Source organism: Enterococcus sp. LJL51 (assembly GCF_049894025.1).
Classification (GTDB): domain Bacteria; phylum Bacillota; class Bacilli; order Lactobacillales; family Enterococcaceae; genus Enterococcus_L.
In genome coordinates this window covers 1-40,518 of the sequence record NZ_JBNEQE010000025.1, presented here as the reverse complement: position 1 = coordinate 40,518, position 40,518 = coordinate 1, and the positions used below count along the sequence as shown (strand labels likewise).

The 40,518-nt window shown below is 35.4% G+C and carries 50 protein-coding genes and 1 pseudogene; 25 read left to right on the top strand and 26 right to left on the bottom strand.

The features are described 5' to 3' along the window. The first annotated feature begins 120 nt into the window (after window positions 1-120). From ACPWSO_RS16905 to ACPWSO_RS16870, 8 genes are all read left to right on the top strand, one after another. Window positions 121-423: a VOC family protein gene (locus ACPWSO_RS16905; protein ID WP_426081484.1), complete on the top strand. Its 303-nt coding sequence runs from the start codon at window positions 121-123 to the stop codon at window positions 421-423. A gap of 62 nt (window positions 424-485) precedes the next feature. Further along, window positions 486-620: a hypothetical protein gene (locus ACPWSO_RS16900; RefSeq protein ID WP_426081485.1), complete on the top strand. Its 135-nt coding sequence runs from the start codon at window positions 486-488 to the stop codon at window positions 618-620. Between the two features lie 98 nt (window positions 621-718). Further along, on the top strand, window positions 719-1,717 hold the full coding sequence (locus tag ACPWSO_RS16895) for a hypothetical protein (protein ID WP_426081487.1): 999 nt from the start codon (window positions 719-721) through the stop codon (window positions 1,715-1,717). A 93-nt stretch (window positions 1,718-1,810) separates the two neighbouring features. Next, window positions 1,811-2,116, top strand: coding sequence for a hypothetical protein (locus tag ACPWSO_RS16890; RefSeq protein WP_426081489.1), 306 nt, complete (start codon window positions 1,811-1,813; stop codon window positions 2,114-2,116). Between the two features lie 781 nt (window positions 2,117-2,897). Next, the gene (locus ACPWSO_RS16885; protein WP_426081490.1) at window positions 2,898-3,458 is read left to right on the top strand and encodes a hypothetical protein; all 561 of its coding nucleotides are present in this window, start codon (window positions 2,898-2,900) and stop codon (window positions 3,456-3,458) included. Window positions 3,459-3,480: 22 nt separating this feature from the next. Then, window positions 3,481-3,609, top strand: a complete 129-nt coding sequence (locus ACPWSO_RS16880; RefSeq protein WP_426081491.1) for a hypothetical protein — start codon at window positions 3,481-3,483, stop codon at window positions 3,607-3,609. A gap of 463 nt (window positions 3,610-4,072) precedes the next feature. Continuing rightward, window positions 4,073-4,387: a DUF2089 family protein gene (locus tag ACPWSO_RS16875; protein WP_426081492.1), complete on the top strand. Its 315-nt coding sequence runs from the start codon at window positions 4,073-4,075 to the stop codon at window positions 4,385-4,387. Next, entirely contained in the window at window positions 4,384-4,653 is a 270-nt protein-coding gene (locus ACPWSO_RS16870; RefSeq protein WP_426081493.1) for a hypothetical protein, read from the top strand. Before ACPWSO_RS16875 ends, ACPWSO_RS16870 begins: the two co-directional genes overlap by 4 nt. A 261-nt stretch (window positions 4,654-4,914) precedes the next feature. Here the strand turns inward: ACPWSO_RS16870 and ACPWSO_RS16865 are convergent, their stop codons facing one another. Continuing rightward, on the bottom strand, window positions 4,915-5,559 hold the full coding sequence (locus ACPWSO_RS16865; protein ID WP_426081495.1) for a histidine phosphatase family protein: 645 nt from the start codon (window positions 5,557-5,559) through the stop codon (window positions 4,915-4,917). A 448-nt stretch (window positions 5,560-6,007) separates the two neighbouring features. On the opposite strand from ACPWSO_RS16865, the gene ACPWSO_RS16860 reads away from it, so the two are divergent. The 3 genes from ACPWSO_RS16860 (at window position 6,008) to ACPWSO_RS16850 (ending at window position 8,719) form a co-directional block, all read left to right on the top strand. Next, window positions 6,008-6,979: an alpha/beta fold hydrolase gene (locus ACPWSO_RS16860; protein ID WP_426081496.1), complete on the top strand. Its 972-nt coding sequence runs from the start codon at window positions 6,008-6,010 to the stop codon at window positions 6,977-6,979. A 237-nt stretch (window positions 6,980-7,216) separates the two neighbouring features. Next, entirely contained in the window at window positions 7,217-7,921 is a 705-nt protein-coding gene (locus ACPWSO_RS16855; RefSeq protein WP_426081497.1) for a hypothetical protein, read from the top strand. A 60-nt stretch (window positions 7,922-7,981) separates the two neighbouring features. Further along, entirely contained in the window at window positions 7,982-8,719 is a 738-nt protein-coding gene (locus ACPWSO_RS16850) for a hypothetical protein (RefSeq protein ID WP_426081499.1), read from the top strand. Between the two features lie 406 nt (window positions 8,720-9,125). Here ACPWSO_RS16850 and ACPWSO_RS16845 read toward each other — a convergent pair whose 3' ends face one another. Beyond that, on the bottom strand, window positions 9,126-9,464 hold the full coding sequence (locus tag ACPWSO_RS16845; protein ID WP_426081500.1) for a helix-turn-helix domain-containing protein: 339 nt from the start codon (window positions 9,462-9,464) through the stop codon (window positions 9,126-9,128). 395 nt (window positions 9,465-9,859) lie between these two features. On the opposite strand from ACPWSO_RS16845, the gene ACPWSO_RS16840 reads away from it, so the two are divergent. From ACPWSO_RS16840 to ACPWSO_RS16805, 8 genes are all read left to right on the top strand, one after another. After that, complete coding sequence (locus ACPWSO_RS16840; RefSeq protein ID WP_426081501.1) at window positions 9,860-10,099, top strand: hypothetical protein; 240 nt, start codon at window positions 9,860-9,862, stop codon at window positions 10,097-10,099. A gap of 2 nt (window positions 10,100-10,101) precedes the next feature. After that, window positions 10,102-10,542 (top strand): hypothetical protein, encoded by a 441-nt coding sequence (locus tag ACPWSO_RS16835; protein ID WP_426081502.1) that lies wholly within the window; start codon window positions 10,102-10,104, stop codon window positions 10,540-10,542. A gap of 15 nt (window positions 10,543-10,557) precedes the next feature. After that, window positions 10,558-10,761 carry a hypothetical protein gene (locus ACPWSO_RS16830; RefSeq protein WP_426081503.1) on the top strand — a complete coding sequence of 68 codons (204 nt, stop codon included), beginning with the start codon at window positions 10,558-10,560 and terminating at the stop codon, window positions 10,759-10,761. Between the two features lie 89 nt (window positions 10,762-10,850). Continuing rightward, window positions 10,851-13,085 (top strand): hypothetical protein, encoded by a 2,235-nt coding sequence (locus ACPWSO_RS16825; RefSeq protein WP_426081504.1) that lies wholly within the window; start codon window positions 10,851-10,853, stop codon window positions 13,083-13,085. Next, window positions 13,085-13,336 (top strand): hypothetical protein, encoded by a 252-nt coding sequence (locus tag ACPWSO_RS16820; RefSeq protein ID WP_426081505.1) that lies wholly within the window; start codon window positions 13,085-13,087, stop codon window positions 13,334-13,336. The genes ACPWSO_RS16825 and ACPWSO_RS16820 overlap by 1 nt, the downstream gene beginning before the upstream one ends. 76 nt (window positions 13,337-13,412) lie before the next feature. Beyond that, complete coding sequence (locus tag ACPWSO_RS16815; protein ID WP_426081506.1) at window positions 13,413-14,162, top strand: ATPase; 750 nt, start codon at window positions 13,413-13,415, stop codon at window positions 14,160-14,162. After that, window positions 14,159-14,431 (top strand): hypothetical protein, encoded by a 273-nt coding sequence (locus tag ACPWSO_RS16810; RefSeq protein ID WP_426081507.1) that lies wholly within the window; start codon window positions 14,159-14,161, stop codon window positions 14,429-14,431. The genes ACPWSO_RS16815 and ACPWSO_RS16810 overlap by 4 nt, the downstream gene beginning before the upstream one ends. 106 nt (window positions 14,432-14,537) lie before the next feature. Continuing rightward, window positions 14,538-15,698 (top strand): replication initiation factor domain-containing protein, encoded by a 1,161-nt coding sequence (locus ACPWSO_RS16805; protein ID WP_426081509.1) that lies wholly within the window; start codon window positions 14,538-14,540, stop codon window positions 15,696-15,698. A 187-nt stretch (window positions 15,699-15,885) separates the two neighbouring features. On the opposite strand, the gene ACPWSO_RS16800 is transcribed toward ACPWSO_RS16805, so the two are convergent. The 7 genes from ACPWSO_RS16800 to ACPWSO_RS16770 all read right to left on the bottom strand — a co-directional run bounded on the left by ACPWSO_RS16800 (window position 15,886) and on the right by ACPWSO_RS16770 (window position 22,161). Next, window positions 15,886-16,878, bottom strand: coding sequence for an IS30 family transposase (locus tag ACPWSO_RS16800; protein WP_426084747.1), 993 nt, complete (start codon window positions 16,876-16,878; stop codon window positions 15,886-15,888). Window positions 16,879-16,910: 32 nt separating this feature from the next. After that, window positions 16,911-17,792, bottom strand: a complete 882-nt coding sequence (locus ACPWSO_RS16795) for a hypothetical protein (RefSeq protein WP_426084746.1) — start codon at window positions 17,790-17,792, stop codon at window positions 16,911-16,913. A gap of 708 nt (window positions 17,793-18,500) precedes the next feature. Beyond that, the gene (locus ACPWSO_RS16790; protein ID WP_426084745.1) at window positions 18,501-18,881 is read right to left on the bottom strand and encodes an NUDIX domain-containing protein; all 381 of its coding nucleotides are present in this window, start codon (window positions 18,879-18,881) and stop codon (window positions 18,501-18,503) included. Between the two features lie 229 nt (window positions 18,882-19,110). Then, window positions 19,111-19,764, bottom strand: coding sequence for a hypothetical protein (locus ACPWSO_RS16785; RefSeq protein WP_426084744.1), 654 nt, complete (start codon window positions 19,762-19,764; stop codon window positions 19,111-19,113). Next, window positions 19,761-20,033 carry an autorepressor SdpR family transcription factor gene (locus ACPWSO_RS16780; RefSeq protein WP_426084743.1) on the bottom strand — a complete coding sequence of 91 codons (273 nt, stop codon included), beginning with the start codon at window positions 20,031-20,033 and terminating at the stop codon, window positions 19,761-19,763. Before ACPWSO_RS16780 ends, ACPWSO_RS16785 begins: the two co-directional genes overlap by 4 nt. A gap of 307 nt (window positions 20,034-20,340) precedes the next feature. Beyond that, a complete protein-coding gene (locus ACPWSO_RS16775; protein ID WP_426084742.1) occupies window positions 20,341-21,318 on the bottom strand; it encodes a helix-turn-helix transcriptional regulator in 978 nt (325 codons plus the stop codon). A gap of 24 nt (window positions 21,319-21,342) precedes the next feature. Further along, complete coding sequence (locus tag ACPWSO_RS16770; protein WP_426084741.1) at window positions 21,343-22,161, bottom strand: oxidoreductase; 819 nt, start codon at window positions 22,159-22,161, stop codon at window positions 21,343-21,345. A 249-nt stretch (window positions 22,162-22,410) separates the two neighbouring features. Between ACPWSO_RS16770 and ACPWSO_RS16765 the strand changes: the two genes are divergently transcribed. Beyond that, a complete protein-coding gene (locus ACPWSO_RS16765) occupies window positions 22,411-22,899 on the top strand; it encodes a prolyl-tRNA synthetase associated domain-containing protein (protein WP_426084740.1) in 489 nt (162 codons plus the stop codon). 205 nt (window positions 22,900-23,104) lie between these two features. Further along, window positions 23,105-23,902, top strand: coding sequence for a PrsW family glutamic-type intramembrane protease (locus tag ACPWSO_RS16760; protein ID WP_426084739.1), 798 nt, complete (start codon window positions 23,105-23,107; stop codon window positions 23,900-23,902). Between the two features lie 16 nt (window positions 23,903-23,918). Here the strand turns inward: ACPWSO_RS16760 and ACPWSO_RS16755 are convergent, their stop codons facing one another. The 6 genes from ACPWSO_RS16755 to ACPWSO_RS16730 form a co-directional block, all read right to left on the bottom strand. Next, entirely contained in the window at window positions 23,919-24,785 is an 867-nt protein-coding gene (locus ACPWSO_RS16755; RefSeq protein WP_426084738.1) for an SDR family oxidoreductase, read from the bottom strand. Further along, window positions 24,785-25,228 (bottom strand): MarR family winged helix-turn-helix transcriptional regulator, encoded by a 444-nt coding sequence (locus tag ACPWSO_RS16750; RefSeq protein WP_426084737.1) that lies wholly within the window; start codon window positions 25,226-25,228, stop codon window positions 24,785-24,787. Before ACPWSO_RS16750 ends, ACPWSO_RS16755 begins: the two co-directional genes overlap by 1 nt. A gap of 163 nt (window positions 25,229-25,391) precedes the next feature. Then, window positions 25,392-25,916 carry a GNAT family N-acetyltransferase gene (locus ACPWSO_RS16745; RefSeq protein ID WP_426084736.1) on the bottom strand — a complete coding sequence of 175 codons (525 nt, stop codon included), beginning with the start codon at window positions 25,914-25,916 and terminating at the stop codon, window positions 25,392-25,394. A 53-nt stretch (window positions 25,917-25,969) separates the two neighbouring features. Further along, complete coding sequence (locus ACPWSO_RS16740) at window positions 25,970-26,377, bottom strand: hypothetical protein (RefSeq protein ID WP_426084735.1); 408 nt, start codon at window positions 26,375-26,377, stop codon at window positions 25,970-25,972. Between the two features lie 276 nt (window positions 26,378-26,653). Beyond that, a complete protein-coding gene (locus ACPWSO_RS16735; protein ID WP_426084734.1) occupies window positions 26,654-27,475 on the bottom strand; it encodes a GNAT family N-acetyltransferase in 822 nt (273 codons plus the stop codon). Window positions 27,476-27,867: 392 nt separating this feature from the next. Further along, complete coding sequence (locus ACPWSO_RS16730) at window positions 27,868-28,737, bottom strand: NAD-dependent epimerase/dehydratase family protein (RefSeq protein WP_426084733.1); 870 nt, start codon at window positions 28,735-28,737, stop codon at window positions 27,868-27,870. Between the two features lie 276 nt (window positions 28,738-29,013). Here ACPWSO_RS16730 and ACPWSO_RS16725 point away from each other — a divergent pair, with 276 nt between their 5' ends. From ACPWSO_RS16725 to ACPWSO_RS16715, 3 genes are all read left to right on the top strand, one after another. Next, on the top strand, window positions 29,014-29,592 hold the full coding sequence (locus tag ACPWSO_RS16725) for a histidine phosphatase family protein (protein ID WP_426084732.1): 579 nt from the start codon (window positions 29,014-29,016) through the stop codon (window positions 29,590-29,592). 96 nt (window positions 29,593-29,688) lie between these two features. Next, on the top strand, window positions 29,689-30,132 hold the full coding sequence (locus tag ACPWSO_RS16720) for a MerR family transcriptional regulator (RefSeq protein ID WP_426084731.1): 444 nt from the start codon (window positions 29,689-29,691) through the stop codon (window positions 30,130-30,132). After that, window positions 30,132-30,983, top strand: coding sequence for an aldo/keto reductase (locus ACPWSO_RS16715; RefSeq protein WP_426084730.1), 852 nt, complete (start codon window positions 30,132-30,134; stop codon window positions 30,981-30,983). Before ACPWSO_RS16720 ends, ACPWSO_RS16715 begins: the two co-directional genes overlap by 1 nt. Before the next feature lie 149 nt (window positions 30,984-31,132). Here the strand turns inward: ACPWSO_RS16715 and ACPWSO_RS16710 are convergent, their stop codons facing one another. The 11 genes from ACPWSO_RS16710 to ACPWSO_RS16660 all read right to left on the bottom strand — a co-directional run bounded on the left by ACPWSO_RS16710 (window position 31,133) and on the right by ACPWSO_RS16660 (window position 40,074). Then, entirely contained in the window at window positions 31,133-31,591 is a 459-nt protein-coding gene (locus tag ACPWSO_RS16710; RefSeq protein ID WP_426084729.1) for a GNAT family N-acetyltransferase, read from the bottom strand. A gap of 23 nt (window positions 31,592-31,614) precedes the next feature. Next, complete coding sequence (locus ACPWSO_RS16705) at window positions 31,615-32,133, bottom strand: GNAT family N-acetyltransferase (RefSeq protein WP_426084728.1); 519 nt, start codon at window positions 32,131-32,133, stop codon at window positions 31,615-31,617. Window positions 32,134-32,145: 12 nt separating this feature from the next. Next, window positions 32,146-32,601, bottom strand: coding sequence for a MarR family winged helix-turn-helix transcriptional regulator (locus ACPWSO_RS16700; RefSeq protein ID WP_426084727.1), 456 nt, complete (start codon window positions 32,599-32,601; stop codon window positions 32,146-32,148). A 115-nt stretch (window positions 32,602-32,716) separates the two neighbouring features. Next, window positions 32,717-33,778: a BtrH N-terminal domain-containing protein gene (locus tag ACPWSO_RS16695; RefSeq protein WP_426084726.1), complete on the bottom strand. Its 1,062-nt coding sequence runs from the start codon at window positions 33,776-33,778 to the stop codon at window positions 32,717-32,719. A 140-nt stretch (window positions 33,779-33,918) separates the two neighbouring features. Then, window positions 33,919-34,998 carry a S66 family peptidase gene (locus tag ACPWSO_RS16690; protein ID WP_426084725.1) on the bottom strand — a complete coding sequence of 360 codons (1,080 nt, stop codon included), beginning with the start codon at window positions 34,996-34,998 and terminating at the stop codon, window positions 33,919-33,921. A gap of 55 nt (window positions 34,999-35,053) precedes the next feature. Then, entirely contained in the window at window positions 35,054-35,293 is a 240-nt protein-coding gene (locus ACPWSO_RS16685; RefSeq protein WP_426084724.1) for a GNAT family N-acetyltransferase, read from the bottom strand. A 364-nt stretch (window positions 35,294-35,657) separates the two neighbouring features. Then, window positions 35,658-36,191, bottom strand: a complete 534-nt coding sequence (locus ACPWSO_RS16680; protein WP_426084723.1) for an NUDIX hydrolase — start codon at window positions 36,189-36,191, stop codon at window positions 35,658-35,660. A 113-nt stretch (window positions 36,192-36,304) separates the two neighbouring features. After that, a complete protein-coding gene (locus tag ACPWSO_RS16675) occupies window positions 36,305-36,850 on the bottom strand; it encodes a hypothetical protein (RefSeq protein WP_426084722.1) in 546 nt (181 codons plus the stop codon). A gap of 130 nt (window positions 36,851-36,980) precedes the next feature. After that, window positions 36,981-37,835, bottom strand: coding sequence for a leucine-rich repeat domain-containing protein (locus ACPWSO_RS16670; RefSeq protein ID WP_426084721.1), 855 nt, complete (start codon window positions 37,833-37,835; stop codon window positions 36,981-36,983). 404 nt (window positions 37,836-38,239) lie between these two features. Continuing rightward, entirely contained in the window at window positions 38,240-39,043 is an 804-nt protein-coding gene (locus ACPWSO_RS16665) for an HAD family hydrolase (protein ID WP_426084720.1), read from the bottom strand. 29 nt (window positions 39,044-39,072) lie between these two features. Beyond that, entirely contained in the window at window positions 39,073-40,074 is a 1,002-nt protein-coding gene (locus tag ACPWSO_RS16660; RefSeq protein ID WP_426084719.1) for an ROK family protein, read from the bottom strand. Between the two features lie 230 nt (window positions 40,075-40,304). Here ACPWSO_RS16660 and ACPWSO_RS16655 point away from each other — a divergent pair. Next, window positions 40,305-40,518 (top strand): annotated as a pseudogene (locus ACPWSO_RS16655) (IS5/IS1182 family transposase); the annotation flags it as partial.

Below are 40,518 nucleotides of genomic sequence, written 5' to 3'. Positions count from 1 at the left end.
TACTCCAGAGCTGACAGCTCAATGAGCCGCTGCATACAATTACGCAGGTAGATTATAATACACTTGTAACAGCTCATTTTTGAGCTGATATTAATAGAGAAAAACATATAGCAGAACTGAATGGATTCTTGTGATTTTTATGAAAAATTTTTCGAGAAAAAGGTACTTGTTTGTGCTGATATTTATAGTGTATTTGAGATAGATGGATTTCGATTAGGCTTATTTGCATATAAGAAAATGAATGAGAAGCATATCTTTGGCAGTAATTGTTTACCAAGTATTGAAGTGGAGAACCTTCAAACATTAGAAAACAAAATTAAAGATTTAGACTTGTGTTTTCCTTTAACTAAAATAGGAAATAACTGGGTAGTGGAGTTTGTTGACAGCGAAGGAAACCATATTGAATTAACAACAGAGGTTTAAAGCATGTAGATAGATCAGTGGATGAGGTGTCTCAAAAAGGATAGAAAGTGGAGAGACCTTAAATGATAAAAAAGTGGATAGAAGGCAGACAGATTAGACAATTATTTTTAGCGAAAAATGATAACATTTATTTAAGAATAAGACGTAACAAGAACAGAATAAAAAAGGCTGAACAAAGTCAATCAACTTCTTTTTAAAAGTGAAATTGAGGAACTAGAGGAAGAGAACAAACTTTTACAGTCAGAACTAGAAGTCTTTTTATAGTAATTTCAAAAATGATTAGTAGGAGGACCGCATGGAAGAGTACAAGCAAATTTACATATCTTTAGAAAATGAAATAAGGGAATTAGCCTATTCAATTACACTAAGTGAGAAACAGAAGAAAGTCTATTCTCCTAGAATTGCTGATTTAGTTGTAAGGGCTGCTGGTTTGCTAGAATCTGCTTTAAAGTATTTTTATGAGAAAAAAACTGGGGAAAAACCAACACACTACGATAATCCCAAAGTGATTTCCAAATTGAAACTAAAAGATAAAGCAATATATATTCACTGGAATTTGTATCAGTTTGACAACAGGATTTTTATACCATTTAGAAAAAATGAAGAAAAATGTAATATTAACGTGGCTGTGAATGGAAATTTAAAAATGAATTATGGTTGGAACAACGCATATCAAAATTTAAGACATGATTTTATTGATTCTATTCCTATTTTTGGGAATTTGTACTATCTATTTGAAACAATGACAGCTCTTTATTTAGTTTTAGATATAGGATATTCGTCGAGCATGTTTTGTATTCCAGTGGAAAAAGAAGATGGGGAGAGTGGTTGGTACGGATGGATTGGAAATGAGTATGGTAATGCTATAACAAGAACACTTAGTATTTCTGAAAGTGAAAGTAAACAACTGATGTCTGTAAAGTATCCTCTCAAAAAGGATCAGAAAGAAGGAACTTTAGTGGATAATACAGAGTACACAGAATATATAAAAGTAAATTTTCCGTTTTCCAAAGAAGACTATTTTAATGGGAATGGAGAAGGTTGCTGGGTATTGGTAACAAAAGATACTAAAGAGAAACATGATAGTGATGTCTTAGAGGGTATGTATCGAGGTGTATTATCAAATGATAGTTATTACTATCCGGAACTTAAGGTTGGATCTCGGGTTCTATTTAACATGAGGGGAAGTAAGCGACCAGTTGCTGATTGGGGCTTTCTCGCTGGGCTAGAAAAAATATCGGAACAAAATAAAATGGAGCTTATTGGTGCAGTTCTCAAAAAAGATAACGAATGAATGTGAAGAGGAAAAAGGAAAGAAGATGAAATTAGTGAGTAGATTAAACATGAAAAATGCTTTTATTAAACACAAAAAAAGTGGATTGGACTTATGATATTTTTAATATTAGTCTCCATGATAGCTAAATTTTCAATAGAATATGTGAAATTGGATCTTGAAAGAGAGAAATATAAGCGAATCTCTATTATGTATGAAGCATTCCTTCCAGAAAAGATGCGAACAGCGGTAACTCTAGAAGAGATTATGGTGAAATATGAAAAAAATGGAAAAGGAGTTTTTGATGTTTACACAGAATTTTTTAGAAGGTATAAAGATGACATTCCAGAGGGATATCTATATGAACCATTTGTAGATGAATATGATGCTTGGATGTGGAAAGATTTGTTGTTGCCATAGATTTGTTGGATAACGGAATCAGTCGGCGGGAAGGCAGCCGTAAGAGCAGGTAGATGTACAGAAATCAGTGAACGTGAATTTGAATGAACTATCAAAAAGGATTAGAAAGAAGATTTCCAAATGAATGATTCTGAAGCAATTGAGTTAACAAATAAAAAAGCAGAAGGGAGGTATGATTATGGGATTAAACATATGGGAAGTAACAATCGGTGTAGTACTTGCCTATAGTCTAATAATATTAACACTAGGATTGATAATCATTTTGTTAGTTTCAATTCTGTTATCAATTGTTATAATAGAGTGGAAAGAACTAGTGGTGAAAAGGATATTAAGCAAGAAGAGTATTCAAAACTGAGATTAATAAAGGAAAATTGGTCGGAGTTAGGAATGCAGATATACGGATGCAAACTGATAAAGGTTTATGTAGCTGCTTAAGGTCAAATACTAATGGATCAATGTATAAAGGATTGAAAGAGGTAAAGAGTGAAAGATAATAAGAAGAAAGAAGATTTGCCAATTGGTAAAATGATTATAGGTATGGTTATGTTAATTTTCAGCCCGGTTATCATTGGGTTAGTAGTAGTGATTGCATGGGCTATATACGCTACGTTGAGTACGAGATGGTAGTTCTCAAAAAGGATCTATTCAAATAGTTCAAACGGAAGAGAGGCTTTTGTGATCAAAATATCTGTTAAGTTTAAAACCCAAAAACAGCAGAACAGCAACAAACAACTTCATATCATATATTAGTATTTACGAAAATTTGAGAGGAAGAGTAAAATTGATAAAAAATGTACAAGAGAATATTGAAGCAAGAGTTATTGAATTAGGCGGAAAATGTCACTTTGATAATAAGTCTATGATAAGCAATTTGGAGAACATTGTTTTTTCTGAATCTTATCTTTTTGGTGATTTTGAATATTATTTACAGGATGACATTTATAAGAAATTAAAGGAAGGAAAAAATATTTCATATTCAGATATTCCATATCCTCGTATACAATATCAGACAAAATTATTTACGCCATTTAAACATGGAACAGAGGACCATAGAGAATTTGGTGATCTTGACAAGAACGTGATAAGAAAGGTTATTAATGAAGAATTTCTTGAATTTATAATAATTGGTGAGACAGACAGCTTTCCAAATTTTTATTTTGTATGTTGTGCTGATAAAGATATGAAAAACCCTGTTGTATATAGTACTGACCATGAATCTTTTTTTACTGAGATTGAGAAAGCAGGAAGGTTAGAAGATTTCTTTGCTATGCTAGTTAGTGAGAAAGAATATATTCTTAGAATAAATAAGTTATCAGGTAGCTTACAATCAGAAAAAGACTGACATTATAGTGAAGTTTTTGATTATGATGAAGGCAGCAATGGTAATCCTGGTTTCAGCATTAGTTTCTGGCTTGGCAGCAAATACAATTGTTCAAGATGAAAACTTTACACCTAGAATTTTAGAAAAATTAGTTCTCAAAAAGGATCAGTAGTTGGAACCAATCAAAATGAAGTTATTTGAATTATAGACAGTAATTAGCTGATTTAGTGCCATGATTTTGAAAATAGAAAGTAGGTAAACCAGCTAAATCGTTGTTACTAAAAAGAGGAGGGGGAAACTATTAAAAAGTTTGAACACGAGATCTTGAACTTAATAGATTCCAAAGTAGAGGGGCCATACTGGGATTTCAAAAAAATGGCATGATGATAAAGGGGCATTACTACATGATATTATGTGCATGGCAAATAATCTAGAGGACAGAGATGCATACATTATCATTGGTATTGATGAAGAATCTGATTTTAGTATAGCTTCTACGGTAAATGACAATAATCGGAGGTGTTGTCTATTTTTTAAATAAAAGTAGGAAGGTTGTCTCTAATTAAGAAGGCTTTTTTATTGTTGACTTTAATAATATTAAAGATATAATTAATATTATTAAATACATTGTTGAGGTGATTATTATAAATATTGAAGATGTACCTAATTGGTTCTCGTCTTTAGAAAGTGAAGATGCAGAATTTGTGAAAAACTTTATTTTAAAATCGGGCAATATCAAAGAGGTAGCAAAATTCTATGATGTATCATACCCTACCGTTCGTTTAAGGTTAGATAGGCTGATCCAAAAAATTCAAATCAATGATAAGAGAGATGAGCAACCATTCAGATCTTTTATTAAGGAATTAGCTGTAGATGAAAAGATTGACCTTAATATCGCAAAAATAATTATTGAAAAATATGAGAAGCAAAGCAAGGAGGAAAATGTGTGAGAACTTTAGTTGTTTTTGTTATTATTTTTTTATTGATTGCCGTTCAATATCAACTAGGTTTACATCAGAAAAAGATAGTGGGTTCTTTTTTACCTATTCTTTTCCTAGTAGTATCTGGTTGGATGTATCTTGCTGATTCAACTAATTTTTCGTTAGCAGTATTAGTTGCTCCGATAGCATTTATTGGTGTGTGGTATAAAGGATATCTGAATTCTAAAAAAGAAAATCAAAAGAGAATTGACTTGATGAAAGCTAAAGACTTGTGATGGTATCATTTGGATTTTTCGAATTTAAGCAAAGTCCGTCTTTCACAAAACGATTGTTAGAGGGAAGTAGGAAATTACCTTTTCTATTTGGAAGTAAAAAAACGCATGATTTAGTAACCGTACCATTAAAAAACTGGAAATGTAGATATCCAGTTTTTTAATGGTTATGGACACTGCGAGTATATAAATAAATATCCAGATGAGTATTTAGAAAAGATTTTTTGTATATAGTGTTCCTTAGCAGTAGGTGTATCATGCTTATTATGTAAGGATAGAAAAATTTTTGCCATCCCACTTAATAGTAATAATATCGACATTTTTGATTTTAGGTCTTTTTCGCAACATTTCTTTTGAAAACAAATACAACAATGTTTTAATAGTAAAAGCGTGAGTAACAATCAGGACGTTTGGATTATTCAAGTGAATAAAATTATCAGCTGTATCTTTGAGAAAACTTTCCAATCTATCCGTAATCATATGAAACGGTTCAACCATACCTGTTGTGTCGGATTTATAAATAATCTCATGAACTTCCGGCAGACGGAAATTAAGTTCTGCAAAATCATTTTGTATCTGTAATTCATTCATCATACTGGAAATAAATTTATCATTATTTTCTGCTTCCCAGCAGCCCAAACACCACTCACGGAGCCTTTCATCAGTAATAACTTGCAGTTCATTTTGCCCCTGTGCAGTTAATATGTTTTTTCCAGTCTGTAAAGCTCTGGATGTATCACTGGAAAATGCAGCCGAAAATTGGACATTTTTCAGTTGCAGTCCTAGTTGTGAGGCTGTTTGGATTCCTCTTTCAGTTAATGGGGAATCTGCCCAACCTTGTGCTTTATGTAAATAGTTAAGTAATGTTTCCCCATGTCGAGTAATATAGAAAGTAACTGTTGAATTCATGTTTTATCCTCCGAAATAATCCTATGTAATCGCTTCACCTTATCGGCAATAGTCGAACCAATAAATTATTAACATTGTACCAGAACCCCCCGCCCAAAACAACGCTAAAGTAAAAGCGTAACGGCGGGATATAGATATTAGAAGAAGAATATACACCTTTTGTTTCTCAACTTGGCGATGTTGAAGTAAAGCTGTCTTCAAATTCAACTGACTATGGATTTGTTCCGCTACTCTCGCTGGCTGGAAAAGAACATGTAGAACATTTGGATGTTGACTTTACAAATGAGCCTGTTGATTATGAAACACTCAAACAATATATCTAAAATTTTAGGTAAGAAAATGAAGCAATAAAAGTGGCTTTAGAAAATAATTGGGATTCTCAAAAACGATAGAAATTGATGATTCAGGTAAGAGAGTCAAAAAAAAGTTAGAAATGAGGACAAAAAGAGTGAAACAATTGAATGAAAAAATATTCATAGAAGTAAATGGGAATAAACAAGGGATGTTTATACAGAGTAAAAATATTGGAAATCCAGTATTACTGTTTTTACATGGTGGCCCTGGTTCCCCTGAAATAATGTTTACTCAAGAATATCCTACCGGCTTAGAAGATTTGTTTACGGTCTGTTGGTGGGAACAGCGAGGTAGTGGTATTTCGTACCGAAAGAATGTTAGTAGAGAGACAATGACGATTAATCAAATGATAGCTGATACACTTTTTGTGGTCAGCTACTTGCGTGAAAGATTTTCTAAAGAGAAAATCTTCATTATGGGACATTCTTGGGGAACCTTACTTGGAATATTAACTGTTCAAAAAAGTCCTGAACTTTTTCAGGCATACATTGGGATAGGCCAAATGAATCAACAAATAGAGTCAGAAAGGTTGGCCTATAAGTATATGTTAAATGAATTCCGTACTAGAGGTGATAAAAAAATGATAAAGAAGCTTGAGAAAGTACCAATCAATCAAGGGGCTAAAGTGGAGATTGCTTATTTATCTGTTAGAAATGCTGCAATGATGAAACTAGGTATAGGACTGATGCGACAATGTAGATCTGTGATGTCTATCGGAGGGATACTTATTCGTTTTAAAGGCTATAAATTAATGGACAAAGTTCGTTTCATGAAGGGAAATTCTTTCGCATTGAACTGCCTGTGGGATATAATACTACAAAAGAATCTTGAAAAGGAAGTACCTAGATTAGAAGTTCCAATTTATGTGCTACATGGTCAGTTTGATTATCAAGTTTCTTACAGTCTGTCGAAGCAGTTTGTAAAGAACATTAAAGCTCCAGTTGTTGGATTTTATACTTTTGAAAATTCGGCACATAGCCCCTGTTTTGAAGAACCAGAAAAAATGTGTCGCATTCTTCGAGAAGATGTTTTATATAATAAAACTGACTTGGCTGATAATTTATAGAAAGCCGGTATTTAGTTCTCAAAAACGATTAGTAGCTGGAACCGTTTAAGTGAAACTCAGATAGTGTTGGAAGAAGCTGCTGATGAATTAGATTAGAAATGCACAATGAACCTGTGGAGGAATGAGTTTCAAAGAAATTGATTGCATGTTCAGAAATCAAAGTATTAGGTAAGAAGATTAACATTATAAGAAATGAGGGGGAAAATTGAAAGCTTGGAAATACCAGGATGACTATTTTTGGGGGATAAAAGTAAGGTAATCGACGATATTATTAGTTATGAATATCGCAATTATATTGTTAGGCTACTGAATAAAAAAAGGTTTAAAAGAAATCTGGAAAATGATATTAAACTAAAGAGAGCTCCTTTTTTAGACGGAAAACAGAAACAAACCTCTTTTAAAGCATGGGAAGCTCTAATTATAGAAAATGAACAGCGTGTTATTCGTTTGAAACAAATGCTTGGGGATTTCAATTCGCTTTCAGTGGATGAATTAATGACAATACCTGTTGAAGTTATGGAGGTCAGAAAATATACAACTGATGTTTTTGATGTAGAGAGAAAGGAAATACCTGTAAAGAGAATAGTGGGGATCAATAGGTTTAAAGGCTACAATAATTGGGGGGATATTTTTCTGGATTTCCTTGATGGAAAGACTACTCCGACACTGAAAGTGGAAGAGAAACTCGATAAGTTAGTTAATCTATATATAAACGATTCCGAAAGTTTCGTTAAACTACTTAAAAACCCAGCTACAGAAACTCCTATTGCTAGTTATGATATAAACTCAGATAAATATTACATAACTTCAGGAGGGAGTCATAAAGCATTTTTAGCAAAATTGATTAATTTTGATACGATTACAGTCGATTTATCGCCAATCATAACAGTGGAACAAGGAGTTATGAAGTACAACTATTATAAAAGTAAAGGTTTGGTCTAAAAAATTTAAATTTGGAATTTCTCAAAAGGATAATATTGATAAATATATGGAGGAAATATGATGAATTATTGGATTTTTTTTCATAAAGCAAGTCAAAGAGAGGCTTACGTTTTTGATGAAAAAACAATTGTTTCAGATAAACTAGATGAAAAAAGCAATTGGTGTCCTTATATTTGGAGCAAACGATTCAGGGCTACAAATTGTAAAGAAAGTCATTTGATGAAAGCAAATACAAATGACATTATTTTTTATGTGATTCCTGAACCAAGACCCAAGAACATAAAAGGAACCTATGTTGGAAATTATTTTTACTGTGATTTAGTATTTATAGTAGATGAAAGACAAGAATTCGATAAAAACAATCTTCCACAAGTATTAGATGATCCTTGTTTGAATTATTTTCACTATAAATTAGGCAAAGAGCAACATAATAAACGTATTGTTAGGAATACCTTGATTGCCAAAGAATCTAGCTTTCAACCTCAGATTAATAATAAATTGGTTGACTTATTAACGTTTAAGAATCAAGGGTTGGAAGAAGAATTGAATAGTTTACATGATAAAGTGCGGAACGGTGCTCGTACTAATTTAGAAGTGGTTAACATTCAAAATGATTTTGGAGATAAGCTTTTTGAATTACTAGCAAAAAATGATGACATAGAAAAAGTAAAACCATATAATATTTTGGGAGATATAAATGAGAAAATTAGTATAAATAACCTAAGAGAGTTAAAGATATCTGATATATCAAAAATTTACAAAAAGAAGTTATCTTTTGATGCTTATGTCAAACATTGAATAAACCCGTTCAACATTAAACTGTCAAAAAAGTTAGTTCTCAAAAAGAATTAAGATGAAATATGGCTCTATTTAGAAAACCATAGGTTTAACTATAATCCATTTGATGAGTTAGAGACATATACAAATAAAATTCATGTGGAAATAGAGACGCTATTAGAAAGAATGATTATTGATTTAAATTTTTCTTTTCTTGATTAGCAACCTTTAAACAAAATATCGTTTTTTATTCATAAGTAGAGCAGCACATACAAGAAGCTTTCTTTATATGTGCTGCTTATTTTGATTGAATTAAAAATTTGGAGAGAGTGAGAGGTTGTGTTTTGAATTATTCGTTAATTATATTTTATCTAGTTTACATAATATACATTGCACATTTGAAATAAGAGCAGGGAAGACCCTACTCTTATTTTTTTTGTTTGATACGTTCTTGTATAGTGCGCAATTCCTCACTGACGGTTTCTAGATAGTTCATTAGTTCTTCTTCGCTATTCGTATCTAAATCTATTTTATTGTAAGGCGGAAAGTCAAAAAACTCTTTAACTGTTATATTTAGTCCTCGGCAAATTTGGTGTATTGTGTCAACCCTTGGCACACCTTGTCTATTTATAATAGAGCTTAAAGTAGATTGTCTGATATTTGAAAGCTGTGCTAAGCGATTTATCGTTATGTCTTTCTTTTCTAAATAGTAATATATTCTATCTTTGATTAATTCATGTTCATTTGTTTTTTCTGTATTTGACACGGAAACCGCTCCTTTCGTGTTCATTAACTTATTAAACTATATCAAATATTGATTAAAAAAGTTAGCTTTATAGCGTTGACATATAACGCAATAGTGTTATAATTTACTTGTTAACGCAAACTCGTTACTTTTTAACAAGAAAGGATATGACAAAATGAAAAAGTATAATGTTGTTTTCTGCATGCGTGATAATTGCTGGACTGGTATTGAGGGGCTTTCATTTGAAAAATGTATTGAATTTAGAAAAAAACTTGTATCGCTTCATCAGAATAAAGAGCATTGTATCGGCTTTTATATTGTTCCTTTCTCATAAAAGTTTTCTGGGAGTTTTTTGACAGTCTATTACACACTTTTAAGTGTTTAATATATATATCAATTAAGAAAGGGGAATGCTTATGTTTAAAAATACATCAAAATTAATTTATCGAGGCGTCGAGGAAAAAACAAGTAAAACAGGGAATCCGTATAAAATCGCAAGATTTGCTGACCCAGTTTCTTATCAGATTTTAGAATTTTTCTGTGACGACTCATTTGTTGCTACTGTGAAAGTAGAAGACCCTTGCACGGTCGAACTTAAGTGCGAAAAACGTGGTTATAATATGTCGTTTACTTGCCTTAGTGCTATGAGTGCTTAGTTATGAGCGAACTGAAAAAAGAAGACCTCCAGGCACTCGAAAACGATTTGAAGGCACTCAAAGAATTATACGAAAAGGAGCTTCAACGTGAAAGTTCTGAACGTACTACACAAGCTACTGAGGATTCTAAACAGTCTGAAATATCTAATACGGAGAAGGTAACGGAGAAAGAACAAGAACAGTCGTTTCGTGCTTCTGTGTTAGAAGCTCTAAGCAAAATAGAAAGTGCGGACAGTTCAGCTTCTGACGAATCATTGAATAAACTCAATGAAAATCTCGAGACCTTAATAGCGTATCAGGAAGAACAAGCACAAACAAATGTCAATCAAGATTGGTTGCTATCTTCTTTACTGGTAATTGGGCTAGTTGCTGTTTCAGGTTATGCCCTTTATAAGCTCGGTTCTTATATTGCCAGTAAAGTAATTTCAATAATTTTATATTAAAAGGAGGTTAAGCGTATGTTTGGTTTAATTGGTGCTATTACTATGCCAACTGCTCCGAAAGTTGATTTGTCTGAGCCTGTACAATGGGTTGTTGACTTTGCTTCTTCAATCTTTACGGATAATGCAATTGTTATCATTACTGCTGGTTTGGTTATTGCAGCCCTTTTTGCGGCTCCTAAAATCGCTAAGCGCTTCGGTAAATCTGCGATTAAAGGTTAATGTACTCATTTGAGGCTAGGCGAAAGCCTAGCCCTTTTCTATTTTATGAAAGGAGAAAAAAACATGATTGATCTAAAAAAAATAGGTAAGTGGATAGGTATAGTTTTTTTATTCTTGTTACTGTCTGTCATTGCGTTTTCATTTCTGCCGTTACTGTCTCTGCTGACGATTTACGGTCTGGAAATGATGTGGGTAGTGATTTATATAACGCTGATAGCGGTCTCCCTGAAAATATGCTGGATACTCCTGATTTGGGTATTCAAGGGCAAGAACCCGTTGCCGAATATGAAGAAAATCAAGAATATGCTCCCGAAGTCGTCCCGATAAGTCCGCCTTGGTTAGCCGATTCTGCGCTTTTTCAAGGTGCTGACGAGCTCGCAACGAGTGAGGACGGCTCGTCTTTGGAATCCCCTTCAATTCGTTCTAGAGTAGCCTTGGCACGAGCAACGTGGACGAATGCGTTCTTTTCGACGACACGTGGAGGACCTGCGAACGTTGCGTATATCAACGGCGCGTTTGACGGTTGGAACATCTATGCTTGGCACATGCCAAACGCTGAAAGTATTAATTTTGATTTGCTGTTGAGGGCGACAAAAAATAGTATCTTTGCGACAAATGCGAGAATAGACGACGTGAAAAACTCGACGACTAGTCGAATGAATAATATAGACGCTGGCTGGAATAATGCAGTAAAAAATTTACAGACAAATATTAATAACGTGAATTCAAAAGCGACTAGCCGAATGAATAATATTGATAGTTATTTACACAGCTCCGTAACGAGTTTACAGAATAATATTAATGCGTTGAATACGAAAGTAACTAGTCGAATGGATAATATAGACGCTGGCTGGCAAACAGCGGTTAAGAACTTGCAGAACAATATTAACGCAAATAGTACACGGATTGGAAACATGGATACATTCATGCATAGCTCTGTAACTAGTTTACAGAATAACATTAATGCATTGAATACGAAGACCTCGGAACGTATGGATAATATGGATAAATTTATGCATAGCTCTGTAACGAGTTTGCAGAATAATATTAATGCCTTAAATACGAAGACCTCCGAGCGAATGGATAATATGGACAGTTTCATGCATAGCTCTGTAACGAACTTGCAGAAAAATATTAGCGCAAACAGTGAAAGAATCGAAAATATGGATAGTTATATGCATAGCTCCGTAACGAATTTACAAAAGAACATTAGTGCGAATAGTCAACGAATGGATAATATTGATTCTTTTATTCACAGCTCTGTAACGAATTTGCAGAACAATATTAATGCGTTGGGTGTTATCTCATCCGCTAAAGATAGCGACCTTCAAAGTCAAATAGACGCGATTAAGACAAACGGTGGAACAAGTTGGTCTGACGTTGGTATTATTGCTGCTTTGCTCGCTGTTAAGGATTCTATTGACAAGTTCAAAATGTATTTTGAGGAGGACGGGGTATTTATGAAACTCCTTAAAGGACAGTTTGAAGGCTTAAAAGATTTGTTGAAGTCGCTGAGGATTTACACAGTCAATGACATAAGAGCTATTATAAATGATTACTTTTCTGCTGAGGACGGAAAGGGAACTGGAATTTTTTCAGAATTTCTTGATACGTTGTTGTACGGCATTAGGTACTCAATTGTTGAAGGATTCGGCGAAAGTTTAGATATGTTGTTGGATATTTTTCAAGCGTTAATTTCAACTATGCGGGGAATAAATGTTTTAATCGATTACGCTGAAACACTAACTAAGCTGGTCGATTTGCTAAAAGGTCGTCTGGATCTAATTCTTCAGTATCTCGTAAAGCTCATGAATAAAACATTTGATTTTGACAGACTAGAAGCATTGTTATCAAAATTGAGCTTTGGAAATATCGTAAACGAAGCTGGTTCAAACATTTGGGATTTTCTTAAAGAATTGATAGGGACATTAGGCTCTTCGCTTAAGGATATTCTTGATTTTCTAAACAATTTATTAGATAAAATCATAGCTCTAATAGTTCCCGAAAATCTTGATTTCCTTGACCATGAGTGGACGGGTGTTTCTGATAAGATTCAACTGAAATTCAGTTTCATTTTTGATTCAGTTTCAAGTATTAAAAATCTTTTCTCAGGCTCTCAAAAGTCATTTGAAGACTTAGACGTCGATTTCGGCTCTAGTCAGCTTGCTGGTAACACGATTGCGATAGGGACAGTTAAATTGCCAATGAGCCACTTGAATAAATTCCTTGCAGTTGTGAAGCCATTCGCCAACGGTGGGATATTATTATGGTTTTTAATTGACATGTATCGCTGGATACATGAAAGAAACGCGGTGGTTGAATAATGCTTTTAGAATTAGTTTTTAAGCTGATTTTTGGTTTAGTTGATATTGTTATCTCTTTAATTCCTACGTTTGATTTTGGCATAGATATGGGCATGTTGAACCCGCTTCGTGACCTGTTCGCTTTCTTAGATAATGCGGTCAGTGTTTCATTAATTTTATCGATATTGGGCTTATATATTCTAAGAGACAACTTCACGTTAATCAAAAATATTTTCTTTGCTGTCGTTCGAAAAATTCCATTTGTGAAGTAAAGAGATTCGCTCGCGAATCCTTTACTCACAATGAATTTTTAACGAATAAGAAAATTTAGGAAAGGAGAAATTGACCTTGAAAATATTTCAATTCATAAAATATAAAGCTGTCGATTCTGCTAAACGAATCAAGTTAATGCGTGCAGGCATTAAACCGTTTCAGGAATACGGCTTACGTTTGTACTCAGGCTGTCAAGGTAGCGGGAAAACGTCTAGTATGGTCGAGCAGCTCGAACGTTATAGAGCGCAATATAAAGACATATTCATAGCGACGAACTTCGGTTATCGATACGAAGATATGAGTTTAAGCACGCTGGACGATTTAGTTGACTTGCCGAAGCTGGTCAGGGAACAGGGGTATAACGGTCTTGTGATTGGCTGGGACGAGATTCAAAATGATTTTGACAATACAGTGCGTACATTTCCAGTAACGATACTGCGAACAATTACCCAGCAGAGAAAACAGGCAATTAAAATATTGGCGACAAGTCAGGTATTCACTAGAGTTGCTAAGCCTATCAGGGAACAGACTTTTGAGGTCGTTCAATGTCGTACATTGCTGGGGCGCTGGGTCTTTCAGAAATGGTATGACCCTGTCGAATATGAGTATTATATAGCGAATGCGAATAAAGATTCGAAGCTACCTGTCAAGTCAAAATATAACTATATTCAAACGGACGATATGAGAGAGTTGTATGATTCCTATGCGGTGATTGACAACTTATCTCGGCATCAGGAACAGCCGATTGAGGAACGTTTTGAGGAAGCTGTGAAAGTACGCAAACTCATTGACGATAATGAAGTTTTGTTGTTGATAGATTCATGATTACGCCTTATGATTTCGTGTATTTTGAACGGCTTTACAGCTATGAGGCGTTGAGAAATGAACGTGGATACTCGGAAGGTAGACAAGGCCGCATATTGCACGTTAGGCTACCTAAAACAAGTATGAAATTGAGCTTCATTCTTAATCATAAAATCGAACTGCCCGAACTGAAGAAAAATGCAAAGTTAGTTTTGACTGTTGACCTTTTTCACCGAGGAAAAAACAAACGAGCAGAAACGAAAATAATTGCTGTCGATTTATATGAATAATCAACGGTCAGGCGAATTGGGAAGGGACTTCCGAATTTGTCGGGCTGTTGCCTCGTCAAAGCGGTTGCGCTTGACGACTAAAACGGAGATAGGAAGGGCGGACAAAATGAAAAATTACGAGGAAATTTTCGCAAGTGGGGGGTCTAGTAACACCCCCCTACACTCTACATCTAGGAACCCTCTTGAGGCTTGCGTTGACTGGTTTTCTGTGACTTTTAAGGGAAATATTTTTTCGAATGGTTTATGCGATATGCTTCACCTGTCTGTTGACGATTTCGAATGTAAAAAACTTGCTGATTCTAACGAATATGAATATATGTATAAATTCGAGAACTTTATAACGGTTATGATTAGAAATGACAATCCGCAAGGCACAAAAAAAGCCCTGACACACTTGGACGTGAAAGGACAGGGCTGTCGGTTTTTAGAGAATAATTGGAAAGGTCTAACTTGGATTGATTTCTTTAATCTAATCAAATCAGCTTTCACAATTCATCACATAACACGTTTAGACGTAGCCATTGACGATTATGTGAATTGTTTAAATATTAACACATTACATCGTAAAATGCGACAAAAACATTTCAGAAGCAGTGCTGGCACTCGTTCATGGAGATACATTGAAAACGGAGATATGCAACATAAATCTGAAATTTCAGGACAAACTTTGTATATCGGTAAAGGTGACGTTGAATTTCGTTTTTATGATAAACTCGCACAACTCGTAAATTCTCAGGGTGTTGATTTAGACAAAAGTATTGATTTCTGGAATCGTTATGAAATCCAGTTAAGACAAGAACGGGCGCAAGTGGTCATGAATATGGTTGCTGCTGGTAACTTAGAAATAGGTGAGCTAGCTAAATCGATTATGGCGGAATACTTAGCGTTCTTAATTCCAAATAAAAGTGATTCAAATAAAAGTCGCTGGAAAGTGTGTGATTTTTGGTCTAACTTCTTAGGCGAAGTTAAAGGCGTACGTTTGACAATGCAACCGCTGGAAAAATCAGTCTATCGCACTAGAAGCTGGGTTGAAAGTCAAGTCTCGGTATCAATGGCAATTTTAGAGGATTGTTTTGGTAGTCAGTTCGTAACTAATATTGCTGAGGACGGGCGAAAAAGAATGACTAAACAGCACAAACAAATGATAAAGAGCTTTAGAGTAAATGAACAGGGAAAACTTGATTTTATTGAAAATGACAAGCTAGATCAAAAAAACAGGATACGTGAAGCATTTAATGAACGTGATTATCTAGAAAGCTTCGGTTAACTTTGATTGCTGACACCGTAGGTGACACATAAAGCCTATAGTGTCAGTATTTCATTAATTTACTAGTTTACATAATATACATTATACAAAGTTGTGGAATGAAGGTGCTTGTCAAGATTAAATGCAACATCTTAAGTAAATCTTAATAAAATTCTTAATAGTTTTCATTATACAATTTTGTTCCTCTTCATGTTTTAGCGTATTCCAAATGGAATTTATGATTCGCTGACTTCCATTTGAATAGCTTTCTCGGCCGATCATTGATTTCATTTGTGGATTGATCGATCTTTATCTGAGATACCTTGTTGAAGTCTGTAGGCTTTGGAAAATACTCTCTGAGCAGTCCGTTGTGATATTCATTTGACCCACGTTCGTGTGGCGCATATGGATGCGCATAATACGTTTTAATACCATAGGTATTCTCCATGTGTTTCACATTACTGAAGTTCACAAATTCAGTTCCACGATCACAAGTGATTGATTTCACTCCAGTTGGATACATTTCAACCAAACGTTCCATAGCAGCCAACATACAAGTACTGTCTTTTCGAGTCATTTTAATTGCCACATAGTGGCGTGATTTGCGTTCTACGAATGTAGCTAGACAAGTCTCTACACCACGCTTAGAAAGCACTGTATCAGCTTCCCAGTGACCAAAATCAGTTCTTAAAATAGTTGCTTCAGGCCGGTCAGTGACCAGACGATTCTCGTAGAATTGCGGTGATGGGGTTTTCTTCAGTAATCTACCGCTATATTTTCTCCGATACCTCTTCCCTTTCAGTCGCAGCTTCTTTATTGGAAACTTGATCAAACCGGAGTAAATCCAGTTATAGATGGTATTTGTAGACACATTGATACTGCGCACGCCATGAGCGATTTGCTCCGGAGAGTATTTTTTCTTCAGGTATTTCAAAATGGTTTTTGTATTATGTACTGTTGCTTTAGTAGTGGTTCCGCAGTTTCTTTTTCTCATGCCGGCCAAATTACCGGCACTTGAAGCCTGGTAGCGCAATGCTGCCAGGCTGTTTGCTTTTCTCTCTTCACTGTTTCTCCGGATTTCTCGGGAAATTGTTGAGCGATGCTGATCTAAACGTCGAGCTATTTCAGCTTGTGATAAGCCTTCGTCTAAATATGCTTCAATTTTTCCACGTTCTTCGGCTGTAAGATGATTGTATGACATTTTTCACTCCTAATTGTGAACTTCTACATTTTCTACATATAGAAATTTCGAATGTATTCTCCGTAAACACTTAAAAATGGATTGACCTCACCAATAGCTGAAAAAGTGAGAAAATGTTGCCCTTTATATTCTTTTTCTAACTTTATAAATTGTGTGGGTTCCTTTTCTGATAGCCACTTAAGAGCCATATTTAATGAATTATTTTTTGGGAGTTTAAGTTTTGTAGCGACTAAAAGAAATCGAAAAATACTGTAAAAGTATCTAAAGGGATAAGCAAACTTTTGATACTGATTCTCTGATAAAAATAAACTGTTTTTTAAAAAAAAGTCGAGAATCTTGTCAATCGCATTATCAGTTTCTTTAATTAAATCTGAAGAAGCAGTGTTCTCTCGGAAAGAAATTAAGCCTTCTAAAACACAAATAGTTGAGTGGGGATCACCATTACTTTGATCGTACCAAGTAAATCCTCCGTCTTTTTTTTGTTTGGATAAAATTGAAAGAACTAATTTTTTTAGGTTGTTTAGTTGTGGCAGAAAATAGCTAGAGTAATTTAGAATCATTCCGTCTACACAAATATCACTTGGAATATTGGATTTTGCTAGATTTAATCCACCTTCAGGAAGTTGACAATCTTTAAACATTTTTACCACCATTTCTTGACATGCTGGGTAATCGAATGGAAGACCAATTTCCTTTAGCTGAAGTAATGTGTAATGAGTCGATGTCCATTTTGGTTGATAGTAATAAGTTCCCCAGTGTCCATTTTCATTTTGTTTACTTAGTAAATATTTGCCATATCCTTCTAAAGGTATTCGAGACTGTTTCTCCTGATCGATTATCCCACATAGTAATTTGTCATAGGTGTATTGAACAGAGACGTCTTGTTTATCTAACCAATTTGAAAATGAAATCATGAATGTTTCCCTCCCTTTGCCAATTTTAATTATCTCATGCTTGTATATATTATTCTATAAAATATAACAAAAACACCCAACAAGAGTATGCTGAGTGTTGCATTTTATTCTGACATGTAGGAGTTGTGGAATGAAGGTGCTTGTCAAGTTTAAGGTTTTTTTGTCCGGTTGTTGATTTCATTTACTGATTCATCAATTCTTGCCTTTGATATTTTGTTAAAATCTGTTGGTTTTAGGAAATATTCACTTAGTAGTCCATTGTGGTGTTCATTTGAACCTTGTTCATGTAGTGCATTTGTAGACACATTGATGCTACGTACACCATGAGCAATCTGTTCTGGAGAGTATTTCTTTTTTTATATTTAAAATAGTTTTCGTATTACATACAATTACTTTTGTAGTTGTTCCGCAGTTTCCTTTTCTTATTCTAGCTAAATTACTGGCACTTGAAGCCTGGTAGCGCAATGCTGCCAGGCTGTTTGCTTTTCTCTCTTCACTGTTTCTCCGAGTCCCTCTCGATATTGTTGATTGATGTCGGTCTAATCGAAGTGCTATTTCAGTTTAAGTCAATCCTTCATCTAGGAAAGCTTCAATTCTTCAGATGTTAAGTGTGTATATTATTGACTCAAATTCATATTTTGAAGCTTCTTTTTTTTATTAATTAGGAATTGTATACAGAGAGAAAGTGGTCAAAAATTATTGGTTGTATTAATGGATAAGTCCAATTAATGGGTTTTTCTTGAATAAAAAAATTTTCTCAATCTCGTATTCTAATTGAGCTTTTCTTTCAAAAATCTCTGCAAAAAAGACCATTCCATAGTCTTCAAGGCTATGTTCCCCCTTTTTCACACCGTATATAAATAACGGTTTTATCGAGTAATTAGTTGCTCCAGTCTCTTCATATAGTTCTCTTCTGGCACACTCTTCAATAGATTCATTATTCTCCCTATGTCCCCCAGGAATCTCTAAAGAGTCACGTTGTCTGTGTTTAACAAAAACATATTTGCTGTTTGATTTGGCAATAATCACTGAGAAGTCAATCAAATGATCTGGTTTTTCAGCTAGTTTATAACAAGCCACTTTTAGCATAAAATTTCGACTCCTTTTATAAATTGTATTACTTTTATTATAACAAAACCATCTTACGGAAGATTGGAGTTTGTTGCATTTTATTCTGACATGTAGGAGTTGTTTGTTTGGAAATGCTTTTCATTGAATAACGTTATTTTCATGTTTTACCGTATTCCAAATGGAATTTATAATTCTCCGTTTCATAGTTGTATAACCATTAGAATTGTAGTGATTCGAAAACTTTAAATTACTTGATGCAAAACATACGATATGCCTTGTAAGACAGTGCATAACTTCCTGCAACGAGCACAGTTATAGGGAATAGCAGCACTAGAACAATATTAGATTGCCCGAAAGCAACAGCTAAAAATATGATACCTGTGCCACAAATTATAAAAAGTACCCCAACCCATTTTTGAGAATGTATCCAAATCTTTTCGCTACTAAGACTCCATATGTTTTTGAAACCAAAGTTACTTCCAAAAGAAGCTCTTGGAATTTGGTTTCCGTAAAAGATAAGTAATACTCCAATAAAATACACGGGTAACTGGATGATCAATTTGTTATTAGAGTATGTTGTAAGATTACTCTCAATTATTCCATTAATAAGCACCCATGTTAACAATGCTTGAAAAGAAATAATAATTGTAGTTGCTAAGGCAGAAATGAATTTCGAATTTTTCTCTGACAGTTTACATTTTGAGAGCCAGTAGTGGAAAAACCAGCCAATGATTACAGGGATAATCACATAGAGAATAATCTCGTAGCGGCTTCCATAGCGAGCAGGTCCCCCGTCACTCCCGTACTGCCATAAAAATGAGTCGGACATAATGGGTAAAAAGGCTAATAGTATTAACGGTGTCGTAGAAACTATGCGTAAAATTATTAATCGAGTTTTCATTTTTGTTTTTCTCCTTTTATTGATTGTAACCAAACTATCAAGTTATCAAAAACCGTTGTATTTAGCTCATAGTAAACAAAATTCTTATATTTGCTCTCGTAAACAAGATTTGCCTTTTTCAAAATATTCAAATGATATGAAATAGCTGGTTGAGTTACATGGAAATGACTTGCAATATCTCCAGCAGACAGTTTTCCCCCTTTTAATAAGTCTAATATTTCACGACGAATTGGAACTGCTAAGGCTTTAAAACTTTCAGAAATACTCATGAGACTTCTCCTTGCAATCTATTTAAACTGTTGTTTAATTAGATTGTATCAAAAAAGCATTTTCAAATCAATTCTATTTAAATGTCTTTTTATAAAGAGTTGCAAAGCTAATGAATGGAAACACTCATTTAATAACAAAAACACCCAACAGAGAAATGCTGAGTGTTGCATTTTATTCTGACATGTAGGAGTTGTGGAATACAACGATTATAAAGATCATCCCTAACAACTTTTCCAAAATTCTACTTGATAACCAGTTTTTTCTCTAATTGATTTTCGAAGCTTCTAAAACAGCTAATTCCACAAATTAACTGTCAGAGCTATTCTTTACTTCAGCAATTGTTTTTCCTGTCCAATTTTTAAAAGCTCTAGCAAAGGAACTGATTTCTGTGTAGCCTACTAAATAAGCAATATCTATCGTTGGCAAAGAAGTTTTTTTCAAATAATGAGTTGCTAAATGCTCTTGAGCTATTTTCAATTGGGTATTGAATGTGGTTTGCTCAGCCTTTAATTTTCTTTGGAGGCTGCGTGGACTCAGCCCTAAAGTATTGCTGATATTTTCCAAGGTAAACTGTCCGCTGGGTATTGCCGAGAACAACTCTTTTTGAACGTAATCTGAAAAGGAATCAACTGTCGAAAGCTCTTCCATCCTTCTCTTAAGTTCAGGTTCTAAAAAATCAAGCATAGTGTTATTTTGAGTGTAAAATGGTTTTTCCAAATCTTTTTGAGAAAAACACAATTCATTTTTTTTACTCAATCGAACATTTGAACCAGTCATAAAATTGAGTGATTCGCCATACCTGTAAGGTCCTTTTATCTCAGTTGGCATAATCGTTGGATCTTTTGTTCCAGTCCTTAATAAGCTAATTAACAGCAGCTGCTCATTTAGTAATGCGAACCTAGGCAATACGTTGTTTTCCTCGAGATAAGAAAAACGAATTACTTGTTGTTGAACAGATTGCTGTATTTCTACCTTAACAGGACCAACTAGTCTTTTATACGCAGCAAAACGCTGAATTGCTTCTCTCCCATTTTTAGAAGATAATGCTGCATAAAAAGGAGGTAAAAAAGTATGAATCGATTCGATTTGGCTAAAAGCCAAAAGCTGGGAATCTGTTACTATTCGATCAAATTCTTGGAGCAGCTTGTAATAATCAGTTGAAGACAACTCTAGCTGCTCTTTCCAAAGTAAATTGGGAATACTTGCACGCTTCAATAAATCATCCAAAGGTAAATCCAGTCCGCGGATAAATTCTTGAAATTGTTTGGAAATTATCAATTTCATAATCAGGAATCCTTTCTTAAAACGTTAACTTACATTTTTAACAATTATATCAAATAATCGATCAGGTAGAATTGTTTTGAAAAAAACCAAAGGTTTAGCTCCAAAGCCTATCAGATATCGTGTTTTGGGCTTGCGCTTACTTATCGCCTTGCCAACAGTTTTTGCGATAATCATTGGGTCAGAAAATAAGTTGGAAGAATACTGTTTTTTCATCCCTTCAGCAACTTTAAAAGCAACTTCTTCATAGACTCCTCCTCGGGAAGACTCCTTCAGCTTGTTTGCTGCGATTATCCCCCAGTCCGTTTTAATTCCCCCAGGTTCGATAATCGATACATCAATACCAAATGGTTTCACTTCTAGCCTTAAAGCATCACTAAAAGCTTCAAGAGCATATTTTGTAGCGTGATACCATGCACCAAAGTATGTGGTCAATCGACCGCCCATTGAAGAAACATTGATAATTCTGCCAAAGTGCTGTTTTCTCATGTGCGGCAGCACTAGTTGAGTAAGCCGAGCTAAACCAAATAGATTTACTTCAAACTGATTTTTAGCTTCTTGAATAGAAACATCTTCAATTGCACCATAGGAACCATATCCAGCATTATTGATTAAGATATCAATTCTGTTTTCCTTACTTATAATCTGGAAAATTGCATTAGTCATTGACTCTTCATTTGTGATATCTAAAAAAACTGCTTCCACCCCTAAAGAACGTAAAGGCTCTATCTTTTCTATCCTTCTAGCTGCCCCATATACTTTGTAGCCTTTTTGAGCTAATAATTCAGCTGTTTTATAGCCAATCCCACTACTGGCTCCAGTAATCAATACTACTTTTCTTTTCATTCTTCTTCTCTCCAATCCAACTTGATTGACTAAAGTATAAAGAAAACACATTTGAAAAAGAATGACAAATAACGACAATCTTATTGCAATAGACGACAAAAAAACTCGCGAAAAGATATTAAGTGGAGCACTCTATTTTGATTTATAATCAAGTATAGAAATAGCTTTTTTTGTTATTTGAAACAGTTGTTGGCGGAAAGCCTATTTCTGATATAATTAATTATCGATTATATTAGGAGGCGCCAGCTTATGGATCAATATCGAAAAGTTGCATCAGTATTAAAGGATATGAATATTGCCTTTGAAATTGTTGAACACCCGCCTGTTTTTACAACAGAGGAAGCAGATAGCTACATTGTTGGGATTCCAGGTGTTCGAACAAAATCCATGTTTTTAACAAATAAGAAAAAAACCGCGTATTATTTACTGATTATGGATGATTCAAAGCGTGTAGATATGAATAAATTCAAAGAAATGGTTGGAGAAACTCGTATTAAAATGGCTTCTTCAGAAAGCTTAATGGAGCAAATGCAGCTGTCTCCCGGCTCGGTTTCCATATTTGGTTTACTCAATAATAAACAAAAAAACATTCAAGTCTTCTTTGATCAGGCTATTCTTTCTGAAAAAAGAATGAGCTTTCATCCAAATATGAATACAAAAACTATATTTTTAGATACCTGTGCTGTTTTAACATTTGTAAAAGAAACAGGTTTTGATTATACAGCAATTGATTTATAGTGTTTTAATTTAGTTTTCACTTATATCAGCTTTCCAATGCCCTGCTAGCTCAATATATTGAACCTTTCTTAACTCATAGAAATGCCTTAAAAAGAGTGATTTTCCTTCCTTTTGATGTATTTTCAATTTAAGATTGTCCATTTAGATAGAAAGCAATCGCTCGTGCTATACTAGGGATAACAAGACTGGCTAGGAGGAATAAATCATGGAAAAATATCAAAAAGCAGCATGGATTAGCTGGTTTCTTTTATTTTTTTTGTTTGCTCAAGGAGTAGACTATGAGCTTACAGGTATTTCGGAATTAAGTATATCAAATAATCAATATTTAGTGTTATTCTTGTCATTTTGTTTATTGTTATCCTACGTCATCCCGATTACTGTCTCTGCACTATTTCTTTCAGTCAGGTGGAATCTGTCAGTTTTCTATTTTCTGATTTGCCTGTTGATAGGTGCTTTTGTTACCGGACAGCCAGCTGCGTATGGTAATGAGTTTTTGGGAAATGGATTAAATCAGCTATTCAGCTCAACTGAAACACTTAGCTCCTGGCTAGACGCATTGACTGCTCCAATCATTGAAGAAGGAATAAAAGGTCTTTGTGCAGTTATGTTATGGTTATTGGTAGGCAAGAAAGATATTAAAAGCGCGTTGCTCATTGGAATTGCTGTTGGTCTAGGATTTCAGATTATGGAGGATGTTTCCTACATCACTGAAAAAGCTGCAGCTGATTTTTCTCAGGTTATTCCAGAGGCAGTGAATCGAATCACAGGCTCTATCAGTTCCCATTGGTCTTATACCGGACTTTTTACTTTGGGAGCGGCCGGCGTTCTTTCTAAGCAATTGCGCAGCCGTTCTAGCTACTTCTATTTTTTCTTTCCAATAATTTTGCATTTTATTTGGAATTCACCAATCAATGAGCTTCCTTACATCTCCTCTTTATTGACTGCGTTGACATTGATTATCCTTCTGCAGCTGTATCTTAAACTTCAAAAAATGGAATACTAGATAATTTGTTGATAACCTATCGAATAAAATATTTCTTGTAGTCTTGAATGTATCTCTCTATTGTCCTTGGAGGTTTGTTCAAGACTTTCTCTGCTGTCGTTGTTACAGCTTTAGCATTTCCAAGCTGTGTAATGAGATAAAGCATCACCATCACATTTGCATAATCTTTAGGAATGCCCCGTTTGAGCATTGTGCGTCGAAACTTTAAAAGCCCGGGTTTACTATACGTGATAGGCATCTCCAGAATGCGAGTCATTTTCTGAGAAATCTCATCATAGGTCAATGCTTCCGGACCGGTAATATCTAATGTCTGATTTATATAGCTATGATCCATTAGACTAATAGCAGCAATTTCACCTATATCTCGAGTATCAATGAAACTTGTTTTAGCATGTCCTGCTGGGATAAACAAATCGTGATGCTTTTGAATATCTTCTCTATGAGTCGTGTTCAAATTCTGCATGAAAAAGCTTGGTCGAATAAAAGTAAATGGCAGCTCTAGTTCACGAATCATTTTTTCGATTTTATGATGAGGTGTGACTGGATTTTTTTCAACTCCTATTAATGATACAAAAACAATTTGGCTGATGTTTTGCTGCTTGGCAAACTGAAGAAACGGCAGCATGTCTTCCTTGGGCTTTGATAGTTGAGGCGGGCGGACAAAAAATACCTTACTTACCTGCTCGAATGCTTTTGGAAAAGTAGCTGAATCTAAAAAGTCAAAGGGACAAATCGTTATATTTTCAAAGACCCCTAGCATTTTTTTTGCTTTTTCAACATTGTGAACACCTGCTGTTACAGCAATATTTTCATGCATGGACAATGTCTCTACTAGCGGAAATCCTATGTTGCCTGTGCCGCCTACTACTAATATATGTTCCATCATTGTACTCCTTTTTCTGAGGATATAGTGTCCGCCTTATTAAGCTTTGTGAGAATCTTATTTAGCTGATCCTGCTCTACTAAAGACAACTTGCTCAGATAGTCAGTTAGCAGTCGATTGCTTATTTCTTCTCCTTTTTCTAAATACCCACGTCCATCTTTAGTTAATAGCAATAAATAGGATCTACTGTCGGATGGATTGGCTTGTCTAAGAATAATACCTTTTTTGATTAGCCGGTTAATAATTCCTGAAATTGTCGGCTTATCCATATCCAGATTTTTAGTTAATTTAACCGCAGTAGCTGAATTATTGTTGGAGGAAAGCTGACCAACTTGCTGAATGACTGCCCACTGTTGGACAGTGATACCAATAGAAGCAAGCGACAAATTCAATTCATAGCGAAGCTGCTTAGAGACGTTCATTAATAAATAGCCAGTATTCATCTTTACTGTTCCTCTCTCTATTTTTAGTTAGTATACTAACTAAAAATAGACTGTTTGTCAATAAAAAAAGCTTAAGCTATGATTATTAGTTAGTTCACAGCTTAAGCTTTTTAGTCTATCTACCGTTACGTGGATAATAATGAATTAGTTTCTGCTGGACTTTTCATTTCAGCGAGATAAAAAAACGTAGATTCTCAGAGCCATCATCCGGATCAGTATATTTCTCCTTCAGCTTCCCTCCATTTGCTTTAATGACTGCAATTGATCCGAGATTGCTTTCTTCACAAATAATCAGCAGCTCTTCATAGCTTTTAGTTCTACAGTAGTCCAGGATTAACGCCAGCATTTCTTTTCCATAGCCCTTTTTTCGTTCTTCCGGAAAAATGCAGTAGCCAATATGACCACCATATTTTTTTAAATAGTCGTTAAGGTAATGACGAACATCAATCATGCCAATCAGCTGGTTATCTTGCTTTCGAACAGCCAAAAAAGTATCTGAGGGCACTAATGTATCGTGGGCTCCCTCTTTCAGCTGTACTAATGTCTCAATCCATTCTTCAATCGTTTCAGCATTCCTAAGACCATTTGAACCATTCATTGTATCATTGGACTTGATAAAAGCTGCTCTGAAGTCTTCTAATTGCTGCTGAAACGCCATTTCTGGAAAGATAAGTTTGATTCTATTCACAATCACCACTTCTTTCTAATAGTCACATAGTTTTTTTATTTTATAGTATGCAGCTACTCATCTACTAGTATCTGAGTCTCTGAGTAAAGTTCAATCCATTGGTTACTCAGCCATAACTCAATCTCGCTGAAACAGTGGACATCTTTTGCCGGTTTTTGAAATAAAATAATACGGATTGTTTTATTATGGAGCAATTTTTGAGCTACAGCATAAGCTAACTCAGAAAAACCAGCAGCGCCAATATAGCCCTCTACTCCATTCTTTTTCTTATTCAGCAAAAATAAAACATCAGTTGCTTCAATGCTTTGAAAAAAATGTTTAAATAATTCCGGATATTCTTGCTGCAAATCTTCACATGGTTTTGGATAGTCCAGCACTGTATAGTTATGTTGTTTAAATTTTTTTATCCAGAAAGCATAGTCTTTCTGCTGAGAAACACTACCAGATATTACAATTTTCATACAATCCCCCACTATGTTTTTTTCAAAGCTGCTAATAGAAATAGCGTATAAAAAAAGCCGGTCGGAACTTTTTTACTCTAATTCTAAATAGCAGGCAAGATAAAAATATTTTTTTCGACAATAAGCCGGAAGTCATCAAAAATCGTGAAACAATTTTCGTGACTTCCGGCTTATTTCTTGAAGCTGAACTTTTTTGATTCAGCCTCTTCTAGCTGTTTTAGTTTTTATACTTGTTAAGTCTGCAGCTGATTTGATTGTTACTTAAGAATGCTTCGACTATTTACTTTTTGAAAATGTGTAGTAATCAAACTGTATCTGCTCTTCAAAGCCCAGTGCCTGATACAAATGGACAGCATTAGCATTCTCTGTTTCAACTTCCAGATAAACCTTTTTTGGTTCATTATTCATGATATCTTGAAGTGCAGTCGTTAAAACTTTTCGGCCAATCCCTTGCCCCCGTAACTGTTCTTTTACGACGAAGCCGTAAATCCCAAAAACGTTATCTGATTCATCAATCCGTAAGCTTGAAAGAATTGTATCGTCTTTTTTATAGAGTAGAAATCGCTCTAAATCTTCACGAGCTAGTTCAAAGTCTTCTCCATCGTTTAAAAAACGTCCTAGTTCTTTTGCGTCAGCTGTTTCTCCGCTTACAAGAGGGACTCTTGTAACATCAACCTGATTGAATTTTTCAAAGGATAGGGTCATATAGAATTCGGAGAAATCATAGGTGCAGTCTGCTGCCGCAAGGTAGTCCTGCATAATTTGATGCTTGTGGTCAAGAATAACCACAAATTGATTCATCGGTTTATCCTCTATATATGAATAAAGAGAGTCAATAATTTGTTCAAATACTGGTTGTGATTTTTCCAGCATAATCGTGACTTCCAGCTCTTCAGGATCATATGAAGTCAAAACACCATAGGCTGTCAACTGCTTATCAGTCCAAAACAGTAAATGTTTTGTATGCTTGTTTTCTGCTAGATAATCTAAGTCCAGCTTATGTGCGATTCCTTTTTTCTCCAGGGATACTCTTAGTGCCTCAATAGCTGTTTGTTCATTTGTGTCTAATTTTTCCTTTACATAAATGGTTTGCGTCAAAAAAATTCCTCCTAGTAAGTTGTTTTGGCTTTTCTATTATGGATTTGTTCAATCGTTTGATTGTCATCATAACTTCACCTGCTTCTTTCTTCTTGGTTTTAGCCAAATACTGTACTTTTTATAGGATCCTGAATTTTCGTATGGCTAAACGAAAATCTCAACCCTCAATGAATTTTTCTCCACATTCAACACTCCTAACAATTTAATAGGTAAACCCAGTAAAAGGTTGAACAGAAAATAGATTTCTACCTTGTACCTTCTAAGGATTCACATAAATTTATTATCTCAGCAACAATTAAAAAAGTCTATACCTTAATCAAAAAAAGAATTTGAACGGTATGGACTTTTCGTGCTGCAATAAACAAGATGTATTTATTCACAATCTCTTCTTTTTAATGCGGCTTTATTTCAGCATCAATTAGCTGAAACAGCCAATGATGAATATCAGAAAAGTCAAAACCAAGAGTATGAGCTTTTTCTGTATTTATACTATATTCAGGTGTGCCATTGTAAGGAGCGGCAGTTGCAAAGGGATTTAATAAAATGCCTTTGCCTGTCTGAGTGCTAATATAGTCAGAAACATTTTTTACCGAAACTGTTCCTTTAGAGGCACCATTTATTGCACCTGTAAATGAACAAGTACTTAAAAAAGCTAAAAATGCTCCAGCTTCTTCTGAGCTGACGAAGCTCATTTGGTTCTCAAAGTTATCACAGTGTACAGGTTGCTGATTAAGGGTATGTTGAATATAAAACCGCAGTCGTTTTGTATAGTCATCTAATCCGACGACGTAAGGAAAACGGACAATCACTGCATCAACGGAAGCATATTTCTGCGTGAGAATACGCTCTAGGGAACGTTTACCTTCTGCATAATCAGTTTCGTCTCTGTTAACTAATCTATAAGGCTGATCTGAACTATCAAAGTCTTCTTCCACTGTATTCAGATGGAGTACTGGATAAACAGCTGTCGATGAAGTAACAATATATCTATGACAATGAATGGATGACAATAGATTATCTACATCAACAGAAGTATACGCAATATTATCATAAACAACATCAAATGCTGAGTCGCTCAATGTTTTTTGAATACTTTCCTTGCTTGTCCGGTCAAACACAATTCGTTTAACCTGATTGCCAAAAGAATCCTTAGTAACGCCCCTGGTGGCTAAGGTGACATTTTCTCCACTGGATAGCAGCTGTTGTACCAAATGTTTTCCAAAAAAACGGGTTCCGCCCAATACTAAAATATTTTTACTCATTAGCTATTTCCTCCCCATGCTTTTTACTGTAATTTGCTATCGAACTATCTCTACATCTTTTCTCTCTGTTATTTTAGTCTACCATCAAGATTTTATGTTAGAAAGCGTCTAATGAATTTTATTATAAAGAAGTTTCTCTTCTTTGACACTTTCATTAAAAACTATAATAATCAAAAAAATTAATGTTTTTCTTGCCTTGAAGTGGACTTCAGGGTTTATGATAGAGTTATAAAAATTTAGTAGTGGATAAGGAAAAATAGTGAAAGGGTGAAACTAATGACCAAACATCTATATTTGATGCGCCACGGAGAGACCTTGTTTAATCAACAGAAAAAGATACAGGGCTGGTGCGACTCTCCTTTGACGGAAAAAGGCAAACAGCAGGCAGTAATTGCTGGCAGTTATTTTTCTGAGAGAAATATCACGTTCGACGGAGCTTATGCATCAACTTCTGAACGGGCTTGTGATACATTAGAGCTTATCACTCATCAACAATATACGCGGTTGAAAGGATTGAAGGAATGGAATTTTGGCGCAATGGAAGCGGAGCATGAATATTTAAACCCGCCTCTCCCCTATGGCAATTTCTTTACTGCATATGGCGGAGAAGAAGAACAACAATTTAAAAAAAGAGTATCTGATACCTTATTAAAAGTTATGCAGGAAGAGACCGGTAAGACTATTTTAGCTGTTTCTCATGGTGCATCCTGTCGTCAGTTTATGAGAAACTGGCAGCATACCAGCCAAGTTGACCAACAAGGACGGATTGGCAACTGTTGTATTTTGAAGTTTGCTTTTGAAAATGATACCTTCGAGCTGTTGGAAATAATCAATCATGATTTTTCCGGATTATAAAACGACCGGCTTTTTATAACAGCTTCTAATTAAATAGAAATAATGGTCAGTTCTATTCTGTACAAGGCAGCTGAAATTTTAGGAGGGACAAAGGAAATGAACATTAAACAAGCGGCAGAGATGTTTGATTTAACAGTTGAGGCTATTCGCTATTATGAACGTGTAGGAGTCATACCACCCGTAAAAAGAGATAAAAATGGCTATCGAGTCTTTACCAAACGTGATTTAAACTGGATATTTCTAGCAAAAAGTCTGCGCAATGCGGGATTGTCAATAGAATCTTTGATAGAATTTGCGTCTCTTTCTCAACTAGAGGGAGATGAACGGCTGGCACAAAAAGATATTCTCAAAGAACAGCTCAATGAGCTGGATGAGAAAATTACAGAAATGACGAAAGTCAGAGAACTGCTTCAATATAAAATTGAAACCTACGACGACCATATTGCCAAGTTTCGAACTGGAAATTTATCAGATGATGAAATCGAGGAATTATGGAAGATGAAGCATTTCAAAAAGAAAACAGACATGGAGGAAGAATAATGAAAGCAATAAAGATGAATAACGGTGTAGAAATCCCTGTTCTTGGTTTTGGAACCTATCAAATTACTGATTTTCAGGAGGCAGAAGCAGCTGTCTTAGCAGCGCTACAGGCAGGTTATCGTCATATTGATACTGCTCAATCATATATGAATGAAGAAGCAGTTGGTCGCGGACTAGCTAAATCTGGTATTCCTAGAGAAGAATTGTTTGTCACAACAAAAATTTGGGTAGAAAATGTATCGTATGAAGGAGTTAAAACCTCTTTCCAACAGTCCCTTGACCGCTTAAAACTTGAATACATTGATTTATTACTGCTTCACCAGCCGTATAACGATGTTTATGGTGCGTGGCGTGCTATGGAAGAGCTTCTGGCAGAAAACAAGGTGCGCTCAATCGGCATCTCTAATTTTGCAGTAGACCGGGCAGTTGACTTGGCCGAATTTAATGAGGTTACTCCTCAGATTAATCAGCTTGAAATCAATCCTTTTCATCAACAGACTAGAAATATTCAAGCATTGAGAGAAGAAAATATTCTTCCAGAAGCGTGGGCTCCCTTTGCAGAAGGAAAAAATGATATCTTCAAGAATGAAGTGCTTGTTGGAATCGGTCAAAAGTATCATAAATCTGTTGCTCAGGTAATTATCCGCTGGCTGATAGAACAGGATATTGTGGTATTGGCAAAATCTGTAAAACCAGAACGGATGGCAGAGAATCTTGATGTCTTTGACTTTTCATTAACAGATGAAGATAAGCAAGCAATTGCTGCACTGGATGCGGGTGAAAGCCAATTCTTCTCTCATGCAGATCCTGCCATGATTAAATGGATGGCAAGTAGAAAATTAGATATTTAAAATTAAACGGCTAGTAGTTTAGAAAATAGAGTAAACAAAAGGTATCCATCATTCAGAAAACACATGTAGTAGAAAAAAACGACTTAGAAAGGCACTGTTCTCGTTGTCCTCTCTAAGCTGTTTTTATTAGGCGGAAAACCAGAACCAGTTTATTCTTTATGATAATACATCCTTGTTAGTCCAGCCCCGCCCTGCTCTTTCACTAGACATAGAAATTCCCAATGATATTTTTCATAAAAAGTAGTATGGTCTGTAATAAGATAAAGAAAATCAATCCCTTTTTTCTTCATATCCTTACAAGTAAAGTCAAGTAATTCTCCAGCAATACTCAATCCCCGATAGTCTTTCTCTACGAAGACTGCACAAATATTAGGAGTTAAATCTTTTCGCTCATGAAAATCATTCTCTATCACACCTAAGCCGGCAATGATTTTCTTGTTAGCCACCACAACATACCATTGAGGGACAGCCCTTTCCTCTATTAGACTGGCTTGCATACTTTCCCTATAGATAGCAGCAGGAATCCCCCATTTCTCATGGAACCAATCAGCTGCGTCATTGATTAATTCAGGAGCTGCTGAAATATTTCTGATTACCCATGTACCCATAACGGCTCCCTTCCGTTAAATTTTTACGATGCTAACTGTTTAAGCAGAATCAAATCTGTCTGCTTGTCATCTCCCATATAAAAGTCGTGGGAGCCGTATTCCAGAAACCCCATTTTTTCATAGAAGACTTTAGCAGCATCGTTTTTCTCCCAAACACCTAGCCAAATGCTGGTTTTCTTTTGAGCGTTTGCTGTTTTAACAGCCGTTTCAATCAGTTTCTTGCCGAGCCCTTTTCGTTTAAAAGCAGCTCGAATATAGATCCGTTCCACTTCTAGAGCATTTTTGTCAATTGGCTCCGTTTGAGCATCACCGCTGTTCAGTTTCATATAGCCTGCTAACTGCGTATCCTCATAAATAAAATAGAACTGAGACAAAGGATTCACCAGTTCTTTTGCAAGCTTTTCACGGTTATAAGCTTCCTTTAAGTAAACTGCCATATTTTCCCCTGTATTGTAAGCTCCAAAGGTATCCGAATAGGTTTCGATACTGATTTTCTGCAGTAATTCTAAATCCTCTGAAGTACATTTTCTTAGCTGGTTCATTTTTTAGCTCCTTTATAAATAGTTTCGTTTTTGTCCTTGTTTTAATTGTTCCCAATCGTTTGCCACATTTTTCTTCACTTTTTCTAAAAGCTGGGATAACTGTATTCTCTCTGCAGCACTTAGTCCGTCTAGTGCAATTTGGTTCGAGTATTGATTTTCTTTGATAATGATTGCAGCAATTTTCTCTCCCTTTACAGTCGGAAACAGCTTCTTTATCTTCTTGTTTTTTTCATCAAGCTGCTTTTCAATCAGCGCATTAGCCTCTAACTTTGATACCGCTCTGGCAACAGTCGTCCGGTCTACTTTAATCAAATCAGCCAGCCTGTCCTGAATAATACCAGGATTTTCAACAATTCTAACTAGATAAAGATACTGCCCTCTGGTTAAGTTAAACTCTCTAAATTCTACATTGGCTATTGCATCCAGTGATCGATAAATCAAACCGATATCTCTCAATACATCAATCATAGTCAGCCTGCTTTCTTTTATTTCGTTATCTTGATAATACAATATTTTTGTTGCATATACAACAAAAACCTTCAAATTACTCAGTCTAGACTAATAATTAAAGGTTTTTGTTATTTTACATATTTTTGTTGAACAGTTCAATTTCTTTTTTTAGTCTGTTTAACAACATAAGCTCTTTTTGATACAGACTGTAAATCACTTCACTAAGTTCGAGAAGCGCTGAAACATTGCCATTTTCAGAAAGTACCCATAAACTATCAGCCAACCTGTCCCATTGCTGCGCCAGTTCAACAAAAGCATTTCCTATTTCTGCTAAAATCGGCTGCCTCAGCAAGTTGCTGCTTTCAATTAGAAATGTGCCGAAAAGCTTTCTGAAAACCCCCCCGCCTGTCCCTCCCCGGTGATTAATTTGGAAATAATTAGTGACCGCAGCTAATTGAAGTTTTTGCGAATCAAATTTGCTCCAACGTTTGATTTCTCTAGAAAATTTTTCAATCCCGGATATTCCTTTTAATTTTGCTTCTGGAAAGAGCATCCTCTCGCAAGTGTTGCTAATTGCCTGAATCAGCATGTGTTCAGTTACTCCTTTGAAATTACTTAAGTCAAAGCTTACTGCCTGATTATTGGCCGGAAATGGCCGATGCCTGCTGCTTCTGGCACACTTTATTTCCTCAAAACCAACTAAGTGATAATCACTACCCATTAATCCTTTCGGGGTATGAATCGGCTGGCTGGTTTGATCTCGGTCGCTGACATAAAAAAGTTCATTTTCATCATCGTATCCGAAAAGTACAATGCTATGCCCGCCGAAATGACCTGCATCCTCCATTTGTAGATAGTTAAGATAAGCCATATCCACATAAATCAGTAATGGGTGCCCTGAGGATAACTCTTTTTTTGCAGCGGCTTCAGCTTTCTCAGCAATCCTGCTTTTCTTGATTTGTACGTCGATTCCCAGGTTCTTTGCTAAAATTTTCTCAAAATCAATCGTTTTTGAACGTCCAGAAACTAATGGTGCGTGAGCTAAATTTACATAGGTAAAATCCAGTCCTTCTCCTAACCCAAAAATCATCGCTTCTGTCATTGGATGTCCGTAATAAGCAAAAACCTGCTTAACTGCATTAGTAATACAATGATGCCCTCCTTGGGGCACAAACTCCTCCAAAACAACTTTCATCCTACTTCATCCCTTCCTTTAATTTGATGAGTTAAGTCTATACTCTGATGTAGGAAGAGAGTCAAGCAAAAAAGAAACCAGCCTTCAGTCAAATTCTGAAAACTGGTTTAACTATGTAAAACACATAGTAGCTATAACTGTTAGCCAGAGAACATTGATTCCTTAAAACGTAAAATGCTTTCATCGGCATTCACTTCACAAACAACGCCGTAGGGCAGAACGCATCGTGGGGTAGCGTGACCAAAGTTAATATTATAGAGTATCGGGAGGTTTTTATTATCAATCACTTGAAGTAATTCCTCTTTATACTCCTCATAATATTTTTCATCCTGAGGTTTACCCACGATTATACCGTTAACCACTTCGAAGATTCTTTTTTCTTTTAATAGCTGAAGAATTTCTCTGAAAACCTTAGGAGTTGGCTGTTCCTCACTTGTTTCAATAAACAAAATACTTCCCCGCCATTTTTCTAAAGTTGGAAATAGTCGATAGTGCTCACAGATTTTCTGTTCGTCAGGATAGCGGTTTGCTGTTAGAATATCGGAAAGGCTCTCTATACAGCCTCCTAGCAGCGGGCCTTCAAAAACTGAGCTGCCTTGAAGCAGTTCAAAGCCTTTTGTTTCAGTGTGGGCAACACGATCCTGACCGATTGCTTCCCGGGAGAAATCCGTTCGTTCCTCATACCAGATATCGCTGGAACTAATCTCCTGTATCTCAGACTGGGAATCCAAAAAATTTAGAAAATATTTTTTGGTATAGGGCAGCATATCAACGGCAATATCTGCTAAATCAGTTATAAAGGCTAGACCATAATAAGTAGTCAATCCCAATTGATAAAACATTAAATGATTAATGGTTGTATCAGAGAAACCTGTAAAGATTTTAGGCTGATCTTTGACAGTTTGGATAAACGCTTCATCCTCCATTAAAAATGGAAGCAACCGGTACGTGTCGTCACCGCCAATCGCACAAATAATTCCTTTAATTGCTGGATCTAAAAAAGCTGCTTTTAAGTCTTCAGCTCTAGCTTCCGGATGATTTTTAAGATAATCAATTCCTTTCAAAGCATTAGGCATAAAAACAGGTATAAGCCCTAAGCTTTCCAACCGTTCTTTTCCTATACTTACGTTATGACTGGTGCTTTCTTCACCCAATAGCCCGCTAGACAGACTAACAATGGCTATTTTGTCTCCTTTTTTTAACCGTTTCGGTTTGTTCATCCTCTCCAACTCCTTTTTTAGATGATTGTTGTTATTTTTAAGTAAACCAGATGTATTAAGCGACTGATTTGGATAGAATCCAGAGTTGACCATACTCTGTCTGGATTCTCTTTTTAGTCTCTTTATAGCCGCATGCAGAATATAAGCAAATTGCTGCTAAGTTCACACTATTCACAGCTAAGACAATCTCGTCAATCTTGGGAAAATGGACTTTGATATACTTATCCAATAACAGAAGCGCCTTTTTGGCATAGCCTTGTCCCTGATATTGCCAGTCTGTTGAAAAACTGCGCAACAGCATGGCCTGAGGATTATCAGAATATGCTGCTGCTTTCTCCCCTTTTTAAAGAATAAAAAAAGTTGTAGCTTTTTCCTTGTCGATTAGAATTACGGGAAAACGGTTGACATCTCCCTTGGCAGCGTCTATTGCTGTTCTTGGCAAGCCTGAGAACAAAATCTGGTCTTTAGGTAAATGATAGTCATTTAACTGTTTATCGATTGAACGGTTTTGCTAATACGGAATTAGTTTCACATGAACATCTCCTAATAAATAGAATCATTAGATAAATAATTTATAGACGAATTTGAAATCATTGTCCCCGCTCTGATTGGATCAGAAAAACATGGCTGCCGCTTTATACACAAAGTCTTTTAAAGAATTACATAGATAAAAAAAGGAGCAAGGCAGTTAATGTTAACCCATCCTTGATTTCGTTGTTAGCAATTTTTTCTTTAACTGTCTCTATTGATAGCCAGCGTACTGCAGCTATTTCTGCCTGATCATAGGCTTTTTGCGGAGCTTCATCTATAACCCTTCCAAAAAAAATAACAAAACGTTGGTTGGAAATACCATTAGAGGGGAAATAATCATACCCTGTTCCTTCAATCTGTACTTCGTACCCTGTTTCTTCCAAACATTCACGAACAGCTGCTTCCTGTAGGCTTTCACCTGAATCAGCGGAGCCTGCAGGAATTTCTAAGCTAATTCGATCAATAGGATAGCGGAAAGGCTCTACGAATAGAAGCTCATTTTTCTTATTGACAATTACAGCAGCAGCCACTGGCTGGTGCACATCGATAACATAATATTCTGGAAAATGATGTCCAGTCTCTGTATGAATATCATCTCGATAAACTGCATACCAAGGATTTTCAAGAAGTTTTTCTCTTTTATTTCTTCTAAAATGCTTCATTTTACGACTTCCTCCGATTTATCAGATTATTCCAGATGTTTGGTGAATGACGCATAAAGACTTGCAGTTCCTGTACTCATAAAGAAGACTTGTAAACAACTGACAAAATTTGCTTAGACTTCTTTTTCTCTAAACCAGTTAAGCACTTGTTCTTTATTTTCAATTCCTTCTAAAAGAATATAGGAAGCTTCGTGTTTTGTTGTATAGAAAAAAATACTTACTGGAGATATTTTCAGATTATCGATATCCTTTCTATTAATCTTTTTACTAGCTGTTTCACTGATGATTGTTAATGTATCTTCTTGAAAATAAGCAGTCATCGGAATTTTCTGAGCTTCATTATTATTGAAATAGGTTTGCAGCAAATCTTTCCGTGCTTTCCCCTTGTAACAATACCAATAGGACTTTGCAGCATTCTTTTGTAGAAAGAAAAACAATACAGCTGCAGCTATTAACATAACCAGTGTTAAAACGACTGAATGTGTAAGCAGCCAAACAATTGCTGGATACACTAAGACAATCAAAATAAAGGAAAGACGAATCCAACGTTGGACGGAATCCCTCACACTAGGATTTTTATTACTTAGAAAGATGTTTTCCTGATGAGCTAAGTAATCATCAATGGATAACTGATAGTTGATTTCAAAAGTGTCTTTCATTTTTACTCCTTCGCCTTTGTTTAAATTTACTCCCAAGTACTGGAACAGGGAGGTTAGAAGATTGGGTTATATACTTATGGACTCATCTTCCCCGAAATCTGATGTAAAAGTATACCGTTCATTCATCACACTAATAGTAAATAACACAATCCTGCGCTGCCAGCTCTTTTAGCCAACTCGGGCGTTTTAGTTCATGATTCCATCTCAAGTCTAATCGACGCAGCTGCTTGAGCTGTAAGATTTCCTCAGGTAGCTCGGTTAGATGATTACTACGTAAGTCAAGTTCGATTAGCTGTTGTGCTTTTCCAAGTTCAGCAGGAAGTTTGGCTAGTTGATTGCTGCGGAGATTAAGACGTTGAAGTCCGGATAACTGGCTGAAATCCAGCCCCAGTTGGACTAGATTATTCTTTTCTAAATCCAATACCCGAAGCTTACCCCAGAGCGTTTCAGGGAATACAAAGCTAGTCAGCTGATTATTTTTCAAATAAAGCTCTCGTAAATTCGTGAGAGCTTTCAATGTCTCCGGCAGCTGGTCTAAATGATTATCCATCAGCCGCAGCTCCTGTAAGTCAGACAGTACGCCGACACTTTTAGGCAGCTGTTTCAGTTGATTGCCGCTTAAATTTAGATATTTAATTTTAGGCAGCTGGTCAAAGCAATCGGGTACTGCTTCGAACAGGTTATCATGTAAATATACATAGTCTTCTAGATTTGAAAGCTTAAAAAAATCTCGTGGCAGCTCTTTCATTTTGTTATGCCCAAAGTCAATTATTTTTAATTGAGATAATTCTCCGATTTCTTTTGGCAGCTTAGTGATTGTATTGACCGAAATATTTAGATTCGTTAAATTCTTCATAGCAAAGATTGCTTCAGGAATACTGGAAAAATGATTATTATAGATATTAAAAGCAGTGACTTCAAGTGCATCATATGAATGAATCTCCGGCAGTTCTGATAAATTTTGAGACATCTTAATGATTTCCATTGTCTATTTCCCTCGGTTCATTGTTCAGATGTATAGCCATTAATCGTGCTTATCTTATATTTTTCTTTAAAAACAGCTTACCATTTTATCTAGTAACAATAAATACGTATTTTACCTAAATGAAGAAAATATATTAAATGCTACTTGTTACACTAGATAATTTAGAGCGTATACTCTTTTGGGCTGAGGCTGTTAATCACATAACAATTTCATAAGGTATTTTGGAAAACTCTTCTGCCTCAAATAAAAAAATGAAACAAAAGCAGAAATTTCCCGCTCCTGTTCCAATTGTTATGTTTTTCCTCCGGTTTTAAATGTATCAATGCAGTGGATAAAGCAGCATAATTTTAAAGGTCTTTTAGGAAAAATGACTCTCCTCGTAAAGCAAAAATTGTATAGTTAAATTATTTTTGTAAGTTCAAAATTTGCAAAATTGTCTGCATGACACTGTCTTCTTCATTGGTTCTGATGATATAATTTGCTGCTTCTTTTGTCTCTTCAAATCCATCACGCATGGCAAAGCTGAATGCGCCCCGCTCCATTAGTTCCACATCGTTCAAGCCATCTCCGAAAACCATAGTTTCTTCTGGTGTAACATTCAACAGCTCCTGCAGCTTGGCAACGGTTGTTCCTTTATGAACGCCGATATTTGAAATATCTATCCAAGCAGCTTCGGAAGCTACGATATACGCTTGATCAAAGAATTGACTTAGCTCTTCTCTAGTTTTAAAACAACGCAGCTTTTCATCATAAATCGTTATTTTCACAAAATCATCTGTGATTGCTGTTAGATCATCTATTTGAATAACCTTTGCATAAGAACCTTTAACCATTTTTAACCCTGCTTCATCTAAATCTGTTCGAACATAAGCAGCTTTTGGTGTGCAGGCAATGATAATATGTTCTCTGCTAATTTCTTCCAGACGCTGGATAATTTTTTGACCCAGTTCATTTTTTATAAGAGATTGGTACACATACTCACCTTCATGCTTAATACGAGTCGCACTGTCACCTAAAATCCAAAAATCCTTGGCTTCTTCTACACCAAAAAGCTCTTCAATCCGTTCACATTGCTTACCTGTACATGGTGCAAATACAACATTTGTCTGATTCATCAATTCCTTGACCTCTTTAAAAAGCGGCCGATTAAAATCACCTTGACGATTCAAAAATGTGCCATCCATATCTGTAATAACTAATTTAATCATGTGTCATCCTCCTTAAAATAATATCTATCTTACTCTTTCATAAGACTACTAAAATAAATCGAATTCTGTAACGAAAGCCAGTGTAAGCCGCTGAAGATGTCTTCTGTAAGATGATTACTGAGCTGAATTTTCGGCTTATTTGGCTGTTTCAAAATAACTGAATTTTTTGATAAAGCCGTTAGTACCTCCTCTTCTGTAACAAACGATTCAGCGTTAAAAACAACTATGTGATGCGGGGCAATAATACCGTTATAAACTGCTACTAACTCTATCAGCTTATCCCAATAGAGTGCAGCTGATTCATCAATTAGTGCTGGTAGATACTTCACTTCCCCTGCCAGCCCTTGATTCCCAAGAAATAAATGATTGTTGTAAAAAATACTAATTCCTGGTACCTCTCCTTCAGGAAAATAAATGCCAACAATGATGTTGCTCCTATCAATTTTTTTTCTAATGAAAAAACCAATAGTTGCCAGGTTGGCGTCATTTTGAACAAATATTGGCAAAGACAAATAGTTATTGATTTCCTTTTTGAAATTCCAGCCGTTCATCTGATCATACCAGCTTGAAGTAACAGTATCTTGATGCACTCTTCCCGGCAGCGCGATGGAAATCGAATGAATCTTTGGATATTTCTGATACAGTTTGCTGCAGATTATACTTAAATGTGTTAAATCGACTATAGAAAAATCATACTCATTCTCAAAAATAGTCAATCCTTTTAAGTTTACAACTTTAGCCAATACTTTTAAGCGTTTTTTAAAAGCTTGGATGGACAATAACAAAAAGAAATAGCGGTTGTAATTAAAAAAATATCTGATAGACGGACGACCAATATCCTTTTGTAACTGATTTCCAGAAACAAACCACCCCTCTGCAACCAGTTCCTTTACTAAACTATTTACAGTGACAACGCTGATGTGAGCTCCTTCAGCCAATTCGGCCTGTGTGGCAAATTCCTTCGAGAATAGAAAAGCTTTCAGCTCTGTCTTATTCACTAGCTTGATTGGATGATTTTGCCTACTGCTCATTTTTCTATTCTCCTTTCCTTAAATAAATATTATTAATTAAGTAACTTAATTATATAGTTATGTTTTGAATTTGTAAATAGCTATTTTCTTAGAAGAAACAAAAAGGGAGTGGGACAATAGTCAGAAGAAAATCTGATTATTTTCTCACTTTTTTAATTTTAGGGTACACAAAAAGCACGCAACCGTGTAAGATTAAAGTGACTAAACCAAATCAAAAGGAGCGTGCTTTTATGTTTAAAGATTATACCATTAATCAAACGATTTTACCATTAGAGTTGGAACAGTTTATTCCTGAAACGGATGTCGCTTTTGCGGTTAATGCCTTAGTCGAAGCCATGCCGCAAACACTCTTTAATAAATTAGAAGAACAATTAGGCCGACCGGCCTACCACCCGAAGATGCTATTAAAAATTATTCTGTATGCGTATACTCAGCGTGTCTTTT

Coding starts and splice junctions, on each gene's coding strand:
- ACPWSO_RS16680 (WP_426084723.1), bottom strand. CDS start 36,191: ATGAAGCATTTTAGAAGAAATAAAAGAGAAAAACTTCTTGAAAATCCT.
- ACPWSO_RS16700 (WP_426084727.1), bottom strand. CDS start 32,601: ATGATTGATGTATTGAGAGATATCGGTTTGATTTATCGATCACTGGAT.
- ACPWSO_RS16800 (WP_426084747.1), bottom strand. CDS start 16,878: ATGTCATACAATCATCTTACAGCCGAAGAACGTGGAAAAATTGAAGCA.
- ACPWSO_RS16750 (WP_426084737.1), bottom strand. CDS start 25,228: ATGAATACTGGCTATTTATTAATGAACGTCTCTAAGCAGCTTCGCTAT.
- ACPWSO_RS16770 (WP_426084741.1), bottom strand. CDS start 22,161: ATGAAAAGAAAAGTAGTATTGATTACTGGAGCCAGTAGTGGGATTGGC.
- ACPWSO_RS16730 (WP_426084733.1), bottom strand. CDS start 28,737: ATGAGTAAAAATATTTTAGTATTGGGCGGAACCCGTTTTTTTGGAAAA.
- ACPWSO_RS16895 (WP_426081487.1), top strand. CDS start 719: ATGGAAGAGTACAAGCAAATTTACATATCTTTAGAAAATGAAATAAGG.
- ACPWSO_RS16725 (WP_426084732.1), top strand. CDS start 29,014: ATGACCAAACATCTATATTTGATGCGCCACGGAGAGACCTTGTTTAAT.
- ACPWSO_RS16755 (WP_426084738.1), bottom strand. CDS start 24,785: ATGGAACATATATTAGTAGTAGGCGGCACAGGCAACATAGGATTTCCG.
- ACPWSO_RS16660 (WP_426084719.1), bottom strand. CDS start 40,074: ATGAGCAGTAGGCAAAATCATCCAATCAAGCTAGTGAATAAGACAGAG.
- ACPWSO_RS16765 (WP_426084740.1), top strand. CDS start 22,411: ATGGATCAATATCGAAAAGTTGCATCAGTATTAAAGGATATGAATATT.
- ACPWSO_RS16880 (WP_426081491.1), top strand. CDS start 3,481: ATGATGAAGGCAGCAATGGTAATCCTGGTTTCAGCATTAGTTTCTGGC.
- ACPWSO_RS16690 (WP_426084725.1), bottom strand. CDS start 34,998: ATGAACAAACCGAAACGGTTAAAAAAAGGAGACAAAATAGCCATTGTT.
- ACPWSO_RS16710 (WP_426084729.1), bottom strand. CDS start 31,591: ATGGGTACATGGGTAATCAGAAATATTTCAGCAGCTCCTGAATTAATC.
- ACPWSO_RS16675 (WP_426084722.1), bottom strand. CDS start 36,850: ATGAAAGACACTTTTGAAATCAACTATCAGTTATCCATTGATGATTAC.
- ACPWSO_RS16665 (WP_426084720.1), bottom strand. CDS start 39,043: ATGATTAAATTAGTTATTACAGATATGGATGGCACATTTTTGAATCGT.
- ACPWSO_RS16810 (WP_426081507.1), top strand. CDS start 14,159: ATGATTACGCCTTATGATTTCGTGTATTTTGAACGGCTTTACAGCTAT.
- ACPWSO_RS16775 (WP_426084742.1), bottom strand. CDS start 21,318: ATGAAATTGATAATTTCCAAACAATTTCAAGAATTTATCCGCGGACTG.
- ACPWSO_RS16805 (WP_426081509.1), top strand. CDS start 14,538: ATGAAAAATTACGAGGAAATTTTCGCAAGTGGGGGGTCTAGTAACACC.
- ACPWSO_RS16720 (WP_426084731.1), top strand. CDS start 29,689: ATGAACATTAAACAAGCGGCAGAGATGTTTGATTTAACAGTTGAGGCT.
- ACPWSO_RS16695 (WP_426084726.1), bottom strand. CDS start 33,778: ATGAAAGTTGTTTTGGAGGAGTTTGTGCCCCAAGGAGGGCATCATTGT.
- ACPWSO_RS16890 (WP_426081489.1), top strand. CDS start 1,811: ATGATATTTTTAATATTAGTCTCCATGATAGCTAAATTTTCAATAGAA.
- ACPWSO_RS16830 (WP_426081503.1), top strand. CDS start 10,558: ATGTTTGGTTTAATTGGTGCTATTACTATGCCAACTGCTCCGAAAGTT.
- ACPWSO_RS16795 (WP_426084746.1), bottom strand. CDS start 17,792: ATGATTTCATTTTCAAATTGGTTAGATAAACAAGACGTCTCTGTTCAA.
- ACPWSO_RS16785 (WP_426084744.1), bottom strand. CDS start 19,764: ATGAAAACTCGATTAATAATTTTACGCATAGTTTCTACGACACCGTTA.
- ACPWSO_RS16900 (WP_426081485.1), top strand. CDS start 486: ATGATAAAAAAGTGGATAGAAGGCAGACAGATTAGACAATTATTTTTA.
- ACPWSO_RS16760 (WP_426084739.1), top strand. CDS start 23,105: ATGGAAAAATATCAAAAAGCAGCATGGATTAGCTGGTTTCTTTTATTT.
- ACPWSO_RS16670 (WP_426084721.1), bottom strand. CDS start 37,835: ATGGAAATCATTAAGATGTCTCAAAATTTATCAGAACTGCCGGAGATT.
- ACPWSO_RS16865 (WP_426081495.1), bottom strand. CDS start 5,559: ATGAATTCAACAGTTACTTTCTATATTACTCGACATGGGGAAACATTA.
- ACPWSO_RS16705 (WP_426084728.1), bottom strand. CDS start 32,133: ATGAACCAGCTAAGAAAATGTACTTCAGAGGATTTAGAATTACTGCAG.
- ACPWSO_RS16740 (WP_426084735.1), bottom strand. CDS start 26,377: ATGAAAATTGTAATATCTGGTAGTGTTTCTCAGCAGAAAGACTATGCT.
- ACPWSO_RS16850 (WP_426081499.1), top strand. CDS start 7,982: ATGAATTATTGGATTTTTTTTCATAAAGCAAGTCAAAGAGAGGCTTAC.
- ACPWSO_RS16780 (WP_426084743.1), bottom strand. CDS start 20,033: ATGAGTATTTCTGAAAGTTTTAAAGCCTTAGCAGTTCCAATTCGTCGT.
- ACPWSO_RS16715 (WP_426084730.1), top strand. CDS start 30,132: ATGAAAGCAATAAAGATGAATAACGGTGTAGAAATCCCTGTTCTTGGT.
- ACPWSO_RS16840 (WP_426081501.1), top strand. CDS start 9,860: ATGTTTAAAAATACATCAAAATTAATTTATCGAGGCGTCGAGGAAAAA.
- ACPWSO_RS16820 (WP_426081505.1), top strand. CDS start 13,085: ATGCTTTTAGAATTAGTTTTTAAGCTGATTTTTGGTTTAGTTGATATT.
- ACPWSO_RS16905 (WP_426081484.1), top strand. CDS start 121: ATGGATTCTTGTGATTTTTATGAAAAATTTTTCGAGAAAAAGGTACTT.
- ACPWSO_RS16835 (WP_426081502.1), top strand. CDS start 10,102: ATGAGCGAACTGAAAAAAGAAGACCTCCAGGCACTCGAAAACGATTTG.
- ACPWSO_RS16790 (WP_426084745.1), bottom strand. CDS start 18,881: ATGCTAAAAGTGGCTTGTTATAAACTAGCTGAAAAACCAGATCATTTG.